Origin of the sequence: Streptomyces argenteolus, assembly GCF_042902585.1 — a bacterium.
GTDB classification, from domain to species: domain Bacteria; phylum Actinomycetota; class Actinomycetes; order Streptomycetales; family Streptomycetaceae; genus Streptomyces; species Streptomyces argenteolus.
The window spans coordinates 136,867-194,537 of the sequence record NZ_JBIBEG010000003.1; the positions used below are offsets into that span (position 1 = coordinate 136,867).

Here is a 57,671-nt window from a genome sequence, read left to right on the forward strand (position 1 = left end):
CGGCCTCGCCTCGGGCAGCGCCTTGGTGTCGGCCTTCCCGTTCACGGTCAGGGGGATGCTGTCGACCTGGGCGTAGTGCGTCGGGCGCAGGAAGTCGGGCAGCCCGCCGCCGGCCTCGGCGGCGACCGTCGGCAGGTCGGAGCCGCTCAGCACGAGATAGGCGGCCAGCCGGTGCGAACCGTCGACCTGCGGGTCGGGCTGGGCCACCGCGGCGACGAACCGGACCGCCGGGTGGGCGGCGAACGCGGCCTCCACCTCGCCCAGTTCGACCCGGTGTCCCCTGATCTTGACCTGCTGGTCGGTGCGGCCGAGGTACATCAGGTTCCCGTCGGGCCGCCGCACGACCAGGTCGCCGGTGCGGTACATGCGCTCGCCGGGCTCCCCGAACGGGCACGCGACGAAGCGGTGCGCCGTCTGGGCGGGCTGCCCGAGGTAGCCGCGCGCGATGCCGACGCCCGAGACGTAGAGCTCCCCGGGCACGCCGTCCGGCAGTGGGCGCAGCCACGGGTCCAGCACGTAGACGTCCGTGTTGTCGATGGCCACGCCCACCACCGGGTCCTGGCATTCGAAGGTGCCGACTCCGAGGGTATTGATGGTGTACTCGGTGGGCCCGTACAGGTTGTAACCGGCCGTTCCCTCCGTCCCGGCGAGCCATTGCCACAGCGCCGGGGTGACGGCCTCACCGCCCAGCAGCACCAGCGCCGGCCGCCGCTCGGGGTCGTCGAGCAGCCCTTCGGCGAGGAGTTGCTGCGCGTAGGTCGGGGTCACGTTGATGACGTCGATCCTGTGCTCGGCGCAGTACTCCACGAGACGGGGTGCGTCGCGGCGCAGTTCCTCGTCGCAGATGTGCACCTCGTGGCCGTCGGCGAGCCACAGCAGCTCCTCCCACGACATGTCGAACGCGAAGGAGACCGTGTGCGCGATACGGAAGACGCGGTGCCCGTGGCCGGCCAGCACCGGCTCGAAGATCCGCCGCTGATGGTTGATCAGCATGTTGGTGAGTCCCGCGTACTCGGTGACCACTCCCTTGGGCTTCCCGGTCGACCCGGAGGTGTAGATCGTGTACGCGGGGTGCCGCAGGCGGTCCGGAGAGTCCGGCGCGAACGTCACGAAGGGCTCGCTCCGCGGCAGAGGGCGGTCGAGCTCGATCAGGTCACCGGTCAGCCGGTGGGCCACGGAGCTCACGGTGAGGATCACGTCCGGGCGGGCGCCGTCGAGGATCGAGGCGATCCGCTCGTCCGGGTGGTCCAGTTCCAGCGGGACGTACGCCGCCCCCACCCGCAGCACGGCGAAGAGGGCCACGATCGAGTCGAGGGAGCGCGGGACGGCGAGGCCCACGGTCCGCTCCGGCCCGATCCCGCGCCCGGCGAGCACGCCCGCCCACGCGCGGCTGCGGTCCCGGAGCTGCGCGAACGTCATGGACGCTCCGTGGGCGACGAGGGCCACCCGCTGCGGGTTCCGGTCCGCCGCGCGGTCGAACCGGTCGACGACGGTGTCCGTGCCGATGTCGGTGCGCTCGCCGGGCTCCGGGGCCGGCGCGAGACCCCGCAGGGCACCGACCGGCCCGGTGGCCCGGGCCAGGTCCTCCAGGACACGCAGGTAGTCGTCGACGAGCCGGCGTGCCTTCCGCGCGTCGCCGTCGCGGTACTCCAGCTTGACCGTCAGCCGGTCGCCCGGCGTGACGACCCAGGTGAACGGGTAGTGCGTCGAATCGTCCGCCGCGACCGCCGTGATGCCGTGCCGGGCGTTCATCTCGGCGAAGGCGTCCATGTCCAGGAAGTTCTGGAGCACGAAGAGGTTGTCGAAGAGGCTGTCGTGCCCGCTGGCCCGCTGGATCTCCCCCAGCCCCAGGTGTTCGTGCTCCATCGCGTCGACCCTGGCCGTCTGGACGGATGCCAGATAGGCCCCGACGCTGTCGTCGGGCCGGGCGCGTGTCCACATCGGCACGGTGTTGAGCAACACCCCGACGATCCCGGACAGGCCTTCTCCCTCCCTGCCCGAGACCGTCACGCCGAAGACCGCGTCGCTGCGGCCCGTGTGCGCGCCCAGCAGGAGGCCGAAGGCGCCGGTGAGCACCGAGTTCAGCGTGACGCCGTGGGTCCTGGCCGCGTCCCGCAGCAGGTCGGACTGCGCGGCGGTCAGGGTGTGGACGAGTGCGCGCGGCAGTTCGTCGGGGAAGGACGCGCGTGGACCGGCGAGCAGCGTGGGGCCGGTGAGGCCGGCCAGGTGGTCCGCCCAGAACCGCTCGGACGCGGCGGCGTCCCTGGCGTCCAGCTCCCGGGCGTGGTCCTCGAAGCTGGGCGTCGCGGGAGCCGCGTCCAGCTCCTCACCCGCGAGGAGGGCCTGGTAGGCGCCGAAGAGGTCCCGCAGCAGGATCTCGCGGGACCAGCCGTCCCACAGCAGCAGGTGGTAGCTCAGCAGCAGGCCGTCGTGACCACCGGGAAGACGTACGACGGTCAGCCGGATCAGCGGTGGTTCGCCGGTGTCGAAGCCCGTGTCACGGTCCCGGGCGCGCAAGGCGTCGACCTCCGTGTCCGACGACAGCCGGACCGTGCGGACGTCGACCCGCCGCCCCGGCGCGAGCACCTGGACGGGGTTGCCGTGGTCGTCGGTGGCGAAGCCGGCGCCCACGCCGGGGTGGCGCGCGATGACGTACGCCATCGCCTCGGCGAGCGCCTCGGTGTCCAGGCGTCGGTCGAAGCCGAAGTAGCTCTGGGCGACGTAGTGGCCCGCCGAGCCTGCCATCTGGGCCTGGAAGTACAGACCGCGCTGGAGCGGGGTGACCGGTGCGGTCCGTACGGCCGTCGCGGCGGCGTCGGCGAGGCGTTCCAGAGCGCCGCGCCAGTGGTCGGTCACCTCGTCGGGAATGCCGTCGGCGAGCGTGAACACCGCGTGCAGGCCACCGGTCACCTCGTCGGTCCAGGCGTTGACCTCGACGGCGTACGGGCTCCCCTGTTCGCCGCCGGTGATGTGCGGTGCCAGCGTCTCACCGCCCCGGCCCAGGTAGTTGAACAGCACCTGGGGACGGGCGGTCAGCAGCGGGGCGGTCTGCGGGTCGAGGTGGCGCAGCTGCCCGTAGGCGAGGTGCCCGAGTGCGTCGGGCTGACGCGCGACGAGTTCGCGGGCCGCCGCCACGGGGTCGGTGTGCGCGGTGAGGCGCACGGGCGCGATGGAGGTGAACCAGCCGACCGTACGCGTGTAGTCGTGGCCCTCCGCCAGCGGGACCCGGCCGTGACGTTCCAGGTCGATCGCCAGGTCGGTGGGGGTTGGCTGGATCCGTGTCAGCGCGGTACGCAGCGCGCCGCAGAGGAGCTCGGTGAGCCCGATGCCGAGCGCGGCGGGAGCGGTGCGGGTCAGCCGGTCGCTCACCTCGGGGGCGAGGACGACGGTGGTCTCGCGCGGACTCCCGGGCGCGGGGACCAGCGGGGGTGCCTGGAGCGTGGTCATCCAGTGCCCGAGGCTCTCGGTGACGTGGGCGGACCCGATGCTCAGGGCCTCGGCGTACGCGGCGTAGGGCGTGGTCGGCGCCGGCAGCTCCGCCCCGCGCATCGCGGCGGCCAGGTCGTCCAGAAGGATCAGCCAGGAGACCGCGTCGACGACGAGGTGGTGCGCGGTGACCACGAGGGTCCGGCTCGCGTCCAGCCAGGTGAACGCGATGACCTCACCGGACTCCGGATCGAGCAGCCCGGCGGCCTCGTTCGCGGCGGTGGCCGCGTCGGACGTGTCCGCCCTGCGGACCACGGTGACCGGGCGGGGCGGTTCGGTGCGCAGGACCCATACCCCGTGCGCGGTGTCCAGGCGCAGGCGCAGCATCGGATGTGCGGCCACGACCGCGTTCGCGGCGCGCTCGGCATCGGCGAAGCCGGTGTCCTCGGCTGCCGCCAGCGTCCTGGCCTGGGCGAACCGGGCGAGCGATCCGCCCAGTTCCCGCTGGCGCAGGATGATCGGCGTGGGAGGCAGCGGGCCGTCCTGCCGGACGGGTGCGGGGGCGGGGTCCTGCGGTGCGTCCGTCGTCAGACGTCCCGCGAGCGCCCGGGGTGTCTTGAGGAGGAACACGTCGCGTGGCGCGATCCGCAGCCCGAGAGCCCGGGCCCGGTTGATGACCGTGATCGCCACGATGCTGTCCCCGCCGGCCATGAAGAAGTCCGTGTCGCCGTCCACGGCAGGGGCGCCCGGCAGGGCGTCGGCGAAGATGCCGACGAGCGCGTCGAGCACGGTGCCGCTCGCGGTGGCGGCGGGCTGTGAGACGTCCGGCGCGGCACGCTCGGCCAGGGCCTTGCGGTCGAGTTTGCCGTTCACGGTCAGCGGGAGGGCGTCGATCGTCAGCACCCGGCCGGGGACCATGTGGGCGGGCAGCTTGCTGGCCAGGACGGCGGTGAGGTCGCCGGGGGCGTGTCCCACGAGGTGGGCGACGAGATGGTCCCCCTCGGCCGCCACGGTGACGGCCACGTCGACCACACCGTCGAGCTCGCGGATCGCGGACTCGACCTCACCAAGTTCGATGCGGAAGCCCTTGAGCTGCACCTGGTCGTCGGCGCGGCCGGTGAACTCCAGCTCGCCGCCGAGCGTGCGGCGGGCGAGGTCACCCGTGTGGTACATCCGTGAGCCGTCCCCGGTGAACGGGTTCGCCACGAACCGCCCGGCGGTGAGCCCCGGCCTGCCGAGGTATCCGAGCGACACCTGGTCGCCCGCGACGTAGATGGCGCCGACCCGGCCGGGCGGCACGGGCCGCAGCCGGTCGTCCAGCAGATAGGTGACCAGCCCGGGCAGCGGGCCGCCGATCGGGCTGACGTCGCCGTCGAAGTCCTCAGGGGTGAGCACCCGGTGGGTGACGTGGACGGTGGTCTCGGTGATGCCGTACATGTTGACCAGCTCCGGCGAAGCGGTGCCGTGCCGCTCGACCCAGCCGCGCAGCCGCGCCGGGTCCAGCGCCTCACCACCGAAGATGACGCGGCGCAGGGCGGGGAGGGGTTCTGCGGTGTGCCGGTCGGCCTCGACGAAGCGGTAGAAGGCCGAGGGGGTCTGGTTGAGGACGGTCACTCCGTGCTCGCGGACGAGCCGGTGGAAGTCCACCGGGGAGCGGGTGAGCGCGTGGTCGGGTACGAGGAGCTCGGCGCCGTGGGTGAGTGCGCCCCACAGCTCCCAGACGGCGAAGTCGAAGGAGGAGGAGTGGAACTGGACCCAGACGTCGTGCGGCCCGAATCCCATGGCGGGCCGGGTGTTGGCGAGCAGGGTCACGACGCTGGAGTGCGGCACGACGACGCCCTTGGGCCTGCCGGTCGAGCCGGACGTGTAGATCACGTACGCGGGGTCGTGCCATCCGGCCCCGGCGGCGGGCGGCAGTCCGTGCTCCGGGGCGGACTCGGCGGGCTCCTCCCCCGTCACGAGCACGCGCGCCGACACCCCGCACCGGTCGAGCAGCTCCGTGAAGCGGTCCCGCTCCCCCGGGGCCACGAGGACGACCTGGGGGGCGGAGTCGGCGAGGACGTACTCCAGGCGTTCGTCCGGGTACGCCAGATCCAGCGGTACGTACGCGGCGCCGGCACTGACGACGGCGATCAGGGCGACGACCTGTTCCAGGGAGCGTGGCACGGCGACGGCGACCCGTCGGCCCGGCCCGGCTCCGGCCGCGCGCAGGGACGCAGCCAGGGCGTCCTTCGTGTCCGCGAGTTCGCGGTACGTCAGCGACCTCGTTCCGCCGTCGAAGGTGCACAGGGTGACGGCACGGGACTCCGGGCCGCGCCGCGCGGCGTCGTCGAACAGCCGGCCGAGCGTCGTCGGGGCGACCTGCCCCTGCTCCTGGGCGGTGCCGGGTGCCAGCTCCTCGACGAGGGCGTCCAGCCGGGTGAGCAGCCCGGCGAGGGCTCGGGTGAACGTGCGCAGGATCCCCTGGGCGTCCCCTTCCCGCAGCAGTGCGCCGTCGTAGATCAGGTTGAAGCGCGGACGGCCCTCCGAGTCTCGTTCGACCACCAGGGTCAGGGGGTAGTGGGGGGCACCCTCGTTCACCAGGGCGGTGATCACCAGCTCGTCGTCCGGTCCCCGGAGGTCTCCCAGGTCGGTCGCGACGTCGAAGACCACGAGCGTGTCGAAGAGGGCTCCGCCGCCGGTCCGCCGGCCGATCCTCGCCAGCGAGACGTGCTGGTGCGGCAGTACGGCGCTCTGGTGCTCGCGCACCGAGGCGAGCAGCTCACGCGCGGTGGTGCCGTCGTCCCAACGGGCCCGCACGGGGATGGTGTTGATGAACAGGCCCACCATCTCCCCGATGCCGGGCACCTCCGCGTCGCGCCCTGACACGGTCGAGCCGAACACCACGTCCCGCGTGTGCACGATGCCGCCGAGTGCCACCGCCCAGGCGCTGTGCACGGCGACGCTCAGAGGCACGCCCGCGGAGCGCGCTCCCTCGTCGACGTCCTCCACCGGCACCACGGCGGTGTCGGCGAACCGGTCGGAGGGGGTGTGCCCGTCGGCGACGAGCGAAGGGCCGGGCAGTCCGTCCAGCTGCTCGCGCCACACCCGGTCGCTCTCGCCCTCGTCGAGGCCCGCGAGCCACCGGACGTAGTCGAGGAAGCCGCCGAGCGGGTACAGGCTGCCCGGCGCGTGGTACTCGGCGAGCAGCGCGCGGAGCATCGGAGGAACCGACCAGCCGTCCGCGATGATGTGGTGGACGGTCTGGACGAGCACGTGGTGCCCGGCTCCCGCCCGGACGAGCGTGTACCGCATCAACGGCCCCGTGGCCAGGTCGAATCCGGCGCGGCGGTCCCGCTCGGCGAGGTCGCGGATCTCCTCCTCGGTGATCCCCGGCCGGTCCAGGGTGGTGAAGGGGGCGCTCGTGCCGCCTTCCAGGACGGAGACCACGCGGCCGTCGGTCAGCGCCACGAACCGTGCGGCGAGGTTCGGGAACAGGGTGAGCAGCCGGGTGGCCGCTGCGGCGAGGCGGTCCGCGTCGACGTCGCCTTCCAGCGTCAGCAGCTGCTGCTCGACGTAGCTGCCCCGCGTGTCCTCGTCGAAGACCGAGTGGAAGTAGAGACCTTCCTGAAGGGGGGTCAGGGGCAGGATGTCGCGGAGCGCCGGTCCGTCCAGGGCGTCTACGTCGGTCTGCGTGAGCCGCACGAGGCCGAAGTCGCTGGGCGAGTGGCCGCCCTCGTCGAGCGCGGCCAAGCCGGTCAGGGCCTCCAGGAAGTACCGGCCGATGGCGGTGATGTCCTCGTCGGTGAACATGCCGTCGGGCCACGAGATGGTGGTGACCAGCTCGTACGCACCGTCCTCGGCGGGCTCGGCGATCGCGTTGAACTCCAGGGCGCGCGGCAGGCGCATCCTCGGGTCGCGCCGTTCGCCCAACTGGCCCGTGGCCCCCGCGAACTCCCAGTCCCCCGCAGTGCCCGAGTCGAAGCGGCCCAGGTAGTTGAAGAGCACCTGCGGGGCCGTCGCGTCGAACCTGGCGCCGGCCAGGTGGCGCAGGACACCGTAGGAGAGGCCGTTGGCGGGCACCCGGGCGAGGTCGTCCTTGACCGCCTTCACTGCGGCGGCCAGGTAGGCGGGCGCGGTGAGGTCGGGCGCCGCGCCGGGGTCCACCACGACGGGGAACAGGGTGGTGAACCAGCCCACCGTCCGCGAGAGTTCGGGTTCGTACCCGGCGGTCTCCGCCACGAACCGCCCTTCGCGGCCGTGACCTTCGAGCTCGATGTGGGCGAAGGTCTGGTCCTGCCCGAGGTCCCGGCGCCATCGGGCGAGGGCCACGGACAGCCCGGTCAGCAATACGTCGTTGACCGCGGCGTGGAACTTCGCGGGTGTCTCGCCCAGCAGTGCGGCCGTGGTCGCGGGGTCGGCCGTCACGGTCCTGATCTGCTCCCGGGCCACGGTGTCGGCGGGGGACGGCGCGCGCCGCCCCACCGGCCGGTCGGGCCCCGGCAGGGGACGCCGGTAGTAGCCGCCGTCCGCCGTGAACTCCGTTGCCTCCAGCAGCTGCGTCCAGCGTCTGAAGGAGGTGCCCACCGGGGGCAGCTGGACAGGGGCGCCGGAGACGTGCTGTCGCCATGCCGTGGCGAGGTCCTCCAAGAGGATGCGCCAGGACACGCCGTCGATCACCACATGGTGGGCCGCCAGCACCAGTTGCCGGGCCCGGCGGCGCCAGACGGCGCGCAGCATCACACCGGCGTCCGGGTCCAGCCCCTCGGAGGCGAGCTCGGCGCAGGCGTCGGGCGGCAGGTCGCTCTCCTGCCAGTGCGCGCCGGCGCCGTCCGCCGGGGGGATGTCGAAGCTCCACCGGTCGCCGCGCACCAGCCGGGCGCGCAGCATGTCGTGCCGCTCGACGACGGCGGTGAGCATCCGGTCGAGTGCGTCCCCGGTGAGCTCCGCCGGCACGTTCAGCACCACCGACTGCACGAAGCCGTCGATCGCGTCGGTCGTCTCACCGAGCCACTGCACGATGGGCGATCCCACGACGGGGCCGGTGGGCGTGTCGCCGCTCCTGCCGGCGGAGACGTCCTCGCGGCTCGCCACCGCGGCCAGCGCCCCGACGACGCTGTGGGTGAAGATCTGGCGTGCCGTGACGTAGAGCCCCGCCTCGCGCAGCGCGCTCAGCAGCGAGATCGCCAGGATGCTGTCTCCGCCGAGCCGGAAGAAGTCCTGGTCGACACCCACCTCTTCGAGACGCAACACGGACGCCACCGTGGCGCACACCAGGCGCTCGTTCTCGGTGGTGGGCGGGAGGACCGAGCCCGGCGCGGTGCGGGGTTCCGGCAGCGCGGCCCGGTCGAGCTTGCCGTTGGCGGTGAGCGGGAACGCGTCGACCACGACCACGTGGGCGGGCACCATGTACTCCACCATGTGCCCGGCGGCCCATGCCTTGACCTCGTCCTCCGCCAGGTCCTCGTGGCCTGCGGACGGAATCACGTAACCGACCAGATAGGTGCCGCCCGCGGAGTTCTTCCTGGCGACGACACAGCTGTGCCGTACGCCGGGGTGCTCCGCCAGCCCCACCTCGACGTCCTCGATCTCCAGCCGCATGCCGCGGATCTTGATCTGGTTGTCGGCGCGGCCGAGGAAGTCCAGCGACCCGTCCGGGGCGAAGCGCGCGAGGTCGCCGGTGCGGTAGAGCCTGGACCCGTCGTCCGCGAAGGGGTTCGCGACGAACCGGGACGCCGTCAGACCTGGCGCGTTGACGTAGCCGCGCCCCAGGAGGAACCCTCCCACGTACAGCTCGCCGCCGACTCCGACCGGGACCGGGCGCAGCTCGTCGTCCAGCACGTACAGCTGGGTGTTGGGGTTGGCCTTGCCTATGGAGGTCGACAGCCGCTCCGCCGCGCCCCGGTAGATGACGTGCGAGACGCCGATGGTCGTCTCGGCCGGGCCGTAGCCGTGGTACATCGGGATGTCGAGCCGGGTGCGGAACCGCTCGTACAGTTCGGGCGTCAGCACCTCACCGCCGCACCACACATGGCGCAGGCTGTCCAGCCGCCCGGAGTCGCCCGCCATCTCCAGCAGGACGTCGAGCATGGAGGAGACGAGGTAGGTGAAGGTGACGCGCTGGTCGGCCATCACGCTCAGCAGGTGCTGCGGATCGCGTTCGCCGCCCGGCCGCAGAACCACGAGTCTGCCGCCGCTGACCAGGGGCAGGAAGATCTCGTTGATGGAGATGTCGAAGGACAGCGGGGCTTTGAAGAGAGAGGCGTCGTCGTGGCCGAAGTGCAGGATCTCGTCGACCTGCCAGAGCAGGCGCTCGCTGATCGCCTCGTGCCGGATCATCGCACCCTTGGGCCGTCCGGTGGAGCCGGACGTGAAGATCACGTAGGCCAGGGCGTTCCCGGGTACGGTCACCTCCGGTGCCACCGCGGGGTGTGCGCCGAAGCTCCAGTCACCGAGATCGACAGGGACGGCCGCCGGTTCGCCCTCGGCGTGTTCGCCCGAGGCGTTGAGCTGCAGTACCACCCGGGCGTCCTCGACGACGACGGCGCGGCGCGCGGCAGGCCACTGCGGATCGAGGGGGACGAAGGCACAGCCGGCCTGGAGCACCCCGAGCAGGCCGACGACCAGGTCGGCGGAGCGGCTGAGGGAGATGCCGACGACCTCTTCGGAGGTGAGCCCGCGGCCGATCAGGTGGTGCGCCAATTGAGCCGACGCCTCGGCCACCTGACGATACGTCAGCGAGCGATGTTCATCGACGACCGCGACGGCGTCGGGGCGCAGACGCGCCTGCTCCCGGAACATCTCCACGACGGTGGGGCGGACGCGAGGGGCCGCCGTGTCGTTCCACCGGGTGAGCGCCTCGATCCTCGCCTCCGGGCTGGAGGGCCCGATGGTGCCGACCGGCCGGTCGGGGAAGTCGGCCAGGTCGTCCAGCGCGAGTTGCGCGTCGGCTCGCTCGACGCCTTCGGGGATGGTGATGCTGCGCCCGTCGGCCCCCACCGACCAGCCCTCGGGGGCGCTGCCGCCGTTGCCGGCCCAGCCGAGTACGTCGGCGAACAGGGTGCCGGGGGTGAGTTCCATGCCCTCGGGACTGCGGCCCGTCGCCCAGTAGGCCAGGCCGATGGCGCACGCCTGGGCGATGGTCCGGTCGGCGTGGTCGCCGGTGCGCCTGCGCACACCGGCCAGGCCCGTAGGAGAAAGCAGCACGAGGCGAGCGCTCGGATCCACCATCGAAGACTCAACGTCCTTCCAGCGTAGGAGAGTGGGCTCGCACCCGACTCGGCTTGTTCAACTGCCCTCGCGCCAGGCCTGCCACAGACGTGCGTACCGGCCGCCCAGGGCCACCAGTTCGTCGTGCGTGCCCTGCTCCACGACACGTCCGGTGTCCAGGACCGCGATCCGGTCAGCCGCCATCGCCTGGGTCAGGCGGTGGGCGACGAACAGCGTGGTCCTGCCCGAGCAGGCGGCCAGTACGGACTTCTCCAGCTCGGCGGCGCCTTCGCTGCCCGCCTCCGCGGTCGACTCGTCGAGCACCACCACGGGTGCCCGGGTCAGCACCAGCCGGGCCAGGGCGATCTGGGCCACCTTCGTGACGTCCAGACGTTCGCCGCCCTCACCGACCGGGGTGTCCATTCCTTCGGGCAGCGCGTCCACCCAGCCGTCGGCGCCCACCGTACGCAGGGCGTCAGCCAGTTCCGCGTCGGTCGCTCCCGGTGCGGCCAGCCTCAGGTCGTCGGCGAGCGAACCGGAGAACACGTGGGTCTCCTGGGTCAGGATGCTGACCAGCGCCCGTGCTCCGGCCTCGTCCAGTCCGGCGAGGTCGTGCGGTCCGATGCGCACCGTCCCGCTCTGCGGGGACCCGATGCCCGCGATCAGCGCGGCCAGCGTCGACTTCCCCGCACCCGTCGCCCCGACCAGGGCGAGGGAGCCGCCGGCCGGGATGCTCAGGCTGACGTCCCGCAGGACCGGCGCGTCGGAGCCGGGATAACGGAAGGTCAGCCCTTCGACCTCGACCGGGTGGGGCGCGGAGTCCGCCGGCGCGACGGAGGCGTCGCCCACCAGCCGCTCCTCGGCCTCCTCCCCCAGGACCCCGACCAGCCGGGTCAGGCTCGCCCCGGACTTCTGTGCCTCGTCGAAGGTGAACATGATGGCGCCCAGCGGGGTGAACAGCCGGTGGAACATGAGCGGGGCCGCCGACACCTCGCCGAGGCTCGCGGCGCCGGCCTCCAGCAGGGCGTACCCGACGACGAGGATCAGGACCAGCCCGATGAACTCGGCGCGGTTCTCCCTGCCGACGAACCGGCCGAAGATCCGGAAGACGTCGATCCCGAGCTCGCGCACGCGCCACGACTTGTCGGTGACCTTCTCGCGGAAGTCGCCCTCCAGCCGGTACGCCCGGACGGTGTCGATCCCGTTCAGACCGCTGATGAGCGCCTGCGCACGGTCGGCCTGGGCCGCCCGCTGCTTACGGTAGAGCGGGGCGGACCGGGGCAGATACCAGCGCAGGGCCAGCGCGTAGGCGGGCAGGGCGCCCGCGCCCGCCAGACCGAGCCGCCAGTCCAGTCCGAACATGCCGATCGTGGCGATGGCGACGAGCACCCCGGCCGAGAAGACCGTGGGGATGGCCGAACGGATACCCCTGGACAGCACGGCGACGTCGTCACCGACGCGGGAGAGCACGTCGCCACGGCCGACCTGCTCGATCCGTGCGCTCGGCATCCCCAGCACCGCCCGTACGGCACCTTCGCGGAGCCGCGCGAGGAGGTCCGCGCCCAGCCGCCCGATCAGATACGTCGACACGGCGGTGGCCGCCGCGCCGAGCAGCGCGGCAGCCCCCATCAGGATGCCGATGGTGACCAGGACCGAGCGGCCCTCGCCCTGGACCACACCGTCGACCACCTGGCCGAGCAGGAGCACGGGGAGCACCTGGAGCGTCGCCCCGGCCACGGTGCTCAGCACGGTGGCCGCGGTCAGCCACGGCACTTCGCGGCAGCGCGCGGCGACCCATCCGCCGGCCTCGCGCCCGGCGGCCGTGCGCAGGGTTGCCGGGGCGGCGCGCGTGTCGGTGCCGCTCACTCGGGAACCGGTTCGGGACGGCGACGGGGCGGGCGTACAGGCGTCACTGGTCCACCGACTTGACGAGTTCGTCGATCGCGTACGGCAGGGAGAGCAGGGTGCCCTGGGACATGGCCGCGCCGACGGCGGGACCTTCGCTGTCCAGGAGGTAGGAGACCTTGCCCTGCTTGGCCGCGGGCAGGTTGGTGAAGAGCTCGAACTTCTTCAGCGCCTCCTGGTCGGCCTTGTCGTTGATGACGAAGATCCGGTCGACGTCGATCAGGTCCATGCGCTCGGGGGACAGCTTGGTGTAGAACTTGCCGTCAGCGATCTCGTCGATCTTCGTCGTGCCCTGGAAGCCGATGCCGGTCACCAGGCGACCGCGTACGTCGGTGGTGGTGAACGGTGCGACCGAGTCCTCGTACCAGGAGAGCGCGACCGCGGTCCGGCCGGCGAACTCCGGATGCGCCTCAGCGGCGGCGTCGAGCTTGTCCTGGATTCCCTTCACCAGTGCGGCGCCCTCGTCCTCCTTGCCGAGCGCCTTGGCGATGTGCACCGCGTTGTCCTGCCACGGGGCGCTGAAGAGTTCCTTCTCGGCCTTGGTGCGGCCCACCGTCGGTGCGATCTTCGACAGCTTGTCGTAGGCGGCCCGGTCGATCTCGGAGTAGACCGCGACGATCAGGTCGGGGCGCAGGGAGGCGATCTTCTCGTAGTTGGGGCCCGCGTCGCCGTTGCTCATGACGACCTCGGGGCGGGTGTCCCCCCACTTGTCCTTCACCCAGGGCCACTGGGTGTTGATGTCGGGCGACGTGCCCGCCGGGTTGGGGTACTGGTCCACCATGCCGACCGGCTTGATGCCGAGCGCCAGGATGGCCTGGTCGTCGGTGTAGCCGACGGACACGACCCGCTGGGGGGCCTTGGTGATCTCGGTGGATCCGAAGGCGTGCTCCACGGTGACGGGGAACGCGCCGGCTCCGGAGGCAGGGGCCGCGGCCTTGTCGGTCGTCCCCTTCTCCTCGTCGGAACCGCATCCCGCGAGGAGGCCGACGCCGAGGGTCACGGCCGACAGTGTCGCGACCACCCGCCGCCATGACCCGAGAAACGCCGCTCTCTGGAAAAGCATCCGAAATCCCCTGCTCTCACACCGTCCGCCGCACCCCGTCCGAGGGCAGCCAAACCTTACCCAAGCGAGATGAGGTTAGCCTAGCCTAACCATTCCAAATTACGTAGGGGAACCCTCAGTTGAACTGAACATGCGTGCGCCCGATCGGCACGACCAGGGGGCGGTCACCCACCGGATCGTCGATCACCTTGGCCCGCAGCCCGAATGCCTCCTGGAGCAACTCCGCCGTGATCACGTCGCGCGGGTGCCCCTGAGCGAGGATCTCCCCGGCTCGCATCACGACGAGATGGTCGCTGTAACGCGTGGCCAGGTTGAGGTCGTGGAGCACCATGACCACGGTGCGGCCGGACTCGTGCAGATCGTCCACCAGGTCGAGTACGTCGATCGCGTGCGCCAGGTCCAGGTAGGTGGTCGGCTCGTCCAGCAGCAGGAGGTCCGTGCCCTGCGCCAGCGTCATCGATATCCAGACGCGCTGGCGCTGGCCGCCGGACAGCGAGTCGACGGGCCGGTGGGCGAGCTCGGCGACCCCCGTCATGGCGAGCGCGCGCTCCACGACGGAGGCGTCGTCCGACGACCACTGCCGCAGCCAGCTCTGGTGCGGATGACGGCCCCGGGCGACGAGGTCGGCCACCGTCAGCCCTTCCGGCGCGACCGGGGCCTGCGGGAGCAGGCCGAGTTTCTTCGCCACCTCCCTGGTCCTGAGCGTGGCGATGTCCACTCCGTCCAGCACGACCGAACCCCCGGTCGGCTTGAGCAGTCGCGTCAGGGTCCTCAACAGGGTCGACTTGCCACAGCCGTTGGGCCCGATGATCGTGGTGACCAGGCCGGGCGGGACAGCGACGTCGAGACCGTCGATGACGGTCCTGCCCCCGTAGCCGACCGACACGCCCCTGGCTTCGAGCCGGGGAACGTCGTCGACCGTGGATTCGGTCCTGGTCATGCGCTGAGCCGCCACGGGCCCCCCTCGTCCGGGTCGTCCATCGAGTGCTTCACCTATCTGAGGTTCGCCCGTACCAGCAGGTACACAAGAAAGGGCCCGCCGATCGCAGCGGTGACCACGCCCACCGGGAGGGTGATCGGCAGCGCCGAACGCGCGATCAGGTCCGCGCCGGTCAGCAGCACCGCCCCCACGAGACCGGACGCCACCATCGGCGGGGTGGGGCACCTGACCACCCGCATCGCGACCTGCGGGGCCACCAGCGCGACGAAGGGCACGGGGCCCGCCACGCTCACCGCCGCCCCGGCCAGCAGCACCGCACACAGCAGCAGGACCGCCCGCACCCTCGTGCAGCGGACGCCCAGCCCCGCGGCGATGTCGTCACCCAGGTGCATCGGCTTGAACTGGAAGGTGACGCACGCCACCACCGCAATGAGGCCGAGGGTGCACCACGTGGCCGGACGGACCTCGTCCCACGACCTGTTGTCCAGCGAGCCGACCAGCCATGCCTGGGCTCTGGCGACGTCCCGGATGTCGGCCGTGGCCAGGAGCCAGGCGGTGATCGCCTCCATCACGGCGCTCACCGAGATACCGATGAGGATGAGCCGGAAGCCGTCGATCCCACGCCGCCAGGCGAGGAAGTACACCAGCAGTCCCGTGCCGAGACCGCCCGCGAGGGCTGCGGCGGACAGGCCCACCGTGCTGACGACGGCGGCGGACGCGCCGCCCGACACCGTCACCAGGCACACCGCCACCGCGCCCGCTCCCCCGGTGATCCCCAGGACGTCCGGGCTGGCCAGCGGGTTGCGTGCGACGGACTGCGTGATCGCCCCCGACACCCCGAGCGCCACTCCCACCACCAGCCCGGCGAGGGCGCGCGGCATCCGCAGGTCCATGATGACGAACTCGTCCACCTGCTCGCCCCGCCCCACGACGGTGGCCATGACGCGGGACAGGCCGATGGGGAAGTCCCCCACCCCGATGGACAGGCAGAACACCAGGAAGGCCGCCGCGGCGAGCAGCAGCGTGACGCCGAAGAGCCAGGGCCGCCAGACGAAGGAGACCTCACCGAGCCGCACGCCGGGGGCCGTCCGCGGCTTCACCTCTGTCGCGTTCATGCGCTCCTGAACTTTCCTCGCCACACCAGAACCGCGAAGAACGGGGCTCCGAGGAGGGAGACGAGGACACCCGCGTCCAGTTCCCCCGGCCGCACCACCACGCGCCCCACGATGTCGCAGACCAGGAGGAGTGCGGCGCCCAGCAGGCCCGCGTACGGCACGAGCCAGCGGTAGTCGGGACCGGTCAGGTAGCGGGCCACATGGGCCACCATGAGCCCGAGGAACGCGATGGGACCGCAGGCCGCCGTCGCCGCGCCGGCCAGCAGGGTGATGGCGAGGATGCCGACGGTCCGGCTCATCGCGATGCTGACCCCGAGGCCGCGCGCCACGTCGTCACCCAGGTTGAGCAGGTTGAGCGAGGGGAGCGTCGTCAGGGCCAGTACGAGCCCGGCCACGACGAACCCGGTCACCGGCCAGATGACGTCGAATCCCACCCCGGCCACGGAGCCCGAGTTCCAGAAGCGCAGCGCGTTCAGCGACTTCTGGTCGGACAGCGCTACGGCCGTCGTCATCGCCGCGAGGAACACGGTCACCCCCTGTCCCGCCAGCGCCAGAGTGAGGGGGTTGCCCGCGCCCCGGCCGATGCTCGACAGCCCGAACACCACGACCCCCGCGGCAGCCGCGCCCAGGAAGGCGAACCAGACGTAGTGGAAGGGGTGGGTGAGGCCGAAGACGGCGATCACGGACACCACGGAGAACGAGGCGCCCGCGTTGACCCCCAGCAGGCCCGTGTCGGCGATCGGGTTGCGTGTGTACCCCTGGATCAGGGACCCGCCGACCCCGAGGGCGAGGCCCGCCACGACCGCGAGCACCGTCCGGGGCACCCTCACCGTCTGGACGATGAGCCGGATCTCCGTGAGGCCCTCGCCGCCGTCCGGGGTCGCGAACAGCCCGTCCCACACCTCGCCGGGACTGAGCGCACGCGGACCCACGGCCAGCGACACGGCCGCGGCGATCGCCAGGACCACGACGAGCGCGCCGAGCCCCCCGGCCCGTAGCCGGCGGGCCTCCGGCGCGCCCCGGGGCGCGGGACGCTCCACAGCAGTCGTGCTCATGTCGACGTACGCTATCCCTTTGATCCACCGTGCAGGCATGGGGAGTTGGGCTGGTGAGGCACGGGGCTGCGTGGCCTCACGCGCCGCTTCGCACCTCCGGCCGGGCGCGGCCGGAGGCAGGACCGGGTGGAGAACCCTAGGCGACCGAGCCGGAGCCGTCCGCGACCAGCCGGGCCTCGTCCGAGGCGGCCTTGACCCCCCGGTCCAGCAGCGAGTCGAGTATCTCGCCGACCCGGATCGCGGTGTTGGACAGCAGGGCGGACGTGATGCCGTGCGTGTGCTCGGTGCCGCCCTGCAGATAGATGCCGCAGCGGAGTCCGGGGTCCGTCGCGATGCGGTAGTCACGCTCGACACGGACCCTCCCCTCCTCGTCCCGGAGGCAGTGGTCCGCGACGTCACCGAGCAGGCCGAGGGGGTCCACGGGGCTGTAGCCCGTGGCGAACACGACCACGTCGGCGTCCAGGACGGTCTCCTCGCCCGTCACGAGCGACCTCACCGACGCCCGGACCTTGTCCGGCGTCTCCTCGACCCCGACGAGCCGGGACACGTTGAGGAAGCGCAGCCGCTCGGTGCCCAGCACCTTCTCCTGGTACATCTGGCGGTAGAGGTCGTCGATCAGGTCGATGTCCACCACGGAGTAGTTCGTGTTGCCGTGGTAGTCCATCAGCCGCCGCTTGACGTCCTCGGGCGCGGCGAAGTACTCGTCCACGGCGTCGGGGTCGAAGATCCGGTTGGCGAAGCTGCTGTCGTCCGCGGGGCTGTAGCCGTAACGGGAGAAGACGGCGCACACCTCGGCATCGGGGAAGCGGCGGTGCAGATACGCGACGTTCTCCGCGGCGCTCTGCCCCGCGCCCACGACGACGAACCGGGTGGGCGGCGCGGTGCTGTCCAGTTCCCCCACCTTGGCCAGCAGTTCGGAGTTGTGCCAGACACGGTCACCCCGCTCCACCCCCTCCGGGACGAGAGGGCGCAGCCCCGTGCCGATGAGGACGTTGCGCGCCCGGTGGACCACGAGTCCTTCGTTCGAACGGACCGTCACGTCCACGTGCTCCACGACCCCGTCGCGGTGCACGGGAGTGACACCGACGACCTCGTGGCCGTACGAGACCATGTCGTCGACCTTGGCCGCGGCCCACTCGAAGTAGTCGTGGAACTCCACCCGCAGGGGGAAGAGGTTCTTGTGGTTGATGAAGTCGACCAGCCGGCCCTTGCTCTTCAGGTAGCAGAGGAAGCTGAACTCGCTGGTCGGGTTCCGGAGCGTCACCAGGTCCTTGAGGAAGGACACCTGCATGGTCGCGTCGTCGATCAGCATTCCGCGGTGCCATCCGAAGCGCGGCTGCTGCTCGAAGAAGTGGGCGCTGACCGCCTCCTGCGTGCCTGTGGCCGCGTTGTGCTCGCCGATCGCGATCGCCATGGCCACGTTGGAGGGGCCGAAGCCGATCCCAATGAGGTCATGGACCTGTGGTGCGTCGCCAGGCAGAACCTGAGACATGTCACTCCCATCGTGCGGGCAAGCCGCCTAGCAGGCGTGGGGAAGGTGGAGAGGCGGGCACGCCGACGGAGCGACCCGCTGAACTTAGGTGAGCCTAAGCTCATCTTTCGGAGCTGTCGATAGGGCAAAACGGACTACCGGGTGACGCGGGGGCACCAACTGGCCCCTCAGGGTGACCCGTTGCAAAGTTAGGTGAGCCTCGCTTTACTGAACCTCGGTCAATCCCTGCGCTGAGGAGGAACCCCATGCGGGTCGTCATGTTCGGTTACCAGACCTGGGGGCACCGAACCCTGCAAGCCCTCCTGGACTCCGAACACGACGTCGTGCTGGTCGTGACGCACCCCAAGAGCGAGCACGCCTACGAGAAGATCTGGAGCGACTCCGTCGCCGACCTGGCCGAGGAGCACAACGTGCCGGTGCTCATCCGCAACCGGCCCGACGACGAGGAGCTGTTCGAGCGGCTGAAGGAGGCCGACCCGGACATCATCGTCGCCAACAACTGGCGCACCTGGATCCCGCCGCGCATCTTCCGGCTCCCGCGCAACGGCACCCTGAACGTGCACGACTCGCTGCTGCCGAAGTACGCCGGCTTCTCCCCGCTGATCTGGGCGCTGATCAACGGCGAATCCGAAGTGGGCGTCACCGCGCACATGATGAACGACGAGCTCGACGCCGGCGACATCGTCCGGCAGGAGGCCGTTCCCGTGGGGCCGAGGGACACCACGACGGACCTCTTCCACAAGACGGTCGATCTCATCGGCCCGGTCACCATCGGGGCACTCGACCTGATCGCGTCCGGCACGACGGAGTTCACCCGGCAGGACCGCTCCCAGGCGAGCTTCTTCCACAAGCGGTCGGCCGAGGACATCCGTATCGACTGGGGCTGGCCCGCGGAGGATCTCGAACGCCTGGTGCGCGCCCAGTCCGAGCCGTACCCCAGCGCCTTCACCTTCCACAAGGGCAGGCGCCTGGAGATCCTCGCCGCGGTGGTGTCCGAGGGTCGTTACGGCGGAACACCCGGCCGCATCTTCTACCGCGAGGGTGACGGCGTGGTGATCGTCGCCGGGTCCGACGCGCGCACGGGCCGTAACCACGGGCTGGCCATCACCCGCGTACGCACCGAGGACGGCCGGGAGATGCCCGCCACGGAGTACTTCGCGACCATGGGCGGCTATCTGACCGGTCGCCCCTGACGCCGCAGCGGCAGGGCACACAGGGGCCCGCGCGGTGACCTCTCCCGGGAGGGCCGCCGCGCGCCACCGTCCGCCCCGGCCCCGGAACGCCTCTCTCCGCAGGCGGACCGGGGGCGAACTCTCCTGGCCGACAGTCGAGTTGACCCATCCCTACGGACCGGAGCCGCAGCCCTCGCGGGGACGGGCTCACCCCACTTCGCGCGGGGACGGGGCCCGGCGGAGAGCACCGGGAGGCGACGGCCTCGGCACGCCACCGGCGCTCGTCCCCCTGCCCCGCGACGGCGCCTTCGGCCTTCATGGGGAGGGGTGCGTTTACCGGGAAGCTAAGGTCAGGCTAACCTAATCGGCATGAGAGCTGGTGAGAGCACTTCCAGGGCTGCGGACACCCTTGTGGCTGCCGCCGTGCCGCCCACGCGCGGTCACGGTCTGTCCGCCGACGGGGTGACCGTGGCGTACGGTCAGGTCGACGTCGTCCACGAGGCCTCCATCACCCTGCGCCCGGCGGAGGTGACGGCCCTGGTGGGCCCGAACGGCAGCGGCAAGTCGACGCTGCTGCGCACGCTCGCCCGGCTGCAGAGCGCGCGCAGCGGCACGCTGACGGTCGGCGCCGGCACGGACGAGGCCGTGGACGGACTCGCACTCGGCGCACGCGAGTTCGCGCGTCGTGTCGCGCTCCTGACCCAGTCCCGCTCGACGCCGGGCGGACTCACGGTCCGGGACGTGGTCGACTTCGGCCGCTACCCCTACCGGGGCCGCTGGGGCCGTGCCGACCCCAGGGGGACCGCCGCCGTCGACCGGGCGCTGCGTCTCACCGGCGTCGAGGACCTCGCCGGCCGGGGCGTCGAACAGCTCTCCGGCGGCCAGCTCCAGCGCGTGTGGCTCGCGAGCTGCCTCGCCCAGGAGACGGGCGTCCTGCTCCTCGACGAGCCCACCACCTACCTCGATCTCCGCTATCAGGTCGAACTCCTGGACCTGATGCGCGATCTCGCCGACCACCACGGGATCGCCGTGGGCGTCGTACTGCACGATCTCGACCAGGCAGCAGCAGTCGCCGACCGGGTCGCCCTGCTCCACGCGGGCCGCGTCGTCGCCGACGGTGTGCCCGAGGACGTGTTCACTCCGGACCTCCTCTCCGACGTCTACGGCATCCGCATCGACGTCGACCACGACCCCTCCACCGGCGGACTGCGCACCCGCGCGATCGGCCGCCACCACTCCAGATCCGAAAGGTTCAGCACCTCCCCATGAGACGCCACCTCCTCGCTTCGGCCACCGTCGCCGTCGCCGCCCTCTCCCTGGCCGCCTGCGGGACCACGGAGCCCTCGACCGACGACGCCGCCGCTTCGGCCAAGCCCGCGGGAAAGATCACCCTCACCGACGACAAGGGCACGAAGGTGACCCTCGACGGACCCGCCACGAAGGTCGTCGCCACCGAGTGGAACGTGGTCGAGGACCTGGTGGCCCTCGGTGTCGCCCCCGTCGGTGTCGCGGACGTGAAGGGGTACACCGCGTGGAACACGTCGGCCCCGCTCACCGGTAGCCCCAAGGACATCGGGACCCGAGGCGAGCCGAGCATCGACACCGTCGCCGCCCTCGCGCCCGACCTCGTCGTCGCCACCAGCGACCTCGCGCCGGCCGTGGTGAAGCAGCTCCGCAAGGTCGCCCCCGTCCTGGAGGTGAAGGCCGCCGACGCCTCCGACCAGATCGGCACGATGAACAACGGGCTCGACCTCATCGCCAAGGCCACCGGCAAGGAGGACGCGGCGGACGCCCTGAAGAAGGACTTCGAGGCGAGCGTCACCGAGGGCAAGAAGGCCCTCGCGGACGCCGGGCTCGACGGTGCCGAGATCGCGACCGCCGACGGCTACGAGGCGTCGAACCAGGTCTCCATCCGCGCCTACACCAGCGGATCCCTCCTGGGCGCCGTCAACGAGCGGCTCGGTCTGAAGAACGCCTGGACCGTGGAAGGCGACGAGAGCTACGGCCTCGCCACCACCGACGTCGAAGGGCTCACCGGCCTCGGTGACGTCCAGTTCCCGTACGTCGCCAATGACGTCGACGGTGACACCTTCACCGGCCCCCTCGCGAAGAACGCCGTGTGGAAGTCGCTGCCCTTCGTGAAGGCCGGCAACGTGCACCGACTGCCCGACGGTGTCTGGATGTTCGGTGGCCCGCGCTCGATGGAGGCGTACATCGACTCCCTCGTCGACGCCCTGACGAAGAAGTAGCCGGCCGTGGCCGTCATCGACAAGACCGCGGTCGGCCGTGACCGCACCGCCGCGGCCACGACGGGCGCGGTCGCCGTGACGGCCACGCTCGTGCTGCTCGTCGCGGTACTCGCCGCCGTCGACATCACCCAGGGCACCGCCGACGTCGGCGCGTCGCAGGTCTGGGACGCGCTCACGGGGAACGCCGAGGCGGGGGACGCCTCCGTCGTCGTGGCCTCCCGGCTGCCGAGGATGGTCGCCGCCATCCTCGTCGGAGTGGCGCTCGGCATGGCCGGCTCCGCCCTCCAGGCGGTCAGCCGGAACGTACTCGCCTCGCCGGACACCCTCGCCGTGAACGCGGGCTCGTATCTGGCGCTCGGCGTGCTCGCCGCCACCGGCACCACCCTGCCGCTCCTCGCCTCCTCCGGCACCGCGTTCGTCGGCGGACTCGCGGCGGCGGCGGTCGTGCTCGGCCTCTCCGGCCTCGGCAAGGGCACCGTCCGGCTGGTCCTCGCGGGCAGCGCCCTCGCGCTGGGACTCAACGCGGCGACCGAGGCACTGCTGCTGCTGTTCCCCCAGCAGACGGAGGGCCTCTACGCGTGGAACCAGGGCAGCGTCGGCCAGAACGGCTTCGACGGGGTCGCGCAGATGGCCCCGGTCATCGCCGTGGGCTTCGTCGGGCTGCTGTTGGTCGCCCGGCGCGTCGACGCCCTGGCCCTGGGCGACGACGCGGCCCGGGGACTGGGCGTACCCGTCCGCGGAACCCGGGTGACGACGGTGGTCCTCGCCACCCTGCTCTCGGCGGCGGCGGTCACCCTCGCCGGCCCGATCGGCTTCGTCGGCCTCTGCGCGCCCGCGCTCGTCCGGCCGCTCACCCGCCGGTTCCGCGGGCTGGTCCGTTCCCGGGTCAGCATGCCGGTGGCGGGACTCGTGGGTGCCGCGCTCGTCCTCGTGTCCGACGTCCTGCTGCGCGCGGTCGTTCCCGCCGACACCGCCGTGGAGGTGCCGACCGGTGTCGTCACCACCGTGGTGGGCGGTGTGTTCCTCGTCGTCATGGCGCTCCGCGCACGGGACACCGCCTCGGCGGAGGCCCCGGACCGGCTGCGGATACCCGGGCGGACGGCGTTCCTCGTCACCGTGGTCGTGCTCGCCGTCACCCTCGTGGGCGTGATGATCGCCGCGGTGCTCCTCGGCGACTCGAAACTGCTGCTCGGCGATGTCGTGAACTGGGCCCAGGGCAGGGCCGGCAGGGTCGTCACCTTCGTGCTCGACACCCGGGTGCCCCGGGTCACCGCCGCACTCCTCGCGGGAGCCGCGCTGGCCCTGTCCGGCACCCTGGTCCAGGCCGTGACCCGTAACCCGCTCGCCGAACCCGGCATCCTCGGTGTGTCCGGCGGCGCCGGTCTCGGCGCCGTCCTGCTGGTGACCACCGTGGAGTCCCCCGGCTCGTGGTGGGTCGCGGGAGCGGCGTTCGGCGGGGCCGCGGTGACCGCGTCGCTCGTCTTCGGGCTGGCGGCGCGGAGCGGATTCGGGCAGAACAGACTCGTCCTGCTCGGCGTCGGGGTCTCCGCCGCCGCGGCGGCGCTGATCAGCCTGGTGATCGTGCTCAGCGACCCGTTCGACACGACGAAGGCGCTCACGTGGCTCTCCGGGTCCACCTACGGACGGAACATGCCCGACGTGGTGCCGGTGGCGGCCGTACTCGTGGTGGGCATCGTCCTCGCGGTGGTCCGCCGCAGGGAACTGGACCTCGTCGCCCTCGACGAGGACACCCCCCGGCTGCTCGGCCTCGGTCTCCCCCGGGCACGTCTCGGCTTCCTCGCGATGGCGGTGCTGCTCAGCTCCACCGCCGTGGCGGCGGCGGGCACGATCGGCTTCGTCGGCCTGGTCGCCCCGCACGCGGCACGCGCCCTGGTCGGCCGCCGCCACGTGCGGGTGGTCCCGGTGGCGGTCCTCCTCGGCGCTCTGCTGGTCTGCCTGGCGGACCTGGCGGGGCGCACGGTGATCGCGCCGGCCCAGCTCGGGGCGGGGCTGATGACCGCGGTGATCGGAGCTCCGTACTTCGTCTACCTGCTCGTCCGCACACGGCGCTGAGGCGCCGACGCGACGACCACTGCCCCCTCGCCGGTCCGGTGAGGGGGCAGTCGCCGTCGCGCCACGTTCACGGCAGGGCACCGTCCGGCGGGCGTGCGCTCAGGAGACCGTCCGCCCGAAAGGGCTGTCGTCCAGCCGAGAGAGCAGTTCGGCGACGTCCTGGTAGACCGCGTCCGCACCGGCCAGCTCCAGGTCGGCGCGGGGGATGCCGCCGGACAGCACGGCCACCGAACGCACCCCCGCCCGGGCTGCCGCCTCCATGTCCCACACGGTGTCGCCCACGAACACCGCCTGATCCGCGCCGACGCCGGCCAGTTCGCAGGCCAGCTGCACGGGTTCGGGAGAGGGCTTCCCCTCGGCGACGTCGTCCGAACTCGCCGTGTCCCCGATCGCGTCGTCCGCGTCCACGGCCCGCCGCAGGGCCTCCAGCTCCGGCCCGCTCGCCGAGGTGGCGAGCACCACGCTCCAGCCGCGCTCCGCCAGGGCGCGCAGCAGGTCGCCGGCGCCCTCGAACGCGGGGATGCGGTCGTAGTACGTCCCGTAGAGCGTCTTGTGCGCGGCGCTGATGACCGCATCCTGTTCACGGTCGCGATCGGCAGTGAGCAGCCGCTCGATCAGGTCGCCGGAGCCGAGCCCGACCGCCCGGTGGATGTCCGGCATCGGCAGGATGTGCCCCGCCTGACGGAACGCCTCCCACCAGGCCACCACATGGAGATGGTTGGTGTCGGTCAGCGTGCCGTCGACGTCGAAGATCGCCGCGCGTGCCCTGTTCATCCGTTCCTCCTCGGCCGGGGCCGGCCCTCCGCCGCGGGCGCCGGCCCACGTGACGCCCGGACCGCCGTCAAGGGCCCGGTGTTTCCGTGCGATGGTTCCGTGTCACGCATACCCCGCCGTTGGAGGCGGAGCGGTGCGGCGTCCCTCCGCTCGGCGTCGTGGTGACGCAATCGCCTCCGTCGCGGCGGGAACGCTCGCGGACGTACGGAACCTACTTCTCGGGGTCGTGGCCCCAGTTCATCAGCGAGTGGCGCCACGGGGTGTCGGTGACGTCCCCCTCCGGGCGTTGCTGGGCGTGCCTGTGGACGTACCCCACGACCTTGCGCATGTGGGCGAGGTCGTCGTCGCTCAGGTCGGCCTTCTTCGTGCGCAGCAGGTCCACGATCCGGCGGCCGGACGCGTGGCCGGTCGATTCCTCGCTGCCGTTCTTCTGCCCGACCTCCTGCGCCTGCTCCGTTCCCAGCCATTTCTCGAGCTCCGAGGCCGACATGTTGACGGCCTCACCGAAGCGGTCGAGGGTCTCCTGCCGCTCCTCGTCCCGTCCGCCGCTCACGAGCCGCCGGCCTTCTTGCGGAGCGACTCGGGCTTGTGGACGGCTGTCCTGCCCGTCTTGTCGCTCTCCACCTCGTACTGCGGCTCGTCCTTGGACGCGTCCACGGTCCGGCCCGCGGCCTCGGTGCGCTTGTCGACCTTTCGTGTGACGGTGCCTTCGACGTCCTGTCCGTGGCTCTTCCACGTGACGTCGTCACCACGGGACAGCTTCTTGCCCTTGCCCTTACCGGCCATGGGATCTTCCTCTCTCGTGAGCGCGGGGAACAGCTCCGCCGAAAGCGCCCGGTCTCCGCCAGGATCACGGGTATGTGCCCTTCACGCATGTGGGGGCCCGCCCTCCGGTCGCTCACCCCCGACGGAACACCGGGCGGCCATGCCCGTGGGCCTGTGGTGTCGCGGTACGCGCAGCCACTGCCGACGTCCGGGGGGATATGTCAGGCTTGTGGAAGGGCGCGCCTCGCGTCGGCGCCACGACGGGCGCCCCACGGTGTGAGGGCGGATCACCACCGCCACACACCGCGTTTCACGGTTCACGAAACGGAGGACGGATGACCAGGATGGCAGAGTTGATCTCCGCCGGCGTACGGCAACTCGCAGGGCTGAAGAGGCGGAGCGACGGCATCGCTCTGGGAGACGCGCGTATGAAGAGCGAAGGCGACCGGAAGAGGGCGGACGCCCGAGCGGCGGTGTCGCACCAGACGGGCGATCGCCCCCGGCCCTGAACGGCGACGTACGGCGCATCCCGGTGCAGCCTGGCCTCCGCGTCAGCGGGGCGCCGAGAACAGCGCGTCGAGTTCCGGGAAGCTCATGCCCTCGGCGAGGGAGTCGTACGCGCCCGCGCCGAACAGCTCCCGCGCGGTGCGCCGGGCGGCGGCATGGGCGACCTGCGCCACGCCCGATCCGAGACTGACGCGGGCCACACCGAGGCCGCCGAGTTCCGCCACGGCCGGACTGCCAGGGCCGGCCATGACGTTCAGCGGTACGGAGATGCCGCCGGCCAGCGCCGCGATGGTCACCGGGTCGGTGACGCCGGGGACGAAGATGCCGTCAGCGCCCGCATCGACGTACAGCCGGGCACGGGCAAGGGTCTCCCGCAGTCGGGTGGCCTGGTCGCCGAGTCCGAGGAGAAACGTGTCGACACGGGCGTTGAGGAAAAGGTCCGCGCCTGCCCGGTCGGCGGTCCGCCGGGCCGCGGCCAGCCTGGACGCGAGGTCTTCCGGACGCCTGGTGCCGTCCTCGATGTTGACGCCTGCGGCTCCGGCCGCGAGCACCCCGGTGACGGTCTCGGCGATGCCTGCGGCGTCCGTCCCGTACCCGCCCTCGATATCCGCCGTGACCGGAACGCCGACGGCGGCGACGATACGGCCGAGCACCTCCAGCGTCCGCTGGCGGGTGAGGACGTCACCGTCCGGGTAACCCAGCGACCAGGCGACACCGGCACTGGTCGTGGCGATCGCCGAGGCGCCGGCGGCCTCGATGACACGGGCGCTCGCGACGTCCCAGGCGTTGGCGAGCGCCAGAGGTGCGGATGCGGTGTGCAGGGAACGGAAGAGGCGGGCGTCGTCCGGCTGTGTGAGGGTCATGGACGCAGTCAACATCGGCTGACGCCCACGTTCCGGCGGGAATCCGACACGGACATCGACGGGCCGCAGGTCAGCTGACCCGCAGGACGTGGACCGTGGCGGCCGGTTCGCCACGTAGGTGCGCCTGGCGGTCGGCGGAGATGAGCGCTTCGAGCTCGGCGGACGGACCGCATCGGCACCACCGGGACCGTTTTTCCGCGACCCCCCGCGGCCATGGCGGCTGTTGCGCGACCGGATGCGAGCGACGAGCGGCGAGGAGGTGACTCAGCCTCTGGCGATGCGGTCGAGCCATTCCGTGAGCAGGCTGCGCTCGTTGGCGCTCATCACCGAGGTCTGCGGGAGGACTGCGCGGAGGGCGACCGCGGCTCCGGCCGGGCCGGGCGCGGCCGGAGCGGGGGCGTCGGTGACGATGGCGGCGATGACCGCTTCCCGTGCGAGGTCGGACAGGGTGAGGTCCCGCCGGTCTTCCGGAGTGGCGAGCAGCGTGAGGACCGTGCCGCCGCCGACGGCGTGGACGAGCTGTGCGGCGCGTGCCTCATCGATCCGAAGCCTGCCCACCTCGGCGATCCGCTTGATGTGGGCGGCGAGGACTGCGGCTGCGGCGAGCGCTGCCGGCGGAGTCGCGTCGGGGCGGGGCTCTCCGTACATGAGGGCGTACAGGGCCGGGTTGGCGAGGCCGAAGCCGATGTGCAGATTCCATCCCGCGCGCAGGTCCTCGACCGGGTCGCCGCTGGGAGGGAGGTCGGTCTTCTCGCGCAGGTACGCGGCGAACCCGTGGGCGGCCACCGCGTCGAGCAGGCCCTGCTTGTCGCCGAAGAGCCGGTAGATGGTCGGGGCCTGGACGCCGGCCGCGGTGCTCACCGCCCGGGTCGACACCGCCTCGCGGCCGTTCTCGGCGAGGAGCCGGGCCGCGGCGGTGATGATTCGGGCCCTGTTGCTGTCGGCAGGGGCAGAGCGTTCGGTCTCCATGTTTCCAATGTTAACGGAAGCGCGTTAGCGATTTGCCCAAACACCGATAACATGCTTTTGTTATCAGTGGAAACGATGTGGGCGGACGGCCGCCCGGAGGCACACCGCCACGTCTCGAAGCAACCCCTCCCGGAGGTCTCCGTGATCGTCATCACCGCCCCCACCGGCCAGATCGGCCGCCAGACCCTTGCCCGGCTCCTCACCGACGGCCGGCCGGTCCGCGTGGTAGCCCGCGACCCCGCCCGCCTCCCCCCGGAGGTCCGCGAGCGCGTCGAGATCGTCCAGGGGTCGCACGGCGACAGCGACGTGGTCGCCGAGGCGTTCGCGGGCGCCGAGAGCGTGCTGTGGCTGGTGCCCCCGAACCCGCAGGCCGACGACATCGAGGACTCCTACCTCAGCCTGACGCGGCCCGCCTGCGACGCGCTCAAGAGTCAAGGAGTCCAGCGGGTCGTGGGCGTCTCCAGCATGGGCCGTGCGTACGGCAAGCCCGCCGGGCTCCTGTCCCCCGCGTTCGCGGTGGACGAGCTGTTCGAGAGCACCGGCGTGCACTATCGGTCGCTGGCCATGCCCTTCTTCATGGAGAACCTGCTCGGCCAGATCGAGGCGATCCGGAGCAAGGGGATGTTCTTCCTGGCGAACTCCGCTGAGCGCCCTCTCGCGACGGTTGCCACCCGCGACATCGCCGCGGCGGCTGCGGACCTGCTGCTCGACGACTCATGGAGCGGACAGGGCAGCGTCCCGGTGATCGGGCCCGACGCGCTGTCCCCCGACGGGATGGCCGAGGTCATGTCGGAGGTCCTGGAACGACCGGTCCGCTTCCAGCAGGTCAGCAGCGAGACGTACAAGGCAACGATGCTGGGGTACGGGATGACCGACGGATTCGCGCAGGGACTGGTCGACATGGCCGAGGCCCAGAACGACGGCATCTACGACGCCGAGCAGAGCACCCTGCGGGTCGCCGGCGCGACCGGCTTCCGCCAGTGGTGCCAGGACGTACTCGAGCCGGCCGTGGCGGCCTGAGTCCGGCTGCCCGGGCTCCGGCGGCAGCTTCCCCGACTCCGGCGGCGGGGTGACGCGGCATCCGCTGCCACCCGGCGCGAGCGGGTCGGCCGGGCCCGGCAACGGTCTCCTCAGGGGAGCCTGACAGAGCGGTGGACGCGGTCCGGTTCCTCGCGCCGGACCGCGTCCACCGGCATCGGCCGTGCTCGCCGAGGCGGGGTGGGGGGATGCGGCCCCGGCTCGCGCACGGCCGTGGGGCCGTCGAGCAGAGCGCGTGCCGGCCCGTACGAGAGCCCGAAACCGGTGCCCGGTGCCAGCCGGGGGGCGATCCCGGGCTCGGCGCGCGGGGTCGACGTCACGCGGCAGGCCGGCATGTGCCCGACCGGACCTGATCGCGGAAACCGGGACCCGCTCCGCCGGCCCCGGGAAGCCGGCCTGCGGCAGAGACCGCTGCCCCCTCCCCGCCGGCGAGGGGACCTGGAGAGAACGGTCGACGGCTCCGCTGACGCCCCGCCTCGCTCCAGGTCAGCGCACCCGCCCCCGAGGCTTGAGCGCCACCGGCGGCAGGGCGGGGGCGGACAGCCTGCCGCCGTCGTAGCCGTGCACCTCTCCGAAGCGGGAGCCCTCCGCCCACTCCTGCCGGGCCTCCTCGATCTCCTCGTGGGAGCGTCCGACGAAGTTCCACCACATGACGATCTCCTCCGCGAAGGGCTCTCCACCGAGCAGCATCAACCCTGCTTCCGACGCGGCGCGCAAGGGCAGTTCGGTACGGCCGCACCCCAGGTAGAGCATCGAGCCGGGCAGCACCGGGACGCCGTCGACCTCCGCCTCGCCGGACATGGACAGCACGGCGTACTCGAAGTCGGGGTCCAGCGGCAGCCGCGCTTCGGCGCCGTCGGCGAGCGCCAGGTCCGCCCCCACGATCGGGGTGTAGGCACTGCCGGGCGAGGTGGAGCCGTCGAGTTCGCCCAGGATCACGGTGGCGTTGAGGCCTCGTGCGGTGACCGTGGGCAGAGCGGTGTGGTGCTCGAAGTGCGGATCCATGTGCCGATGTGCGTCGGGCAGGGCGACCCAGAGCTGGGCCCCGTGCAGGAATCCGGCATGGCTTCTCGGACTCTCCTCGGAGTGACTGATGGCCCTGCCCGAGGTCATCAGGCCCAACTCGCGCGGCCGGACGGTCTGGAGGCTGCCCAGGCTGTCCCGGTGCAGCACCTCCCCCTCGTGAAGCCAGCTGACCGTCTGCAGGCCCATGTGCGGGTGCGGTGGCACCTGCATCCCCGGCTCGTCGGTGATGTCGTCGGGGCCGTAATGGTCCACGAAGGCCCAGGCCCCGACCATGCGGCGGCCCAGGTTGGGCAACAGCCTGCGCACCTCGGTGGACTCGCCGAGCTGGACGCGGCGCGGGGTGAGGAGTTCGCGTACCGGTTCGGCGACGACGAAGCCTCGCCCTCCGCAGACGGAGGGGACGGCCTGGCGATCGAGATTGCTCATGGCGCACAACCTATTCCCGAGCGGTCACGGAGTACCTGCCCACACGCCGAAAATTTAGTGGAATGTTTAACTACCTCGCCGTGTTGACGGGTCCGTAAGCATGTCGGCGGAGGAGGAGAAGTGGACGAGACCTACTACGAGTTCGGTACGCCCGCCGACCGGTGGGACCGGGCCCAGATGTTCTTCGAGGCCAAGGAGTACCTGACCGCGGCCAGGATCCTCGGCGGGCTCGTCCAGGAGGTCCCGGAGCAGGTGGCGCCGCGCCTCCTGCTGGCGCGCGCCTACTACCACTCGGCGCGACTCGCCAAGGCCGAGGCCGAACTGCGCGAGGTGTTGGACCGCAACCCGGTCGAGGACTACGCGCGGCTGATGCTCGGGCGCACCCTGGAGCGCCAGGGGCGGCACGCGGAGGCCGCCCCGCACCTGCGGATGGCCGACGCCATGGCCGGCGAGTTCGGCCCCGAGCCCGTCTCGCGGGACCGCCGGGCCCGGGACTGACAGAGCCCCGGAGCCCCGGGAGCCACGGCAGACCTCGCCCGGCCGGCCACCTCGGGGCGGGCGGTACGGCAGGGTGGTCGGCCAGGACAGAGCGCGGGCCGAGGGGCCGGCGTGCGGGTGTGCCCGCACGCCGGCCCCTCCCCGTCAGTCGTCGCTTCCCTCCGCGTTCGACACCCGGTCCAGCCATTCCGTCAGGAGCGCCGATTCGGCGGCGCTGAGCCCGGACCCCTGCGACCGGCGCAACAGGGCACTCAGCCGGGCGGCCGTGGACGGCACGTCCGTCTCGACCGGCTCGGCCTCCCGGGCGTCCGGCGTGAAGACGGCGGCGTGCACGGCGTCGCGCACACGCGCCGACACCCCGGCGTCGGGGAAGGTCGCGGGCCTGGACACGAGCATCAGGGCCACACCGGTCGTGGAGGACATGATCATCTGGGCTGCCAGCTCAGGAGCGATGCGCAGCTTCCCCAGCGCGGCGGCCCTCTCCAGGTCTCGGGTCAGGATGCGGTGGGCTTCCAGCGCGGCAGCCGGCGGTGTCCGCATCGCGGGGGAGTTCATCAGCCGGTAGAGGTTCGGATGACGCAGCGCGAACTCGACGTGACTGTCCCAGCCGTTGCGGAGATCCTCGACCGGGTCCGCGGTGTCGCCCCGTTCGCGCTTGGCCGCCAGGTAGGCGTCGAAGCCCTGGTCGACGACCGCCGACAGCAGCCCGGCCTTGTCCCCGAAGTGGCGGTACAGGGCCGGCGCCCCGACCTGGGCCGCCTCACACACGGCTCGCGTGGAGATGTCCCCGTCCGCAGACTCCGCGACCAGCCGGGCCGCGACATCGAGGATGCGTGCTCGTGTACTCATCGGAGGGACGCTACCAAGCGGTGCGCGGGGCGGGCCGGACGGCTGGGGCCGCATCGACGGCAACGACCGCCGGAGTGGCCGCGCCGCTCGTCCGCCCGCGCGGGCACCTCGGCCTCGCACCTCTCCGTCCCCCTCCCCGGGGTAGGCCTCCTGCCCGCGCCTTCCCGGCTTCCGACCCGGTGGGACCACGGGGACCATCCCGTCAGGCGATGCCACCGTTGGCGCGCAGCACCTGGCCGTTGACCCAACGGGCCGGGCCGGCGAGGAAGGAGACGACCTCAGCGATGTCCTGAGGGGTTCCGAGACGCTCGAGAGGCGGCTGCGCCGCCATCTTGGCGATGGTCTCCTCGTCCTTGCCGTCCAGGAACAGGGCGGTGGCGGTCGGCCCGGGGGCAACCGCGTTGACCGTGATGTCGCGCCCCCTCAGCTCGCGGGCCAGGATCAGCGTGATCGCCTCGACAGCCCCCTTGGTCGCGGCGTAGGCGCTGTATCCGGGCAGGGCCAACGCCAGCACCGAACTGGAGAAGTTGATGAGCGCGCCTCCGTTCCGCAGGCGGCGTGCCGCCTGCTGGCCGACGACGAAGGTGCCGCGGATGTTGGTGCGGTGCATCCGGTCGAGTACGTCCAGATCGAGGTCGACCAGCGGGGCGAGCGCCATCACGCCCGCGGCGTGGACGACCACGTCGACTCCGCCGAAGGCCTCTTCGGCCGCGTCGAAGAGGCCGGCGACCGCCACCTCGTCGGCGACGTCGGCCTGGTGCGCCAGGGCTTCTCCGCCCGCGGACACCACGGCCGCCACCGCCGCGTCGGCTTCGGCCTTGTTGCCCGCATAGGTGACGACGACCGCGAACCCGTCCGCAGCAAGCCGTTCGACGCTCTCGCGGCCGATACCGCGCGATCCCCCGGTGACGAGGGCGACCCTGCGGGCGGTGGTGGTCCGGTGCTCGGTCATGACGTTGCTCCTGTGGCAGAAAGATCGCCGCCGGTTCGACGAAACCCTTACGGAAACAACGCTAACACTATGATGTTATCGACGCTACCGCAGTGAGTGGTAACGCCGTCATCCGTGTCGGCTCCCTCCTGTGCTGTCACCCGCGGCGGCTCTCTCCTGAGCGGGGCGTTCAGCTACGCCTCCTGACGGCGGCGGGGTGCGGCCGGCCGCACCCCGCCTGTATGCCTGCTCCGGCCAGGGGCGCCGTGGGGGGGCGGCAGCACCCCGGCACACTTCGGCGGCCGAGGAGCCGTCGCCCGGCGGCCCAGCGCGAAGGCGCCCCCGCCCGGCGTACGCCCGGCGCCTCTCGGGCCCGCCGCCGAACGAAGGACGACCCCTCGGGGCGCGCCCCGGCACAGCTCGAAGCGCCTCGGCCCGGCCCGCCGGGGCCGGGCCCCTCAGCGCGTCCGCATCGCGCCCGCACGGATCCGTACACGTACTACTGATACGTGCACGCCGGACGGCCCGCGTACATCCGACGGGCCCGTGCCCGTCCGTCCTTCGGACCCGCGTCACAGCCCCGCGGGCGAACCCACGTCACAGCCCCGCGGGTCCGCGTCACACGTCTCCGCGACACACGGGGGCATCCGCGGACAGCACGATCGAGGTGACCGCGAAGCCGTCCTCGACGAGCCACTTGCCCGCGTACGACGTCGGCATACCCGGTGCCGTACGCAGCAGTTCGGCGGTGAACGTGCCCTCGGTCGCGGTGTCCGGGTCTCCGTGGAAGGTGATGTCAGCCTCGGAGAAGTCGAGTTCGATCAGGGTGAGGGGATACCACGTCTTGAAGACGCTCTCCTTGGCGCTGAAGAGCAGCCGCCCCCAGTGGACGGCGGGATCCTTCACGTCGACGGATATCCGTGCCCGCTCCGAAGGCAGCGATATCACCTCCCAGACGCCGGGCGGAAGCGGTGCGTTCGGCTCGGCGTCGATGCCCATCCCCCGCACCTCCGTGTCCCTGGCCAGCACCGCCGCGCGGTACCCGTCGCAGTGCGTCATGCTGCCGACGGTCCCCGCGGGCCAGAGCGGCATGCCGCGCACGCCGCGCAGGACGGGGGCCGGTGGCAGCCCGAGGGTGGCCATGGCCCGTCGCGCACAGGCGCGCACCGCGGCGAACTCGTGCCTACGGCGATCCACGCTCGCCGCGATCAGTTGCTCCTCCTCGGGATAGAGAGTGCCCGCCGGAGCATCCACGTCGTACGTGTCCGCGCTCGCGACGTACGCGGGGACGAGTCGCTCGATCACGCGCCCGCCCTCCCCTCGGGCGAGGTCTGCTCACCGTCGTACGGCAGGATCTGCCGCAGCAGTCCGCGCGGGTGGCCACGTTTGCGCCACTCCCGGGGGTATCCGATCGACACCTCCTCGAACCGCACGCCGTCGTGCCAGGTCGTACGGGGGATGTGAAGGTGGCCGTAGACGACGGCGGCGACATTGAACCGGGTGTGCCAGTCGGCCGTCAGTTCCGTGCCACACCACTGGGCGAACTCCGGGTACCACATGACGGAGGTGGGCTCGCGCAGAAGAGGCCAGTGCCCGGCGATCACCAGGGGCACCTCGGGGTCGTGCGCGGCCAGTCGCTGTTCGGTGAGCGCCACGCGCTCCCTGCACCACTCGTCCCGGGTCGGGTAGGGGTCGGGGTGCAGCAGATACTCATCGGTGCAGACCACACCCGCTTCATGCGCCTTGGCCAGGGATTCCTCCTTGGTGGTCGTCCCCGGCGCCCGGAAGCTGTAGTCGTACAGCAGGAACACCGCCGCCACGGCCACAGGCCCTGCCGGCCCCGGCCACAGCGGGTACGGGTCCTCGGGCGTGGTCACGCCGAGTTCGCGGCACACCGCGACGAGGTGCTCGTACCGCGCCCGGCCGCGCAGTTGCAGGGGGTCCTTGTCCACGGTCCACAGTTCGTGGTTCCCAGGGGTCCACACCACCTTGGCGAAACGCCCCGCCAGGAGTTCCAGAGCTGCTTCCACCTCCTCGGCCTGTTCCGCCACGTCTCCCGCGACGATGAGCCAGTCCTCGTCGGAGGCTGGATGCAGTTGATCGGCGATCGGCCGGTTGTCGGCGATTCCCACGTGGAGATCGCTGACCGCGAGAAGCCGGCCGCCCCCCTTCGCCGCGTGCGGAACGGCGCCAGTCATAGGACTCATTGTTCGAATTTACAGTCTCGGGGGCGCGGGAAAGGGCTCGCCGCTCGACATGCTCGATGTTCGTCCGCGCACGATGATTGACCGAGCGCCTCCGGGGCACGCGGCGGCACATGTCCCCCACGGGCGTGCCCCGGGACCACGGCCGTGGCCCGCGACCGAGACAAGGAGCAGCCGATGCCTGACAACGGACAGCCGCAGGATCCGACCGAGGCCCATCCGCAGCCGGACTTCCCCCAGCAGGAGCAGCAGCACCCGGGCTGGACGGGCCCCATGGATCCGCCCCCGGACCACGGCGAGGACTCCTACGAGGGCCATGGCCTTCTGCTCGACCGCAAGGCGGTCGTCACGGGGGGCGACTCCGGCATCGGCCGGGCGGTGGTGCTGGCCTTCGCCCGCGAAGGGGCTGACGTCCTGCTGACGTATCTGCCCGACGAGAAGGGCGATGCCCAGGAGACCTGCCGCCTCGTCGAACAAGCCGGCCGCAGGGCGCTCCCCGTCGCGTGTGACATCCGGGACGAGAAGCAGTGCCGCGAGCTCATCGAGACGGCGGTGTCGGAGTTCGGCCGTATCGACGTGCTGGTGAACAACGCCGCCTACCAGATGTCTCAGCCCGACGGCATCTCGGCCATCTCGACCGAGCAGTTCGACCGCGTGGTGCGCACCAACCTCTACGGGATGTTCTGGCTGTGCAAGGCAGCTCTGCCGCACATCCCGGCCGGCGGATCGATCATCAACACGACGTCCGTGCAGGCCTTCAAGCCCAGTCCCCATCTCCTGGACTACGCGATGACGAAGGGCGCCATCGTCACCTTCACGCAGGGGCTGGCGCAGATGGTCGCCTCCGACGGAATCCGTGTGAACGCGGTCGCTCCCGGGCCGGTGTGGACCCCGCTCATTCCCGCGACCATGCCCGACACCACGGAGTTCGGAAAGCAGAGCCCGCTGGGCCGTCCCGCGCAGCCGGCCGAGATGGCTCCGGCCTACGTCTTCCTCGCGTCGCCGAACGCGTCGTTCATCACCGGCGAGATCATGAACGCGACCGGCGGCACGCCCCTGCCCTGAGGCGAATGGGGCGAGAACCGCAGGGAAGGCGTCGTACATGCGAGCAGACCACCATGAAGCACCCGTACTCGATGCCGTGGCCGCCTACAAGGAGCGGGGAGAGCTGGGTTTCTCGCCTCCCGGCCACAAGCAGGCGCGCGGCGCCGCACCGGCCGTGCGCGCCGTCCTCGGGGACGCCCCGTTCCTCGGCGACGTGCTGGCCTCCGGAGGACTCGACGACCGCCGCAGCCGGTCCGAAGTCCTCACCCGTGCCGAGCGGTTGATGGCCGACGCGGTCCACGCCGAGCACACCTTCTTCTCCACCTGCGGCAGTTCGCTCTCGGTGAAGGCCGCCATGCTCAGTGTCGCGGCCCCGGGGAGGAAGCTGCTGATCGGCCGGGACGCGCACAAGTCCGTCGTGGCGGGGCTGATCCTCTCCGGCGTCGAACCGGTGTGGGTGGAACCGCAGTGGGACGTCGAGCGGCACCTCGCCCACGCTCCCTCGGCGGAGTCCTTCGACGAGGCGTTCGACCGGCACCCGGATGCCTGCGGCGCCCTGGTCACCAGCCCTACGCCGTACGGCTCCGCGGCGGACCTGCGGACCATCGCCGAGGTGTGCCACCGCCGTTCGAAGCCCGTCGTCGTGGACGAGGCCTGGGGAGCGCATCTGCCGTTCCACCCGGATCTGCCCTCCTGGGCCATGGACGCCGGTGCCGACGTCTGTGTCACCAGCATCCACAAGATGGGCAGCGGGCTGGAGCAGGGCTCGGTCTTCCACCTCCAGGGCGACCTCGTGGACCCCGACACGCTGGCCTCACGGGCGGATCTGCTGGGCACCACGAGCCCGTCCGTCCTGCTGTACGCCGGAATCGACGGCTGGCGACGGCAGATGGTCCAGGAAGGACATGCCCTGTTGTCCCGCGCTCTGGATCTGGCAGCGGGAGTCCGGGAGCGGATCGAGAAGATCGACGGCATGCACGTGAACGACCGCGACGACTTCTGCGGTCCGGGAAAGGCAGCAGAGTTCGACCCCCTGCCGGTGGTCGTCGACATCAGCGACCTCGGGACCAACGGCTACCGGGCGGCTGACTGGCTCCGGTCCCGCCACCACGTCGACATGCACCTGGTGGACCACCGCAGGATCAGCGCCCAGTTCACCCATGCCGACGACGAGCGGACGGCCGACCGCCTGCTGGACGCGCTGAGCGACCTGGCCCGGCATGCCGACGCGCTCGATCCGGCGCCCGACGTGGAGGTCCCGGGCCCGGACGACCTGCGCCCGGACCAGGCGTGTCTGCCCAGGGACGCCTACTTCGCCGCCACCGAGGACGTGCCGGCCGCGAAGGCCGTGGGGCGCGTCGCCGCCGAGATGATGACGCCGTACCCGCCCGGGATCCCCACGGTGCTGCCCGGCGAGCGGCTCACCGAGCCGTTGCTGCGCTATCTGCGCTCCGGCATCGACGCGGGAATGAACGTGCCCGACCCGGCCGACCCCACCCTGCGGACCGTCCGCGTCTGCGTGGAGGCCGCCCGGCCCTGACATACTGCCGGGCGGAATCGGCCGCCCCGCCACTCGACGAAAGGTTCGGACATGCCCATCGCCACCTACTCCCTCGTCGCCCTCGACTGCCCCGATCCCCGTGCGCTCGCCGGGTTCTACCAGGCCGTCGTGGGCGGCGAGATCACGAACGAGCACGAGGACTGGTACACGCTCCACGTACCGGGTGGCGCGCGCATCGCCTTCCAGCGGGCGACGGATCACCGGCCGCCGGAGTGGCCCCGCGCCGACCACAACTCGCAGCAGGCACACCTGGACTTCGACGTGCCGGACATCGACCGCGCCCAGGAGGAGGTGCTGGCGCTCGGCGCCACTCCACTGGACCTCGACGACGAGGGCGGAAAGCGCGACTTCCGGGTGTACGCCGACCCGGCGGGGCACCCCTTCTGCCTGTGTCTCGAGTGACGTACGGTGCTGCCGGTGGCGTCCGGACCACCGGGACCACCGGCGGCGTCCCGGCTCACGGCGCACCCGAGGAACGCCGCTCGTGGGGTCGTCCGGCGCTCGCCCGGCCGAGGAGCGGCGATGCTGCACGGCCTCGCGCCCGGCGCGGTGAGAACATGTCGATATGAGCCGAAGCGCCCTCATTGTCATCGACATGCTGAACACATACGGCCACGCCGACGCCGAGCACCTCATCCCTTCCGTCCGGGAAGCGCTCCCCCACATCGTGGAGCTCATCCAGCGGGCCAGGGACGGCGGCGTCCCCGTGATCTACGTGAACGACAACTTCGGGGAGTGGCGGTCCCACCACGGCGAGATCATCGAGACGACCCTGTCCGGCCCCCATCGCGAGCTGGTCGAGCCCGTGCTGCCCGACGAGGACTCACTGTTCGTCATCAAGGCCAGGCACTCGATCTTCTACGAGACTCCGCTCACCTATCTCCTCTCCCAACTGGACGTGGACCGTGTGGTGCTCTGCGGTCAGGTGACCGAGCAGTGTGTTCTCTACTCCGCCCTCGACGCCCACATCCGCCATCTCCAGGTGGTCGTGCCCGATGACGCCGTGGCCCATATCCACGAGGACCTGGCACTCGCCGCTCTGCGCATGATGGAGCGCAACATGGGCGCGACCGTGGGGAGCGGCAAGGCGGTCGACTTCTGAGGGACGGCGCTCCCTCCCCCACTCCCGGTCACACCCGGACCGTGCCGTCGGCGATAGTCGTCCGGCCGCCGACGGCATCTCGGTCCCCACTGAGGCGCCCCGTGCCAGCGACGTCAAGGAGGTAGGCGCCCTCGCGACCCGAGAGCGTACGGTCCCGGCGGGGCAGCCCACCGCGGCGCAGGGCGCATCCTGGATGCACCCACCACGCCGCACACCGGCGCGTGACGCGGACCGCTCGTCGCGGCGCTCACGTCACACGTCGGCGGATTACTTGCCGGGCGCCTGGTAGAGCCCGCGGCCGGCGCGGTGGGCCCGCGACGTGGCCACGAGCCTGTCGAGGGTGCCGCGCACGGTGTTGATGCTGCCCGCGGTGAGTTCGCGGCCGAGCGCCTCCGTGACGTCCCTGGCGCGCAGGGCCTTGCCGCCCGCAGCCGCGACCACCTCCATGACCTGCTCGGTGAGGCTTCCGCCGTCCGGTGCCGCGGGAGCGGATGCCGCCGGGGACGTAGCCTTCCGCGCGCGTGCGGGCTTGACTTCCTTCACGGCCTTGGCGGCTTTCGCCGGCTTGTCGGCCTTGACCGCCTTGTCGGGCGCGGCGGATGCCTTCTTCGCGGGCCTCTGCTTCCGGGCCCTCGGTGAAGTCTCCGTCGTGCTCCGCTTGGTGGGAGTCTTGCGAGCGCTTGCCGGGGCGGGTGCGGCCTCGGCCTTCACCGCGTCCGCCGCCGGAGCGTCCTCGGCCTCGGGCGCCTCCTCGGGGGCGGTCACGACGGACACGACGGTCGCGTCTTCGGCCTCGACGGAGGCCACATGCTGCGGCTCCACCTCGTCCGGGACCTGCGGCGCCGCTCCGTTCAGCACCGGAGGCACCTCGGAGAGTGCCTGCAGTGCGGTGAGCGCGGAGCGCACCGATGTCAGGCGTGCTGTGACCGACGCGAGCTCCTTCTCCAGGGCCTGCTGCTGCTCCTCCAGCCGCGGAAGTTCTGCCTGCAGCAGGGCGGTTGTGGCCTCCACACCGCCTGAAGTGCTTTCGAGAACCGTCATGTTGTCGCCTTTCGTATGCAACTCGGCTGAATAGACTATTGCACTTACGACGACCGACACACAACGAACCAACGATTTGCCACGGAGCGCATGCGAAAACCAAGCCGAGAACGCCATGAGCTGAGCATTCGGCAGAAGCATGTGGGCACGCGCACCCATGAGTTCAGGCCGTTCCTCGCTCGCGGACCAATCGATGTGGTGTGCGGGGCATGAGAGGCCGCCTCGAACAACAACAACGAGACCTGTGACGCGACCGGTACGGAGCCGTAGGTGATGCCCTCACCATCACCCCGCGACCGTGTCGAGGAGTCGTCGCGTGCCGATCTCAGCCGGGATGGGGCGCGTCGTCAAGAGCCGGAAGAGATGATCCCCCAGGAGGGGGAAGGGCGGGCCGCGCATACCGATCACACGCGGGTCTCACCATGAAGCACACCGGACGCAGATGGCGGCACAGAGAGGTGGCGGGCGCTACCTGACGTCGGTGCGCCAGTGAGCGACGACCTTGCTGTGTGGGGCACGGTGCCCGATGTGGCCGCACCGGTCCCCTCGGCCCACATGACCGGCCACGCCGGCGCCCGGGGCCAACGCACGGTTCGACGGTGGTGCGCTGCCTGCATGCAGGGTCCGGCACATCGCGGCCCTGCCGGTCACCGGTGGAGCACACAGCGCCCGGCACAGCCGCTCCCGGGCGGCCACGGCGGGCCGGGAGACGCCGAGGCCGCTCTTGCCGTGCCGGACTGCCGCCAGGAGCCTGCGGATCGGCGGTGCACCTGGGCGGTGAGGCACCGAGGAGGCGGCTCACCGCCCGGAATCGGGATCAGACGCACGGCTCACCGCACGGGCGCGGCGGGGGTTCTCCGTGTGCGGTCACTCAGTCGAGACAGAACTCGTTGCCCTCGACGTCCCGCATCACGATGCAGGATTCGTTCTCCTCGTCGGCGAGCAACAGCCGCTCGCGTACGGCGCCGAGCGCGACCAGTCGTGCGCATTCGGCCTCGAGCACGGCCAGGCGCTCCTCCCCCACGAGCCCGGTACCGGCGCGCACGTCGAGATGCACCCGGTTCTTGACGACCTTGCCTTCGGGAACACGCTGGAAGTACAGCCGCGGGCCGGCACCGGAGGGATCGTGGCACGCGAAGGACGCACCCTGGCGTTCCGGCGGCAGCGAGCGGTCGTAATCCGCCCAGGAAGCGAAGCCCTCCGGAGGCGGTGGTACGACGTACCCGAGGACCTCGCACCAGAAGCGGGCGACGCGCTCGGGTTCCGCGCAGTCGAAGGTGATCTGAATCTGCTTGATCGACGCCATCGGCACATCGTAAGGCGAGGCCCCTGGCGTCACCACGGTTTTTCGGCGAGGGCCCTTACGGACAGGACGAGTTCAGGGTGAGGCGGGAACAACCAGGGCACGACACTCGCGCGGCGCCGTCGACGCCGCATGTCCCGAGCGTCACGACCGCCCGCCGAACTGCCAGTCGTGCACCTCGACATCGGCGTACCGGTCGGGGGTCAGCACGGCGCGCGCCGTCCCGGGGTCCGGCGCCCGGAGCAACGCCGCGGTGCCCAGCCAGGTGGCGCCGTCGTCGGACAGCAGCGGTCCGTAGGCGATCAGCTCGTCCCGGCAGGGCGGCACCTCGAGGTCGGCCGCCTCTCCCGCGCCCAGGCCGATCACCAGGTAGCGCCGGCTGCCCTCCGCACCGCCCGGGAAGTCCCACATGGTGCGCCCCAGCATGTTGCGCCAGCGTCGCAGCAGCACGTCCCGGTAGATGCCCGCCTGATAGTTCGGCTCGTCGAAGGCGAAGGCGCGCGCGGCGGCGGGATCGGGCAGGTCCACGATGTGCACACTGCCGGTGGGCACCCCGTCGTCGGCGAGCGTCGGGCCTCGCGCGATCAATTCCTTGACATATCGGTCCATATAAGACCAGTGCGCTTCGAGCAGCTCCTCGCGCGCCGAGAGGGAGCCGGGCCTGTCGCGGTGGTAACAGAGAAACTCCATGCCCGAGGATCGCGCTGCGCGGGTGCCCATGTCGAACGGATTCCTCGCCGCCGGACACCCAGGCCCTCCGGTGTGACTCCTCGGGCAGCGGCGGGTCTCCCGCGCCGACTGGAGCTCTCGGGTCCGGAGAATGTCACACAATCATCCACATCATCGGATTTCACGAGAGACCCGGTGGGCTCAGACGTTCGAGTGGACGGGAGTACAGTCGGCCTGCCCGTCCTCCTCTGCCTACCGAAGAAAGATGTCCCGCCACATGGATGCGAGATCCACCCTCACCAGTCTTGACGACGCCGACTTCGCGCGGCGCGCGCAACGGCTCCGGCGGCGGCTGGAACGCCTGATCGGCATCGCCGCGACCGAAGGCAACACGCTCACCCCGCTCCGCAACGGGGACGAGATCTTCACGGCGATGCTGGAGTCCATCCGGAGCGCCGAACACACCGTGGACATGATGACGTTCGTGTACTGGCGCGGCGACATAGCCCAGCAGTTCGCCGAGGCGCTGTCGGAACGCGCCCGTGCCGGGGTGCGGGTACGGCTGCTCCTGGACGGCTTCGGGAGCCGGCTGATCGAGAAGGACCAGCTGGCACTGATGGACGAGTCCGGGGTGGAGGTGGCGTGGTTCCGCAAGCCCCTGTACCTCTCGCCGCTCAAGCAGAACCACCGTTGCCACCGCAAGGTGCTGATCACGGACGAGGAGACGGCGTACACCGGCGGGGTCGGGATCGCCGAGGAGTGGTGCGGCGACGCCCGCAACGAGAACGAGTGGCGCGACACACACGTACGGGTACAGGGCCCTGCGGTGGACGGTCTGGCCGCCGCGTTCGCGCAGAACTGGGCCGAGTGCCATGACGAGCTGTTCACCGAGCGCGACAGGTTCGTCGACTCCGCGTCCGACGGTGACGCGGTCGTGCAGGTGGTGCGCGGCTCGGCCGGCTACGGCTGGCAGGACATGCAGACGCTGCTGCGCGTCGTACTGGAGTCCGCCGAGGAGCGCCTGCGGCTCACCACGGCGTACTTCGCGCCCGATGTGTACTTCATCGAGCTGCTCTGCGACGCGGCTCGCAGGGGCGTCAGCGTGGAGATACTGCTCCCCGGCCCGCACACCGACAAACGGGTGTGCCGCCTGGCCGGGCAGCACCACTACGAGGACCTCCTCGCCTGCGGGGTGAAGATCTACGAGTACCAGCCGACCATGCTCCACACCAAGGCACTGACGGTGGACGGTGTGGCTTCCCTGATCGGCTCCACGAACTTCAACCGCCGCTCGCTCGAACACGACGAGGAAGTGATGCTGGCGGTCCTGGCCCGGGATTTCACGGCTGCACTGGACGGCCACTTCGAGGAGGACCTGAAGCGGAGCACACGGGTCGAGCCCGGCCGGTGGAAGCGCCGCTCCTCCGCGCAGCGCCTGCGCGAGGCGGCAGTTCTGCCGATACGCCGCTGGCTCTGACTCGTACGCGGGGGTGGGGCGGCACTTCGGTGGGCCGGCACCGCGACGCACACCCGCTCCCGCCCTGCGCGCCGCGCGGCCTGCCGTGGTGGGGCGCGGCACGGAGACGGCTTGCCCTTCCCTCCGTCGCCCCCTGTCGTCGGCCGGTCACTCGCCCCATGCCTTGTCGGTCACCCGGCGAGCGCAGAGCAGTCGCTCCGCTGGGGGACCGCTTTCACGGCCTACGGCCCGGCCTTCGTCAGCGCGGCCCGCGCGCGGCAGATACCCGAGTCACCCGAGGTGCCCCAGGCTCTGCCGTCGAGGGTGTTCCCCCGGTTCTCACGCATTGCACCGTTCCGGTGACCTCCGCACGGACAGCAGGCCCCTACCGGAGCGGCATCACGTCGCATGGCGACGTGACGGGGGACGCTCTCCTGCGTTGCCCCGGCATCGGCCATCGGGCCCGGCCGCCGGCGCACTCGGAGCACATGGTCCGGCAGGAGGCGACAGTGGAACCGTCGGTCGACCGCATCCGCAATCCGTGGGGGAGCCGCGTGCCGCACCGGCGGCACGGGCGGTGGCCGGCCCGGGTGGACACCTTTCTGGCCGAGGGTGTGGAGCCCTCCATGGTGCAGCAGTGGGTGCAGGCCGCCTCGATCCTCCACTCGGACGGCGACGCGATGGACATCGCCGTCCTGGACGGTCGCATGGTGGGCGTACGGGGACGGGCCACCGACCGGGTCAACCGCGGCAGGCTCGGCCCGAAGGACCTTTTCGGATGGCAGGCGAACGCCTCCCCCGACCGCCTGCCCCGGCCGCTGGTCCGTGAGAACGGACAGCTGGTGGAAAGCGACTGGGAGACCGCGATGAGCCGGGTCGTGGCCCGCTCGCACGAGCTGCTGGACGAAAGGGGCCCGGGGTCGCTGGGCTTCTACACCTCTGGCCAGCTGTTCCTGGAGGAGTACTACACCCTGGCGGTACTGGCCCGGGCGGGCATCGGCACCAACCATCTCGACGGGAACACACGGTTGTGCACCTCGACTGCCGCGGAGGCCCTCAAGGAGTCGTTCGGGAGTGACGGGCAGCCCGGCAGCTACGACGACATCGACCACGCGGATGTGATCGCGCTGTTCGGCCACAACCTTGCCGAGACCCAGCCCGTGCAGTGGATGCGGATCCTCGACCGCCTGGCCGGTGCCGAACCCCCGCGCCTTATCTGCGTGGACCCGCGCCCCACCCAGGTGGCCCGGAAGTCCGCCGTACACCTCGCCCCACGCGTCGGCACCAACCTCGCCCTGCTCAACGCGCTGCTGCACGAGATCATCCGGACCGACCGCGTCGATCACGCCTACGTCCGCTCGAACACCGTGGGATACGACGAACTCGCAGCCGGCGTCAAGGACTGCACCCCGCAGTGGGCAGCGGGCATCTGCGACGTCCCGTCAGCGCTCATCGGCGAGGCGGCCGAGATCCTCGGAACCGCCGACCGCCTGCTCTCCACGGTACTGCAGGGCTTCTACCAGTCCCATCAGGCGACGGCCTCAGCCGTCCAGGTCAACAATCTGCACCTCATCCGGGGCATGCTGGGGCGGCCGGGCGCCGGTGTACTGCAGATGAACGGGCAGCCCACCGCCCAGAACACCCGTGAGTGCGGAGCCGACGGCGACCTGCCCGGCTTCCGCAACTGGCAGAACGACGCACACGTCGCAGACCTCGCCGAGGTGTGGAACGTGGAGCCGAGCAGGATCCCTCACTACGCGCCCCCTACGCACGCCATGCAGATGTTCCGCTATGCCGAGCAGGGCTCGATCCGCATGCTGTGGATCAGTGGCACGAACCCGGCCGTGTCCCTGCCCGAACTCGCACGCGTACGCTCGATCCTCGCCCAGGAGACCCTGTTCGTCGTCGTGCAGGACCTGTTCCTCACCGAGACGGCCCGGTTCGCCGATGTCGTACTGCCTGCTGCGACGTGGGGCGAGAAGACCGGAACGTTCACCAACGCCGACCGCACCGTGCATCTGACCGCCAAGGCCGTGGACCCGCCGGGCGAGGCCAGGCCGGACCTGGACATCTTCCTGGACTACGCGGCACGCATGGACTTCCGGGACAAGGACGGCGGCCCTCTGATCTCCTGGCGGGACCCCGAGTCGGCGTTCGAGGCATGGAAGCGGTGCAGTGCCGGCCGTCCCTGCGACTACACCGGCCTCACCTACGCCAAGCTCCGCGAAGTCGGCGGCATCCAATGGCCGGTCGACGGCACCGCACCGGGGGGCACCGAGCGGCTCTACACCGATGGCATCAACTGGGCCCACCCCGAAACGTGTGAGACCTACGGCAAGGACCTCATCACCGGCGCGGCGGACAGCGAAACGGACTACCGGGCCCACAATCCGGACGGCAAAGCGATGATCAAGGCCGCAGAATACCTGCCCGCCCACGAGACGCCGGATGAGCGGTATCCCTTTCAGCTGACGACGGGCCGCACCCTCTACCACTTCCACACCCGGACGAAGACCGGCCGCGCACCGCAACTGAACAATGCGGCACCGGAGGTCTGGGTCGAGATGAGCCAGACGGACGCAGCAGGGCACCAGCTCCACGAGGGCGACCTGGTCGAGGTCCGCTCACCACGTGGCGCCCTGCGAGGCCGAGTGCGCGTCACCGGCATCCGGCCGGGACTGCTCTTCGTCCCGTTCCATTACGGCTACTGGGACACGCCGTCCGGCTCGGGGCCGGACGCCACCACGCCCGGCAGGGCAGCGAACGAGTCGACCATCACCGACTGGGACCCCGCGTCCAAACAACCTCTGTTCAAAACGGCAGCCGCCTCCCTCACCCTCGTCGAGCGGAGCGGCGGAGAGCGGGCGCCCGCCCCTACCACCACCGCGTCCGCGCCTGCCGGGGCCACGGGCGTCCCTCCCACGGTCGGCGGCACGGACGCCTATGCGTCACAGGAAGCCGAACCCGCAGGGGACGCGGCGGGAGGCGAGCGGTGAACGGGGTTCAACTGGCCTTGCTCGCACTGCACCGTGGTGAACAGCGCCTGTCGGTGGAACTCGCGGACGTGGCCGCCCGGCACCGCGCTGACCATGAGATCCATCATGTCGCCACCGATGTCGCCGCCTGGTCGCACGAGCATGTCCGACGCCTCGCCGAGGCATCCGGTCGGCACGGCCTGGATCTCGACGGCCCGCACGGCGACCCCTGGAACAGCGTGCCCTCGGCCCTTGCGAACGAGCTCTCCGGACAGGAGAGCCGCGGGCCCGAACCCGAACTGCTCCTCCTCCGCGACCTCCGCGACCTGCATCTCGCCGCGGCGTACAACTCGCTGCACTGGGAGATGCTCGCCCAGGTCGCCCAAGCTTCCGGAGCCCCCGACCTGCTCTCCCTGGCATCGTCCTGCCACCCCCGAACCCTGCGTCAGATGCGCTGGACCAACACCATGATCAAGACGCTTTCACCGCAGGTACTCAGCAGTCTGTGATCCGCCTCGACCGGTGGATCCTGGAGTGCGGGCGTACGGCGGGCAACGGATCCCCCGCTTCCGGCCTGCCCACCACTCCACGCCGACCGTTCGGCTCCGGACGCGTCTGCCGGGCACCGGAAGACCAGGGGGCGCACCGCGTGGGCATCGCGGTGTCGGCTGCGGGCAGGAGTGGCTACTCCAGCTCCTGGTGGGTACCCGGGGTGCGGAGGCAACGTCGTCTCGGACTCATCAGGAGTGCGGGCCCTCCGAGTCCAAGGGAGTGGGAATGAGGCTGCGCGACTACGCTCAGGGCACGAGCAGCCGGTGTTCCGCGCAGGTGCTCGGGGGCCGCTACCGCGTGGACGGCCTTCTCGGCTCGGGTGGTGCGGCGGATGTGCACCGCGGTTTCGATCTGCGGCTGAGGCGGCCGATCGCGGTCAAGGTTTTCCGGTCCGGTTCCAGCTGTACCGGACCGGAGGGCTTGGACAACGAAGCACTGATCCTGGCCCGCCTCAACCACCCCGGACTGATCACCGCCTTCGACGCAGGACAGCACGGTGGCCACGCCTTCCTGATCATGCAGCTGGTCGAGGGCACCACGCTGAAGGAGCGCATCGCCAAGGGCCCGCTCTCGCCCGGAGCCACCGCAGCACTGGGGGCGGGCCTCGCTCAGGCGCTGGGTCACGCACACGAAGCGGGAGTCGTTCACCGCGACATCAAACCCTCCAACATCCTCCTCGATGACGCTGATCGTCCCTACCTGGCCGACTTCGGCATCTCCCGGCTTGTGGACACCACCACCCACACCGCCACCGGCACCCTCACCGGCACGGCCGCCTACATGTCGCCTGAGCAAGTCCTCGGCCAGCCTGTCGGCCGGCCCACGGACATCTACGCCCTGGGCCTGGTACTCCTGGAATGCCTGACGGGCAGGCTCGAATACGACGGCGGCCCGCTGGAAGCGGCCATCGCGCGGCTGCACCGTCGCCCTGTCCTCCCTGATGGGCTGCCCGCACGACTGGAGCACCTCCTGCGGAGCATGACCGACCTGGACGAACAGGACCGGCCACACGCCGTCGCCTGCGCCCGCACGCTCAGCGCCGTGGCCGACACAGCCCCCCTTTCCGTCCCGGCGTCGACGCCCACCACGAGCGTCGTGGCCCACCGGCACGTACCGGAGACGGCCGACCGTACCCACGCGAACCCGCCCCTGGGCGGAGCGCACAGCCGTCGGCGACACTCGTCCGGGCGCAGGCGCACGCGCACCGCCGGCACGGTCGTCGCATTCACTGCCGTCGTGGCGACCACGCTCGCCGCCACCAACGCCTCCAGTGGTCCGGATGACGAGCACACCTCAGCCAAGGCCACCGGTGCCCCCAGCCGCACGACGCAGCCGCCGGACCCCACAGGACCGCAGGTGACGCTCACGCCCTCCCGGAACGCAACGCCCTTGCGCCACGGCGCGTCTACCGGAGATCGGCCCCTGACCCCCACTCCCACCCCCGGTGCACCTACCGAGTCCGCCCAGGGTACGAGTGCCGACAACGCGGCAGACAGGTCGGACGCGGCCTCACCCAACAGGCCCAGCTCCACGGCAGGTGACGCAGAGGAACGGGTGGCCGGGACTCCCGCTCGCCCTCCCGGCCAGGCGAAGAAGACACGAGCGGCGGAGCGCAACGGGCGAGACCAGAAGACCACGCCAGGGCTCGGGGGACGCTGAGGAGCGTCAGGTCCTTCACTCCCCGTCGGGTGTGGACGGCAGGGCTCAACGGCGGCGGAGGGCCTGATCCACCCGTCACACGGGCAGCGCGCTTCCCGACGGAGAGTGCAGAGCGGCCAGCAGCCAGTCGTGCGCGGACCCGGGCGTGGGCTCCGGCCGCCCGTCGGCAGGGCTGATCACCTCGGCCGTCAGTTCCCAGTACCGGTCGATGCGCGGGTCCGCGGCGAGGCGGCGGGCGAGCTCCCGGCGGAAGCCCGGGGTGTCCGCGGCGCCGCCGGCCGACGCGTAGGCGTCCACGAACCCGTCCAGCGCCTCCCCCTGGTGCGGCGGGCTGCCTGCGCGCATCCGGTCGGCGGCCAGGGCATACGCCTCGGCCAGGCCCGCGTAGAGAACGGCCGACGCGCGGGCTCCGGCCGCCCGGTGCGCGTGGGGCTGGGTCGGTTCGCTCCCGGTGCACGGACGGTCCACGAGGGCGTACAGCCGGGCAAAGGCCAGGACCTGGGCGGGATCCGGGTCCTCGGGCGGCTGCGGAACCGCGACGTCCAGGAAGGCGGTGACGGCCGGCGCCGGCATCCGGGGTGGCAGCCAGGCGCGCCAGAACCGGGCCAGCGGGGCCGTACTCGGCGGCGCTGTCACCGCACCGACCAGCCGCAGGCGGTCGGCGCGTTCGTCCGGCGGGCACTCCTGCACCAGGCGGAGGGCCGCCTCCCGCCAGCGCAGTGCCCTCAGTTGGGTGCCCAGGGTGCGCAACTGCCCGGCGACCGCGTCCTCCAGGACGCCGCCCGCCCGGCCCGCGGTGTCCTCCTCGTCGAGGATGCGGCGGACCGCCGGGACCGGCAGGTCCATGGCCCGGAGGGATCGGATCAGCCGGAGCCGGTCGAGGGAGCCGGGGCCGTACCGGCGGTGTCCTCCGGCGCTGCGGGACGCCTCGGGCAGCAGGCCGCTGTCCGAGTAGAAGCGGACCGTCTTGACGCTGACACCCGCACGCTCGGCGAGTTCACCGATGCCGCACAGACCGTCGTACGACGCGAACACTTGAACCTCCCTCAGGGGGAGTTCCTACGGTACCCGCGACAAGGGCCGCCGATCGGGGCGGTCCTCGCACCCGTCGCGTCGAGGAGAGCCCATGACCGTGTTCCTTCTGGTGTCCGGACTGTTCACCGGCCCGCACGTGTGGGACGACGCCGTCGCCCGGCTGACCGCAGAGGGCGCCGATGCCCGGGCGGTGGCGCTCTCGGGGCTCGGTGGGGAGCGGGTGCCCAGCGGCGATGCCGTCGATCTGGAGACGCACATCGCGGACGTCCTCGCGGTGATCGACTCGGCCGGGCAGGCGGGCGGCCGGGAGATCGTGCTGGTGGGCCACGACTACGGCATCCATCCGGTGCTGGGCGCGGCCGACCGCCGGCCGGAGCGGGTCGCCCGGATCGTCTACCTCGATTCGGCGATGCCCAGGGACGGTGTCCCCGCCCTGGCCGCCCTGCCCTCCCCACGTCCGGGCGGGCGTCCGGCCGGAGCGACGGGGGCGGACACGGCGCACGGTACGGATCTGCCGCCACCCGCACGCGATGAATGGCACCTCTGGGGCAGCACGGCCGGGCTCCCGGCCGCGGCGCTGGACCGGCTCACCGCACTCGCGTCGCCGCAGCCGTTCGGCACGCTGGTGCAGCCCTTGCGGCTGACCGGAGCGGTGGCGGCGGTGCCCGTCACCGGGGTGCTGTGCACCGGCAGCGGAACGACCCTCGCGATGGTGCAGACGCAGGTGGACTTCGGCGCCCCTGCGATGCGGGCGCTGACCGCCCCCGGGGTGACGTTCTTCGAACTGCCCACCGGGCACTGGCCGATGCTGTCCGCGCCCGCCGCCCTGACGGAGGTGCTGCTCGGCGCGGCAGCCGGCGAGGGACACCGGCTGACAGTCCCCGACGAGGCCCGCCCGGCCCCGCATCTGCGGCCGTTCCCGCTGGACCTGCCGGAGATCGACCGGGACCGGCAGGACGGTCTCGATCTGTACGTTCCGCCCGGCGCGCCCGGCCCTCTCCCCGCGGTGGTGTTCGTCCATGGCGGGCCGGTGCCCCCGGAGGCGCATCCGGGCCCCCGGGACTGGCCCACCCTGACGGGCTACGCGCGGTCGGCGGCGGGGCGGGGCGTCGTCGGCGTGGTGGTCGAGCACCGTCTGCACGCCGTGTCCGACTACGCGCGAGCCGCCGCCGACGTGGCCGCCGCGGTGGAGCGGGTGCGCGCGGACCCCCGGGTGGACGCGGACCGGATCGTCCTGTGGTTCTTCTCGGGTGGCGGCCTGATCAGCGCCGCGTGGCTGGACACCCCGCCTCCCTGGCTGCGGTGCCTGGCGGCCTGCTACCCCGTCATGGCGCCACTGGCGAACTGGGGGTGGACGGACAGTCGCTTCCTGCCCGTGGAGGCGGTCGCCCGCGCGGGATCCCTGCCCGTCGTGCTGGTCCGGGCCGGGCTGGAGACGCCTGCGATCGCCGGGACGGTGGAGGAGTTCGTGGCCGCGGCGGATCGCTCCGGGGCGCGTTTGGAGGTGGTCGACGTGCCCAACGGCCACCACGGCTTCGAGACCGTCGATCCGACCGAGGAGACCCGCGAGGCGGTGCGCCGTGCCCTGCGCACCGTGCTGAACCACCTGACGGGCAGCTCCCGACCCGCCGGTGCGGGACGCGTCGGACTGCGCGACACCCCCGGGAGCTGAGGGCCCTTCGTTTCGGGGAGGCTGACGGCCAAGAGGGGCGGCGCCCCGCGCGAGGAGGGCCCCGGCGGCCCGTGCCGCTGACCGCGCGTCCCCCCGGGTCGGTGTGCGGGCTTCGTACGGACGGGTCACCCGTTGAGGGGATGCCCGTGGCGGCGGCTGGCTTCGCCGTCCTGTTCGTGGTCGGCTTGACCACCCGCCGGACGCGCCGTCGGAGGCGGGGACGAAGCCGAGGGGTACGGATGACGAACCGACAGCACCCAGCGCCGCCCGACGCCGTCGTCGTCGGCGCCGGGCTCGCGGGACTGGCCTGCGCGCTCGACCTCTGCGAGGCGGGCCTGCGCGTCGAACTGCTGGAGGCGTCCGACGGGGTGGGCGGACGCATGCGCACGGACCGCAGGGACGGATTCCTGCTGGACCGGGGCTTCCAGGTCTTCAACACCTCCTATCCGCAGGTGAAGCGGCGTATCGGTCTGCGTGAGCTGCGCCTGCGGCCGTTCACCCCCGGTCTCGTCGCACGGACGTCCTCGGGGCGGGTGCGCCTCACGGACCCCACCCGGCGGCCGGGGGACGCGGCGCACCTGCTGCCCGGCCGCGTGCTCCCCGCCCGGGACCTCGCCGCGCTCGCCGCACTCACCGCCCGGGACGTCCTGCTTCCCGCGCGGCGCCTGGGGCGGATGCCCGACCGTACGGCGTCGGAGGCCCTCGTCCGCGCCGGGCTCTCCCCGCGGGCGATCGAGGACATCATGCGGCCCTTCCTGTCCGGGGTCTTCCTGGAGGAAGGGCTGGAGACCTCGGCACGCTTCTTCCACCTCGTCTGGCGCAGCATGGCGCGCGGCACCCTCTGTCTGCCCGAACGGGGCATCGGAGCGGTGCCCGCCCAGCTCGCGGAGCGGCTGCCCGAGGGAACTCTGCGGCTCGGTTCCGCCGTCGCCGAGGTCACGGACGACGGGGTGCTCCTGGCGGACGGCGTTGAGCGGCCGGCGGCCTCCGTGGTCGTGGCCACGGACGCCGTCACGGCCGCGCGGCTGCTGCCCGGCCTGCCGGTTCCGGACAGCCGCACGGTCACGACGTACTACCACGCGGCGGAGCGGTCACCGCTGACCGAGCCGACGCTGGTCGTCGACAGCGGCCTCGCCGTCCTCAACAGCTGCGTCCTGACCGAGGTCTCCCCGAGCTACGCCCCGCCGGGGACGGCCCTGGTCTCGACCTCCGTGCTGGGCGCCGGTCCTCCCGGGGGCGAGGCGACGGTCCGCGCGCGGCTGGCGGAGCTGTACGACACCGACACGAGCGGCTGGGAGTCGGTGGCCACCTGCACCGTGGAGGGTGCCCTGCCCGCCATGCGCCCGCCCTGGCCGCTGAGCCGTACGACACGGGCCGGGGCCGCCGGCCGTTACGTCTGCGGGGACCACCGGGCCACGGGCTCCGTGCAGGGTGCGCTGGCCTCGGGGAGCCGTGCCGCACGCGAGGTGCTGGCCGACCGCGCGGCGGGATCCACCCGGACGTGAAGGGCGGCGCCGAGTGGACGTGTGCCGGGGGACGGCGGGTGGACGACGCCGTGGTGGTGGGAGGCGGCGCGGCCGGACTCTGTCTGGCTCACTGGCTGACCAGCACCGGGACGACCGGCGTCACGCTGGTCGAGGCACCCGAGGGACCGCTGCGCCCGGCGGAGCGCACCTGGTGCTACTGGGAGGAAGGCCCCGGCGAGTTCGAGGAGGCCGTCGTGGCGTCCTGGCGGCGCCTGCGGGTGCGCGGGGCCGACGGCCGCGTGGTCGAGTCGGAGCCCGCACCGCTGCGGTACCGCATGGTGCGGTCGGAACCCTTCGAGCGGCTGGTCCACGCCCGGCTGGCGGCCGTTCCGGGCGCCCGGATCCTGCGGGCCACCGCCCACGCGGTGCGCGACACGGCGTACGGCGGCGAGGTGCGCTGCACGACGGCCGAGGGCCGGCAGCTCACCCTGCGCGGCCGGTACGTCTTCGACTCCCGTCCCGTCCGTGGCACGCCGCCGCACCGCACTCTGCTGCTCCAGCACTTCCGCGGCTGGTTCGTGCGCACCGCCGCGGCCCGCTTCGACCCCGGCGTGGCGGAGCTGATGGACTTCCGGGTTCCGCAACCGCGCCACGGCCTCGCCTTCGGATACGTCCTGCCGCTCGCACCGGACCGCGCACTGGTGGAGTACACGGAGTTCTCCAGGACCCCGCTGACCACGGCGGCGTACGACTCGGCCCTGCGCCACTACACCACCGAGGTGCTGCGGCTCGGTCCGCTGGCCGTGGACTCCGCCGAGCAGGGCGTGATCCCGATGACCGATGCCCGCTTCGCACGCCGGACCGGGCCCGCCACGTTCCGCATCGGCACCGCGGGGGGCGCCACCCGCCCGGCGACCGGCTACACCTTCGCGGCCGTGCAGCGCCAGAGCCGCGCCATCGCCGCCGCCGTGCGCCGGGGCCGCCCCGAGGTGCCACCGCCGCACGGCCGCCGGGCCCTGGCCATGGACGCGGTCATGCTCCGGGCGCTGGACACCGGGCGCGTGGACGGCCCGCGCTTCTTCACCGAACTGTTCCGCCGCGTGCCCATGGAGCGGCTGCTGCGCTTCCTCGACGGCGGGAGCACACCGTGGGAGGAGCTGGGGATCGGGCTGCGTACGCCTGTGGGACCCATGCTCCGCACCGCGGCCGAACTGCCGTTCCTCGCCCGCCGGTCCGCCGGCCGACCCGGAGAGAACCCTCGATGACCCTGCTGCGGGACCATGACCTGGCGCACGCCTTCGATCACGCGTCGCACGCCTACGACCGGCTCACCGCCTTGAATCCCGGCTATCACACCGGCCTGCGCCGGTCGGCGCTGCGCCTGCGGCTGCCGCGCGGCGGGCGGGGCCTGCGGGTGCTCGACCTCGGCTGCGGTACGGGGGCGTCGACGCGGGCGCTGGCGCGGGCCCTGCCGTACGCCCGGATCACGGCCGTCGACGCCTCCGGTGGCATGCTGGAGCGGGCCCGGGCCAAGCGATGGCCGCCCGGTGTCCGTTTCCTGCACCGGTCCGCCGAGGAACTCGCGGCCGAGGGCGAAGGACCGTACGACGCCGTCTTCGCCGCCTATCTCTTCCGCAACGTCAGCGACCCGGACTCGGTCCTCGGATCGGTGCGCGGTCTCCTGCGGCCGGGGGGCCGGCTGCTGGTCCACGAGTACAGCCTGAGCGGCTCCCCCGTGCACCGGGCGGTGTGGAGCTCCGTGTGCCGGGGCGTCATCGTCCCGGCGGGCTCCCTGACGGGTGACCGGGGGCTGTACCTCCACCTGTGGCGCAGCGTCCTGGCGTTCGACACCGCTCCCGAGTTCGCGGGGCGGCTCTCCCGGGCCGGGTTCCCGTTCGTGCGCACCGTGCCCGTCGCCGGCTGGCAGACCGGGATCGTCCACACCTTCCTCGCCCGGACGGAGGCCTGATGAGCAGCAGCGGGCGCTGCGGTGCTGGCCGCCACGGACGCGACCGGCGGGCCCAGGTCCTCCTGCCGGCGCCGGGACGCGCGCGCCTGACCGGTGACGTTCCCTCCACGGCGGTCGTGGGCGGGGGCATCGCCGGTCTGGCGGCGGCGACCGCGCTCGCCGAGCGGGGCGTGCGCGTGACCCTGTACGAACGGGAGGAGGGTCTCGGGGGCCGCCTGGCCGGGTGGCCGGTCCGTCTGGCCGACGGGTCCCGGGCGACCATGAGCCGTGGATTCCACGCCTTCTTCCGTCAGTACTACAACCTGCGGGGGCTGTTGCGCCGTACGGACCCCGGCCTCACCTCGCTCGTTCCGCTGCCGGACTATCCGTTGCGGCACCGCGACGGCCTGGCGGACAGCTTCGCGCAGGTGCCGAGGACCCCGCCGTGGAGTGCGCTCGGATTCGTCGCGCTGAGCCCGGCGTTCGGGTGGCGGGACCTCGCCGCGATGGAGCCACGGGCCGCGCTTCCGCTGCTGGACGTACGCGTGCCGGAGGTGTACGAGCGGTTCGACGGCATCAGCGCGGAGGACTTCCTGGACCGGATCAACTTCCCGCGGGCGGCGCGGCATCTGGCCTTCGAGGTGTTCTCGCGCAGCTTCTTCGCCGATCCGCGCGAGCTGTCCGCGGCCGAACTGATGGTGATGTTCCACATCTACTTCCTGGGGTCGTCGGAGGGCCTCCTCTTCGACGTGCCGCGCGAACCGTTCCCGCAGGCGCTCTGGGAACCGCTCGCCGGCTATCTGCGGGGACTCGGTGCCGAGGTGCGCACCGGCACGCCGGTGCACCGCGTCCGGACGCTGCCGGAAGGGGACCTGGTCGTGGAGTGCGAGGGGACGGCCGACCGGCACCAAGCCGTGGTGCTCGCCCTCGACACACCAGGGCTGCGCCATGTCGTTGGCGCCTCACCGCAGTTGGGGGACGCGGCCTGGCGCGAGGACATCGCGGCACTGCGGACCGCTCCCCCGTTCCTCGTCTCCAGGCTGTGGCTCGACCGGCCGGTGCGCGAGGACCGCGCGGGGTTCCTGGGCACGAGCGGGTACGAGGGTCTCGACAACGTCAGCGTGCTCGACCGCTGGGAGGGCGAAGCGGCCCGCTGGGCCGCGAGGACGGGGGGCAGTGTCGTCGAACTCCACGCGTACGCCGTGGACGAGGGCGCCGAGCGCAAGGAGGTCCAGCGGCGGATCGTCGGCCAGTTGCACGAGGTCTATCCCGAGACCTCCGACGCCCGGGTCGTCGACGCCGTCCACGAGTGGCGTGCGGACTGCCCCGTCTTCTCCGCGGGCGGTTACCGGCGCCGCCCGGCCGTGCGTACCCCTCACCGGCGCGTCGTCCTGGCGGGCGACCACGTCCGCACCGGCCTGCCCGTCGCGCTGATGGAACGCGCGGCGACGTCCGGCTTCCTTGCCGCCAATCAGCTGCTCACCGGCTGGGGTGTCCGGGGGCAGGTGCTCTGGACCGTCCCCCGCTCCGGCCGCTCCAGGCTCCTGAGCGCCCTCGCGACGCGGGCCGCACGGCCCTGAGGCTGCTGTCGGGCCTCAGGGCCGTGCGGGCGGCCTCACCCAGGGAAGCGTCCTGTGCTGCGGAGGGACCAGCGGCGTTCGGCGTAGGCCAGGTCGTCACGCCAGAGCCGGCCCGCCGTCCGGCGCATCAGAGGCCGCAGGACGGGCGCGACGGCTCGGGCCAGGGCGAAGCCACGCCGGTCCGAGGCGGCGACGACCGCCTCGACGACGGCCGTCCGGGGGTGTGTGGTGCCCGGGGCGGTGAGGGGCGTGGCGTGGGTCTCCACGACGGAGCCGACGCCCTCACCGTCCGTGATGTGCATGACGACCGTACGGGGCTCGGGCACGGTGAACACCGCCCGCACGGGCACCACCAGGCGGCCCGCGACCTTGAACGAGACGTCGACGGCGAACGCGTCCTCGCCGCCGTCCTCCGGGGTGCCGGCCACCTTCAGCCCCACGAACGCGTAGGGGTGGAACCAGGATCCGTGCCAGGGGTCCAGCCGGTTCGCGACCACGTCCTCGGGTTCGCACCGGCCCACCGCGGTGTACACCGCGTCGACCGCGCCACCGGGCGCCGGCCGCGCGGGCACGACGGGACGCCCGAGCGGAGGCTCGCCCCCCACCGCGTCGAGCCGTACCCACACCAGCACGCCGTCGTCGTGCACCGGATACGGCTCCCACCCGGCGAACGGCCCGCCCTCCAGCGCCAGTCCGTGCCAGTGGCACAGGAGCGTCCCGCAGACCACCCGGCTGTCGCGCAGCGGGGCGCCCAGGTGGGGGCACTCCCCCGGCCCCGCCCGCAGCGTGCCATCCTCGGCCCGCCACAGGACGATCTCCACGCCTGCGACCGTACGGCCGCAGGGCCGGTCCCGAGCGTCGATCCCCCGGGAGGCCCCGACGACGTACCAGTTGCCCGAGGGCCGTGCTCCCGCCCGCTTCAGCGCCTCGGCGATCACGGCGGGCCTGGCCTCACGCCAGGTCGCCGCCTGCCGGTCCCAGCGGGGTGCGCGGCGCACCCGCAGCGGCGGGGTCCATCTGCTCCGCGGCTCCTTCATCGCCGGGCACCTTCCGTCCCGCTGACCGGGTGTGAGACCGGAGGGCCGGGGTGCCGACGCGGGCGCATCCGGGCGGCCAGGATGCGCGCGATTCCGCCCGCGGCGACGGTCGCCCGCCGCCCGCGCGGCACGACGGCACGCCGGTGCAGCACGGCGTAGCCGTCGCCCGCGATCGCGTCGAGAATGCCCTGGTAGAGCGTGAACGCCGTGCGGATGCAGGGGCGCACCCGCGGTTCCAGCAGGGCGATTCCGGGTTCCGCCTCCCGGTACACGGCGCGGGTCATCTCCTCGGCCTCGACGAGTGCGGCGCGGATGCGGGGGTCGTGCCGTCCGCTGCGGCGGCTCCACTCCAGCAGGGGGCGCTCCACCCCGTGGGCCGCCAGCAGGTCGGCGGGCAGGTAGACGCGTCCCCGGTCCAGGTCCTCGCCCACGTCGCGGAGGAAGTTCGTCAGCTGGAAGGCCACTCCCAGTGCGGCCGCGTGCGGTGCGGCCTCCTCACGGTCCACGACCGTGCCGAGCACCGGCAGCATCTGGAGACCGATCACCGCGGCCGAACCGTGCATGTACGCGCGCAGATCCGCGTACGTCGGATAGTCGGTGACGCTCAGGTCGCTGCGCATGGACGCGAGGAAGTCGGCGAACAGCCCGTGGTCGATGGCATGGCGCTGGGCGGTGTCCGCGACGGCCCGCACCACGGGTTCGTCACCGCCTCCGGTGCGCAGCCCGTGCGCGAGGTCGCTCTCCAGCAGGCGCAGCAGACGGTCGCGCTCCGCGGGCGGCTGCCTTCGGTCCAGGTCGTCCACGATGTCGTCGGCCCACCGGGCGAAGCCGTACAGCGCGTGGACCGCGCAGCGGCGTTCCAGCGGCAGGAGGCGGGTCGCCAGGAAGTACGTCCGCCCGTGCAGGGCGTTGAGCCGGCGGCAGCGGGTGTAGGCGGCGCGCAGCGAGGGGCAGGTGATCCCGGCGGCGTCCAGTTCACGGCGGTTCATCGGTTCTGCCCTTCCATGACGGGGCGGCGCGGCGCACCCGTGACGCGCCGGGAG

The 57,671-nt window shown here is 72.0% G+C and carries 43 protein-coding genes (2 of these 43 only partly in view); 19 read left to right on the forward strand and 24 right to left on the reverse strand.

All coding sequences use genetic code 11. The features are described from left to right. From ACFY8O_RS13185 to ACFY8O_RS13215, 7 genes are all read right to left on the reverse strand, one after another. A protein-coding gene (locus ACFY8O_RS13185) for a non-ribosomal peptide synthetase (RefSeq protein WP_387901395.1) crosses the window boundary here: on the reverse strand, nucleotides 1-10,635 show its 5' portion. The gene continues 267 nt to the left of window position 1, outside the view; the window shows 10,635 of its 10,902 coding nt (coding positions 1-10,635); its start codon is at nucleotides 10,633-10,635; the stop codon falls past the left edge of the window. A 57-nt stretch (nucleotides 10,636-10,692) separates the two neighbouring features. Continuing rightward, nucleotides 10,693-12,480, reverse strand: coding sequence for an ABC transporter ATP-binding protein (locus ACFY8O_RS13190; protein WP_387901398.1), 1,788 nt, complete (start codon nucleotides 12,478-12,480; stop codon nucleotides 10,693-10,695). A gap of 43 nt (nucleotides 12,481-12,523) precedes the next feature. After that, nucleotides 12,524-13,582 (reverse strand): iron-siderophore ABC transporter substrate-binding protein, encoded by a 1,059-nt coding sequence (locus ACFY8O_RS13195; RefSeq protein WP_387901400.1) that lies wholly within the window; start codon nucleotides 13,580-13,582, stop codon nucleotides 12,524-12,526. 115 nt (nucleotides 13,583-13,697) lie between these two features. Beyond that, nucleotides 13,698-14,537 carry an ABC transporter ATP-binding protein gene (locus tag ACFY8O_RS13200; RefSeq protein WP_145805084.1) on the reverse strand — a complete coding sequence of 280 codons (840 nt, stop codon included), beginning with the start codon at nucleotides 14,535-14,537 and terminating at the stop codon, nucleotides 13,698-13,700. A 38-nt stretch (nucleotides 14,538-14,575) separates the two neighbouring features. Next, nucleotides 14,576-15,637: a FecCD family ABC transporter permease gene (locus tag ACFY8O_RS13205; protein WP_387901403.1), complete on the reverse strand. Its 1,062-nt coding sequence runs from the start codon at nucleotides 15,635-15,637 to the stop codon at nucleotides 14,576-14,578. After that, complete coding sequence (locus ACFY8O_RS13210; protein ID WP_387901405.1) at nucleotides 15,634-16,692, reverse strand: FecCD family ABC transporter permease; 1,059 nt, start codon at nucleotides 16,690-16,692, stop codon at nucleotides 15,634-15,636. The genes ACFY8O_RS13205 and ACFY8O_RS13210 overlap by 4 nt, the downstream gene beginning before the upstream one ends. Before the next feature lie 136 nt (nucleotides 16,693-16,828). Beyond that, entirely contained in the window at nucleotides 16,829-18,184 is a 1,356-nt protein-coding gene (locus tag ACFY8O_RS13215; protein ID WP_387901408.1) for a lysine N(6)-hydroxylase/L-ornithine N(5)-oxygenase family protein, read from the reverse strand. A gap of 245 nt (nucleotides 18,185-18,429) precedes the next feature. Between ACFY8O_RS13215 and ACFY8O_RS13220 the strand changes: the two genes are divergently transcribed. The 4 genes from ACFY8O_RS13220 (at nucleotide 18,430) to ACFY8O_RS13235 (ending at nucleotide 23,678) form a co-directional block, all read left to right on the forward strand. Next, nucleotides 18,430-19,377 carry a methionyl-tRNA formyltransferase gene (locus tag ACFY8O_RS13220; RefSeq protein ID WP_387901410.1) on the forward strand — a complete coding sequence of 316 codons (948 nt, stop codon included), beginning with the start codon at nucleotides 18,430-18,432 and terminating at the stop codon, nucleotides 19,375-19,377. Between the two features lie 348 nt (nucleotides 19,378-19,725). After that, the gene (locus ACFY8O_RS13225) at nucleotides 19,726-20,625 is read left to right on the forward strand and encodes an ABC transporter ATP-binding protein (protein WP_387901413.1); all 900 of its coding nucleotides are present in this window, start codon (nucleotides 19,726-19,728) and stop codon (nucleotides 20,623-20,625) included. Beyond that, complete coding sequence (locus ACFY8O_RS13230; RefSeq protein ID WP_387901416.1) at nucleotides 20,622-21,605, forward strand: ABC transporter substrate-binding protein; 984 nt, start codon at nucleotides 20,622-20,624, stop codon at nucleotides 21,603-21,605. Before ACFY8O_RS13225 ends, ACFY8O_RS13230 begins: the two co-directional genes overlap by 4 nt. Before the next feature lie 6 nt (nucleotides 21,606-21,611). Continuing rightward, the gene (locus ACFY8O_RS13235) at nucleotides 21,612-23,678 is read left to right on the forward strand and encodes an iron ABC transporter permease (protein ID WP_387901419.1); all 2,067 of its coding nucleotides are present in this window, start codon (nucleotides 21,612-21,614) and stop codon (nucleotides 23,676-23,678) included. Between the two features lie 99 nt (nucleotides 23,679-23,777). Here ACFY8O_RS13235 and ACFY8O_RS13240 read toward each other — a convergent pair whose 3' ends face one another. The 5 genes from ACFY8O_RS13240 to ACFY8O_RS13260 all read right to left on the reverse strand — a co-directional run bounded on the left by ACFY8O_RS13240 (nucleotide 23,778) and on the right by ACFY8O_RS13260 (nucleotide 27,556). Beyond that, complete coding sequence (locus ACFY8O_RS13240) at nucleotides 23,778-24,452, reverse strand: HAD family hydrolase (protein WP_387901422.1); 675 nt, start codon at nucleotides 24,450-24,452, stop codon at nucleotides 23,778-23,780. 211 nt (nucleotides 24,453-24,663) lie between these two features. Further along, nucleotides 24,664-25,005 carry a DUF3140 domain-containing protein gene (locus ACFY8O_RS13245; protein WP_145805099.1) on the reverse strand — a complete coding sequence of 114 codons (342 nt, stop codon included), beginning with the start codon at nucleotides 25,003-25,005 and terminating at the stop codon, nucleotides 24,664-24,666. Continuing rightward, nucleotides 25,002-25,238, reverse strand: coding sequence for a hypervirulence associated TUDOR domain-containing protein (locus tag ACFY8O_RS13250; RefSeq protein ID WP_387901424.1), 237 nt, complete (start codon nucleotides 25,236-25,238; stop codon nucleotides 25,002-25,004). The genes ACFY8O_RS13245 and ACFY8O_RS13250 overlap by 4 nt, the downstream gene beginning before the upstream one ends. Before the next feature lie 530 nt (nucleotides 25,239-25,768). After that, entirely contained in the window at nucleotides 25,769-26,587 is an 819-nt protein-coding gene (locus ACFY8O_RS13255) for an isocitrate lyase/PEP mutase family protein (protein ID WP_387901427.1), read from the reverse strand. A gap of 264 nt (nucleotides 26,588-26,851) precedes the next feature. Beyond that, nucleotides 26,852-27,556, reverse strand: a complete 705-nt coding sequence (locus ACFY8O_RS13260) for a TetR/AcrR family transcriptional regulator (protein WP_145805127.1) — start codon at nucleotides 27,554-27,556, stop codon at nucleotides 26,852-26,854. Nucleotides 27,557-27,697: 141 nt separating this feature from the next. On the opposite strand from ACFY8O_RS13260, the gene ACFY8O_RS13265 reads away from it, so the two are divergent. After that, complete coding sequence (locus ACFY8O_RS13265) at nucleotides 27,698-28,576, forward strand: NmrA family NAD(P)-binding protein (RefSeq protein ID WP_387901429.1); 879 nt, start codon at nucleotides 27,698-27,700, stop codon at nucleotides 28,574-28,576. Between the two features lie 504 nt (nucleotides 28,577-29,080). Here the strand turns inward: ACFY8O_RS13265 and ACFY8O_RS13270 are convergent. Next, entirely contained in the window at nucleotides 29,081-30,046 is a 966-nt protein-coding gene (locus tag ACFY8O_RS13270) for a pirin family protein (protein ID WP_145805129.1), read from the reverse strand. A 120-nt stretch (nucleotides 30,047-30,166) separates the two neighbouring features. Here ACFY8O_RS13270 and ACFY8O_RS13275 point away from each other — a divergent pair, with 120 nt between their 5' ends. Next, nucleotides 30,167-30,544, forward strand: coding sequence for a tetratricopeptide repeat protein (locus tag ACFY8O_RS13275; RefSeq protein ID WP_387901432.1), 378 nt, complete (start codon nucleotides 30,167-30,169; stop codon nucleotides 30,542-30,544). Between the two features lie 144 nt (nucleotides 30,545-30,688). Here the strand turns inward: ACFY8O_RS13275 and ACFY8O_RS13280 are convergent, their stop codons facing one another. From ACFY8O_RS13280 to ACFY8O_RS13295, 4 genes are all read right to left on the reverse strand, one after another. Next, on the reverse strand, nucleotides 30,689-31,393 hold the full coding sequence (locus ACFY8O_RS13280) for a TetR/AcrR family transcriptional regulator (RefSeq protein ID WP_387901435.1): 705 nt from the start codon (nucleotides 31,391-31,393) through the stop codon (nucleotides 30,689-30,691). Between the two features lie 202 nt (nucleotides 31,394-31,595). Then, nucleotides 31,596-32,345, reverse strand: a complete 750-nt coding sequence (locus ACFY8O_RS13285) for an SDR family oxidoreductase (RefSeq protein ID WP_387901438.1) — start codon at nucleotides 32,343-32,345, stop codon at nucleotides 31,596-31,598. A 597-nt stretch (nucleotides 32,346-32,942) separates the two neighbouring features. Next, nucleotides 32,943-33,629, reverse strand: coding sequence for a 4'-phosphopantetheinyl transferase family protein (locus ACFY8O_RS13290; protein WP_387901441.1), 687 nt, complete (start codon nucleotides 33,627-33,629; stop codon nucleotides 32,943-32,945). Further along, nucleotides 33,626-34,531, reverse strand: coding sequence for a metallophosphoesterase family protein (locus ACFY8O_RS13295; protein WP_387901443.1), 906 nt, complete (start codon nucleotides 34,529-34,531; stop codon nucleotides 33,626-33,628). Before ACFY8O_RS13295 ends, ACFY8O_RS13290 begins: the two co-directional genes overlap by 4 nt. Nucleotides 34,532-34,705: 174 nt before the next feature. Between ACFY8O_RS13295 and ACFY8O_RS13300 the strand changes: the two genes are divergently transcribed. The 4 genes from ACFY8O_RS13300 to ACFY8O_RS13315 all read left to right on the forward strand — a co-directional run bounded on the left by ACFY8O_RS13300 (nucleotide 34,706) and on the right by ACFY8O_RS13315 (nucleotide 38,235). Beyond that, entirely contained in the window at nucleotides 34,706-35,593 is an 888-nt protein-coding gene (locus ACFY8O_RS13300; protein ID WP_387901445.1) for an SDR family oxidoreductase, read from the forward strand. Nucleotides 35,594-35,630: 37 nt separating this feature from the next. Beyond that, entirely contained in the window at nucleotides 35,631-37,112 is a 1,482-nt protein-coding gene (locus ACFY8O_RS13305; RefSeq protein ID WP_387901448.1) for an aminotransferase class I/II-fold pyridoxal phosphate-dependent enzyme, read from the forward strand. A 51-nt stretch (nucleotides 37,113-37,163) separates the two neighbouring features. Further along, the gene (locus ACFY8O_RS13310) at nucleotides 37,164-37,535 is read left to right on the forward strand and encodes a VOC family protein (RefSeq protein WP_145805142.1); all 372 of its coding nucleotides are present in this window, start codon (nucleotides 37,164-37,166) and stop codon (nucleotides 37,533-37,535) included. 163 nt (nucleotides 37,536-37,698) lie between these two features. Next, complete coding sequence (locus ACFY8O_RS13315; RefSeq protein WP_145805144.1) at nucleotides 37,699-38,235, forward strand: cysteine hydrolase family protein; 537 nt, start codon at nucleotides 37,699-37,701, stop codon at nucleotides 38,233-38,235. Nucleotides 38,236-38,502: 267 nt separating this feature from the next. Here the strand turns inward: ACFY8O_RS13315 and ACFY8O_RS13320 are convergent, their stop codons facing one another. The 3 genes from ACFY8O_RS13320 to ACFY8O_RS13330 all read right to left on the reverse strand — a co-directional run bounded on the left by ACFY8O_RS13320 (nucleotide 38,503) and on the right by ACFY8O_RS13330 (nucleotide 41,269). Then, nucleotides 38,503-39,276: a hypothetical protein gene (locus ACFY8O_RS13320; protein WP_387901452.1), complete on the reverse strand. Its 774-nt coding sequence runs from the start codon at nucleotides 39,274-39,276 to the stop codon at nucleotides 38,503-38,505. Nucleotides 39,277-40,147: 871 nt separating this feature from the next. Then, nucleotides 40,148-40,582: a VOC family protein gene (locus ACFY8O_RS13325; protein ID WP_387901455.1), complete on the reverse strand. Its 435-nt coding sequence runs from the start codon at nucleotides 40,580-40,582 to the stop codon at nucleotides 40,148-40,150. A 141-nt stretch (nucleotides 40,583-40,723) separates the two neighbouring features. Further along, complete coding sequence (locus ACFY8O_RS13330) at nucleotides 40,724-41,269, reverse strand: YciI family protein (protein WP_387902536.1); 546 nt, start codon at nucleotides 41,267-41,269, stop codon at nucleotides 40,724-40,726. Nucleotides 41,270-41,525: 256 nt separating this feature from the next. Between ACFY8O_RS13330 and ACFY8O_RS13335 the strand changes: the two genes are divergently transcribed. From ACFY8O_RS13335 to ACFY8O_RS13350, 4 genes are all read left to right on the forward strand, one after another. Further along, nucleotides 41,526-42,725, forward strand: a complete 1,200-nt coding sequence (locus ACFY8O_RS13335; RefSeq protein WP_387901458.1) for a phospholipase D-like domain-containing protein — start codon at nucleotides 41,526-41,528, stop codon at nucleotides 42,723-42,725. 488 nt (nucleotides 42,726-43,213) lie between these two features. Then, the gene (locus ACFY8O_RS13340; RefSeq protein WP_387901460.1) at nucleotides 43,214-45,700 is read left to right on the forward strand and encodes a molybdopterin oxidoreductase family protein; all 2,487 of its coding nucleotides are present in this window, start codon (nucleotides 43,214-43,216) and stop codon (nucleotides 45,698-45,700) included. Beyond that, a complete protein-coding gene (locus ACFY8O_RS13345; protein ID WP_387901464.1) occupies nucleotides 45,697-46,188 on the forward strand; it encodes a hypothetical protein in 492 nt (163 codons plus the stop codon). The genes ACFY8O_RS13340 and ACFY8O_RS13345 overlap by 4 nt, the downstream gene beginning before the upstream one ends. A gap of 268 nt (nucleotides 46,189-46,456) precedes the next feature. Next, nucleotides 46,457-47,890, forward strand: coding sequence for a serine/threonine-protein kinase (locus tag ACFY8O_RS13350; protein ID WP_387901467.1), 1,434 nt, complete (start codon nucleotides 46,457-46,459; stop codon nucleotides 47,888-47,890). Between the two features lie 75 nt (nucleotides 47,891-47,965). Here ACFY8O_RS13350 and ACFY8O_RS13355 read toward each other — a convergent pair whose 3' ends face one another. Further along, nucleotides 47,966-48,925, reverse strand: a complete 960-nt coding sequence (locus ACFY8O_RS13355) for a MerR family transcriptional regulator (RefSeq protein WP_145805157.1) — start codon at nucleotides 48,923-48,925, stop codon at nucleotides 47,966-47,968. Nucleotides 48,926-49,016: 91 nt separating this feature from the next. Between ACFY8O_RS13355 and ACFY8O_RS13360 the strand changes: the two genes are divergently transcribed. The 5 genes from ACFY8O_RS13360 to ACFY8O_RS13380 all read left to right on the forward strand — a co-directional run bounded on the left by ACFY8O_RS13360 (nucleotide 49,017) and on the right by ACFY8O_RS13380 (nucleotide 55,591). Beyond that, nucleotides 49,017-50,597 (forward strand): alpha/beta hydrolase, encoded by a 1,581-nt coding sequence (locus ACFY8O_RS13360; RefSeq protein WP_387901469.1) that lies wholly within the window; start codon nucleotides 49,017-49,019, stop codon nucleotides 50,595-50,597. A 239-nt stretch (nucleotides 50,598-50,836) separates the two neighbouring features. Beyond that, entirely contained in the window at nucleotides 50,837-52,102 is a 1,266-nt protein-coding gene (locus ACFY8O_RS13365) for an NAD(P)/FAD-dependent oxidoreductase (RefSeq protein WP_387901472.1), read from the forward strand. 38 nt (nucleotides 52,103-52,140) lie between these two features. Then, nucleotides 52,141-53,328, forward strand: coding sequence for a lycopene cyclase family protein (locus tag ACFY8O_RS13370; RefSeq protein ID WP_387901475.1), 1,188 nt, complete (start codon nucleotides 52,141-52,143; stop codon nucleotides 53,326-53,328). Next, nucleotides 53,325-54,032, forward strand: coding sequence for a class I SAM-dependent methyltransferase (locus tag ACFY8O_RS13375; protein WP_387901477.1), 708 nt, complete (start codon nucleotides 53,325-53,327; stop codon nucleotides 54,030-54,032). Before ACFY8O_RS13370 ends, ACFY8O_RS13375 begins: the two co-directional genes overlap by 4 nt. Beyond that, nucleotides 54,032-55,591, forward strand: a complete 1,560-nt coding sequence (locus ACFY8O_RS13380) for an FAD-dependent oxidoreductase (protein ID WP_387901480.1) — start codon at nucleotides 54,032-54,034, stop codon at nucleotides 55,589-55,591. Before ACFY8O_RS13375 ends, ACFY8O_RS13380 begins: the two co-directional genes overlap by 1 nt. Nucleotides 55,592-55,626: 35 nt before the next feature. Here the strand turns inward: ACFY8O_RS13380 and ACFY8O_RS13385 are convergent, their stop codons facing one another. The 3 genes in view from ACFY8O_RS13385 to crtI are tightly spaced (each overlapping or abutting the next) and all read right to left on the reverse strand, a layout consistent with a single transcriptional unit that may run on beyond the window. Next, nucleotides 55,627-56,628, reverse strand: a complete 1,002-nt coding sequence (locus ACFY8O_RS13385) for a DUF5914 domain-containing protein (RefSeq protein ID WP_387901482.1) — start codon at nucleotides 56,626-56,628, stop codon at nucleotides 55,627-55,629. Beyond that, nucleotides 56,625-57,617 carry a phytoene/squalene synthase family protein gene (locus tag ACFY8O_RS13390; RefSeq protein ID WP_387901485.1) on the reverse strand — a complete coding sequence of 331 codons (993 nt, stop codon included), beginning with the start codon at nucleotides 57,615-57,617 and terminating at the stop codon, nucleotides 56,625-56,627. Before ACFY8O_RS13390 ends, ACFY8O_RS13385 begins: the two co-directional genes overlap by 4 nt. Then, a protein-coding gene (crtI, locus tag ACFY8O_RS13395) for a phytoene desaturase family protein (protein ID WP_387901486.1) crosses the window boundary here: on the reverse strand, nucleotides 57,614-57,671 show its end. It continues 1,475 nt past the right edge of the window; the window shows 58 of its 1,533 coding nt (coding positions 1,476-1,533); its start codon lies beyond the right edge, outside the window; it ends in the stop codon at nucleotides 57,614-57,616. Before crtI ends, ACFY8O_RS13390 begins: the two co-directional genes overlap by 4 nt.

What these genes read in the sequence shown, in the direction of transcription:
- ACFY8O_RS13195 (WP_387901400.1), bottom strand. Translation starts at nt 13,582, where the DNA reads ATGCTTTTCCAGAGAGCGGCGTTTCTCGGGTCATGGCGGCGGGTGGTC.
- ACFY8O_RS13205 (WP_387901403.1), bottom strand. Translation starts at nt 15,637, where the DNA reads ATGAACGCGACAGAGGTGAAGCCGCGGACGGCCCCCGGCGTGCGGCTC.
- ACFY8O_RS13210 (WP_387901405.1), bottom strand. Translation starts at nt 16,692, where the DNA reads ATGAGCACGACTGCTGTGGAGCGTCCCGCGCCCCGGGGCGCGCCGGAG.
- ACFY8O_RS13215 (WP_387901408.1), bottom strand. Translation starts at nt 18,184, where the DNA reads ATGTCTCAGGTTCTGCCTGGCGACGCACCACAGGTCCATGACCTCATT.
- ACFY8O_RS13220 (WP_387901410.1), top strand. Translation starts at nt 18,430, where the DNA reads ATGCGGGTCGTCATGTTCGGTTACCAGACCTGGGGGCACCGAACCCTG.
- ACFY8O_RS13225 (WP_387901413.1), top strand. Translation starts at nt 19,726, where the DNA reads ATGAGAGCTGGTGAGAGCACTTCCAGGGCTGCGGACACCCTTGTGGCT.
- ACFY8O_RS13230 (WP_387901416.1), top strand. Translation starts at nt 20,622, where the DNA reads ATGAGACGCCACCTCCTCGCTTCGGCCACCGTCGCCGTCGCCGCCCTC.
- ACFY8O_RS13240 (WP_387901422.1), bottom strand. Translation starts at nt 24,452, where the DNA reads ATGAACAGGGCACGCGCGGCGATCTTCGACGTCGACGGCACGCTGACC.
- ACFY8O_RS13250 (WP_387901424.1), bottom strand. Translation starts at nt 25,238, where the DNA reads ATGGCCGGTAAGGGCAAGGGCAAGAAGCTGTCCCGTGGTGACGACGTC.
- ACFY8O_RS13255 (WP_387901427.1), bottom strand. Translation starts at nt 26,587, where the DNA reads ATGACCCTCACACAGCCGGACGACGCCCGCCTCTTCCGTTCCCTGCAC.
- ACFY8O_RS13260 (WP_145805127.1), bottom strand. Translation starts at nt 27,556, where the DNA reads ATGGAGACCGAACGCTCTGCCCCTGCCGACAGCAACAGGGCCCGAATC.
- ACFY8O_RS13270 (WP_145805129.1), bottom strand. Translation starts at nt 30,046, where the DNA reads ATGAGCAATCTCGATCGCCAGGCCGTCCCCTCCGTCTGCGGAGGGCGA.
- ACFY8O_RS13280 (WP_387901435.1), bottom strand. Translation starts at nt 31,393, where the DNA reads ATGAGTACACGAGCACGCATCCTCGATGTCGCGGCCCGGCTGGTCGCG.
- ACFY8O_RS13285 (WP_387901438.1), bottom strand. Translation starts at nt 32,345, where the DNA reads ATGACCGAGCACCGGACCACCACCGCCCGCAGGGTCGCCCTCGTCACC.
- ACFY8O_RS13295 (WP_387901443.1), bottom strand. Translation starts at nt 34,531, where the DNA reads ATGAGTCCTATGACTGGCGCCGTTCCGCACGCGGCGAAGGGGGGCGGC.
- ACFY8O_RS13300 (WP_387901445.1), top strand. Translation starts at nt 34,706, where the DNA reads ATGCCTGACAACGGACAGCCGCAGGATCCGACCGAGGCCCATCCGCAG.
- ACFY8O_RS13305 (WP_387901448.1), top strand. Translation starts at nt 35,631, where the DNA reads ATGCGAGCAGACCACCATGAAGCACCCGTACTCGATGCCGTGGCCGCC.
- ACFY8O_RS13310 (WP_145805142.1), top strand. Translation starts at nt 37,164, where the DNA reads ATGCCCATCGCCACCTACTCCCTCGTCGCCCTCGACTGCCCCGATCCC.
- ACFY8O_RS13315 (WP_145805144.1), top strand. Translation starts at nt 37,699, where the DNA reads ATGAGCCGAAGCGCCCTCATTGTCATCGACATGCTGAACACATACGGC.
- ACFY8O_RS13320 (WP_387901452.1), bottom strand. Translation starts at nt 39,276, where the DNA reads ATGACGGTTCTCGAAAGCACTTCAGGCGGTGTGGAGGCCACAACCGCC.
- ACFY8O_RS13325 (WP_387901455.1), bottom strand. Translation starts at nt 40,582, where the DNA reads ATGGCGTCGATCAAGCAGATTCAGATCACCTTCGACTGCGCGGAACCC.
- ACFY8O_RS13330 (WP_387902536.1), bottom strand. Translation starts at nt 41,269, where the DNA reads ATGGAGTTTCTCTGTTACCACCGCGACAGGCCCGGCTCCCTCTCGGCG.
- ACFY8O_RS13335 (WP_387901458.1), top strand. Translation starts at nt 41,526, where the DNA reads ATGGATGCGAGATCCACCCTCACCAGTCTTGACGACGCCGACTTCGCG.
- ACFY8O_RS13350 (WP_387901467.1), top strand. Translation starts at nt 46,457, where the DNA reads ATGAGGCTGCGCGACTACGCTCAGGGCACGAGCAGCCGGTGTTCCGCG.
- ACFY8O_RS13360 (WP_387901469.1), top strand. Translation starts at nt 49,017, where the DNA reads ATGACCGTGTTCCTTCTGGTGTCCGGACTGTTCACCGGCCCGCACGTG.
- ACFY8O_RS13365 (WP_387901472.1), top strand. Translation starts at nt 50,837, where the DNA reads ATGACGAACCGACAGCACCCAGCGCCGCCCGACGCCGTCGTCGTCGGC.
- ACFY8O_RS13375 (WP_387901477.1), top strand. Translation starts at nt 53,325, where the DNA reads ATGACCCTGCTGCGGGACCATGACCTGGCGCACGCCTTCGATCACGCG.
- ACFY8O_RS13380 (WP_387901480.1), top strand. Translation starts at nt 54,032, where the DNA reads ATGAGCAGCAGCGGGCGCTGCGGTGCTGGCCGCCACGGACGCGACCGG.
- ACFY8O_RS13385 (WP_387901482.1), bottom strand. Translation starts at nt 56,628, where the DNA reads ATGAAGGAGCCGCGGAGCAGATGGACCCCGCCGCTGCGGGTGCGCCGC.
- ACFY8O_RS13390 (WP_387901485.1), bottom strand. Translation starts at nt 57,617, where the DNA reads ATGAACCGCCGTGAACTGGACGCCGCCGGGATCACCTGCCCCTCGCTG.